Origin of the sequence: Piscinibacter gummiphilus (genome assembly GCF_002116905.1) — a bacterium.
GTDB lineage: Bacteria > Pseudomonadota > Gammaproteobacteria > Burkholderiales > Burkholderiaceae_C > Rhizobacter > Rhizobacter gummiphilus.
In genome coordinates, this window is record NZ_CP015118.1 from 6282426 (window position 1) to 6338442 (window position 56017).

At 69.8% G+C, this 56017-nt stretch carries 52 protein-coding genes (2 of these 52 only partly in view); 29 read left to right on the plus strand and 23 right to left on the minus strand.

Going from position 1 to position 56017, the window contains the following annotated elements; genetic code table 11:
- Nucleotides 1–616, plus strand: partial view of a 2-hydroxyacid dehydrogenase gene (locus tag A4W93_RS28840; protein WP_085753886.1) — the 3' portion only. 329 nt of this gene lie to the left of the window's left edge; the window shows 616 of its 945 coding nt (coding positions 330–945); its start codon lies beyond the left edge, outside the window; it ends in the stop codon at nucleotides 614–616.
- A 5-nt stretch (nucleotides 617–621) separates the two neighbouring features.
- Here the strand turns inward: A4W93_RS28840 and A4W93_RS28845 are convergent, their stop codons facing one another.
- Nucleotides 622–828, minus strand: a complete 207-nt coding sequence (locus A4W93_RS28845) for a hypothetical protein (RefSeq protein ID WP_085753887.1) — start codon at nucleotides 826–828, stop codon at nucleotides 622–624.
- Nucleotides 829–937: 109 nt separating this feature from the next.
- Between A4W93_RS28845 and A4W93_RS28850 the strand changes: the two genes are divergently transcribed.
- Both A4W93_RS28850 and A4W93_RS28855 read left to right on the plus strand, forming a co-directional pair.
- The gene (locus A4W93_RS28850; RefSeq protein ID WP_085753888.1) at nucleotides 938–1732 is read left to right on the plus strand and encodes a substrate-binding domain-containing protein; all 795 of its coding nucleotides are present in this window, start codon (nucleotides 938–940) and stop codon (nucleotides 1730–1732) included.
- A complete protein-coding gene (locus A4W93_RS28855) occupies nucleotides 1729–2310 on the plus strand; it encodes an MOSC domain-containing protein (protein ID WP_085753889.1) in 582 nt (193 codons plus the stop codon). Before A4W93_RS28850 ends, A4W93_RS28855 begins: the two co-directional genes overlap by 4 nt.
- Before the next feature lie 100 nt (nucleotides 2311–2410).
- Here A4W93_RS28855 and A4W93_RS28860 read toward each other — a convergent pair whose 3' ends face one another.
- The 3 genes from A4W93_RS28860 to A4W93_RS28870 form a co-directional block, all read right to left on the minus strand.
- A complete protein-coding gene (locus tag A4W93_RS28860) occupies nucleotides 2411–3589 on the minus strand; it encodes an IS4 family transposase (RefSeq protein WP_085749227.1) in 1179 nt (392 codons plus the stop codon).
- 147 nt (nucleotides 3590–3736) lie between these two features.
- Nucleotides 3737–4828 carry an alkene reductase gene (locus A4W93_RS28865; protein ID WP_085753890.1) on the minus strand — a complete coding sequence of 364 codons (1092 nt, stop codon included), beginning with the start codon at nucleotides 4826–4828 and terminating at the stop codon, nucleotides 3737–3739.
- A 95-nt stretch (nucleotides 4829–4923) separates the two neighbouring features.
- Complete coding sequence (locus tag A4W93_RS28870; protein WP_085753891.1) at nucleotides 4924–5928, minus strand: zinc-binding alcohol dehydrogenase family protein; 1005 nt, start codon at nucleotides 5926–5928, stop codon at nucleotides 4924–4926.
- A gap of 95 nt (nucleotides 5929–6023) precedes the next feature.
- Between A4W93_RS28870 and A4W93_RS28875 the strand changes: the two genes are divergently transcribed.
- The 5 genes from A4W93_RS28875 to A4W93_RS28895 all read left to right on the plus strand — a co-directional run bounded on the left by A4W93_RS28875 (nucleotide 6024) and on the right by A4W93_RS28895 (nucleotide 10843).
- Nucleotides 6024–6950: a LysR family transcriptional regulator gene (locus A4W93_RS28875; protein ID WP_085753892.1), complete on the plus strand. Its 927-nt coding sequence runs from the start codon at nucleotides 6024–6026 to the stop codon at nucleotides 6948–6950.
- A gap of 33 nt (nucleotides 6951–6983) precedes the next feature.
- Nucleotides 6984–7826 (plus strand): 23S rRNA (adenine(2030)-N(6))-methyltransferase RlmJ, encoded by an 843-nt coding sequence (locus tag A4W93_RS28880; protein WP_085753893.1) that lies wholly within the window; start codon nucleotides 6984–6986, stop codon nucleotides 7824–7826.
- Between the two features lie 2 nt (nucleotides 7827–7828).
- Nucleotides 7829–9010 (plus strand): CaiB/BaiF CoA transferase family protein, encoded by a 1182-nt coding sequence (locus tag A4W93_RS28885; RefSeq protein ID WP_085753894.1) that lies wholly within the window; start codon nucleotides 7829–7831, stop codon nucleotides 9008–9010.
- A gap of 154 nt (nucleotides 9011–9164) precedes the next feature.
- Nucleotides 9165–10061, plus strand: a complete 897-nt coding sequence (locus A4W93_RS28890; RefSeq protein WP_085753895.1) for a hypothetical protein — start codon at nucleotides 9165–9167, stop codon at nucleotides 10059–10061.
- Nucleotides 10062–10090: 29 nt separating this feature from the next.
- Entirely contained in the window at nucleotides 10091–10843 is a 753-nt protein-coding gene (locus tag A4W93_RS28895) for a hypothetical protein (RefSeq protein WP_157131799.1), read from the plus strand.
- On the opposite strand, the gene A4W93_RS28900 is transcribed toward A4W93_RS28895, so the two are convergent.
- Nucleotides 10806–11588, minus strand: coding sequence for a helix-turn-helix domain-containing protein (locus A4W93_RS28900; protein WP_085753897.1), 783 nt, complete (start codon nucleotides 11586–11588; stop codon nucleotides 10806–10808). The genes A4W93_RS28895 and A4W93_RS28900 overlap by 38 nt on opposite strands.
- 133 nt (nucleotides 11589–11721) lie before the next feature.
- On the opposite strand from A4W93_RS28900, the gene A4W93_RS28905 reads away from it, so the two are divergent.
- The 5 genes from A4W93_RS28905 to A4W93_RS28925 are packed head-to-tail and all read left to right on the plus strand — an operon-like array spanning nucleotide 11722 to nucleotide 16214.
- Entirely contained in the window at nucleotides 11722–12150 is a 429-nt protein-coding gene (locus tag A4W93_RS28905) for a YiaA/YiaB family inner membrane protein (protein ID WP_099960116.1), read from the plus strand.
- Between the two features lie 29 nt (nucleotides 12151–12179).
- Nucleotides 12180–12605, plus strand: coding sequence for a hypothetical protein (locus A4W93_RS28910; RefSeq protein ID WP_085753899.1), 426 nt, complete (start codon nucleotides 12180–12182; stop codon nucleotides 12603–12605).
- A complete protein-coding gene (locus tag A4W93_RS28915; protein ID WP_085753900.1) occupies nucleotides 12602–13399 on the plus strand; it encodes a DUF2145 domain-containing protein in 798 nt (265 codons plus the stop codon). Before A4W93_RS28910 ends, A4W93_RS28915 begins: the two co-directional genes overlap by 4 nt.
- A 48-nt stretch (nucleotides 13400–13447) precedes the next feature.
- Nucleotides 13448–15352 (plus strand): MFS transporter, encoded by a 1905-nt coding sequence (locus A4W93_RS28920; RefSeq protein ID WP_237357644.1) that lies wholly within the window; start codon nucleotides 13448–13450, stop codon nucleotides 15350–15352.
- 10 nt (nucleotides 15353–15362) lie between these two features.
- Nucleotides 15363–16214, plus strand: a complete 852-nt coding sequence (locus A4W93_RS28925) for an SDR family NAD(P)-dependent oxidoreductase (protein ID WP_085753902.1) — start codon at nucleotides 15363–15365, stop codon at nucleotides 16212–16214.
- On the opposite strand, the gene A4W93_RS28930 is transcribed toward A4W93_RS28925, so the two are convergent.
- The 5 genes from A4W93_RS28930 to A4W93_RS28950 are packed head-to-tail and all read right to left on the minus strand — an operon-like array spanning nucleotide 16198 to nucleotide 21218.
- Nucleotides 16198–17052: an STM4011 family radical SAM protein gene (locus A4W93_RS28930; protein ID WP_085753903.1), complete on the minus strand. Its 855-nt coding sequence runs from the start codon at nucleotides 17050–17052 to the stop codon at nucleotides 16198–16200. The genes A4W93_RS28925 and A4W93_RS28930 overlap by 17 nt on opposite strands.
- Nucleotides 17046–18395 (minus strand): STM4012 family radical SAM protein, encoded by a 1350-nt coding sequence (locus A4W93_RS28935; protein ID WP_085753904.1) that lies wholly within the window; start codon nucleotides 18393–18395, stop codon nucleotides 17046–17048. Before A4W93_RS28935 ends, A4W93_RS28930 begins: the two co-directional genes overlap by 7 nt.
- Entirely contained in the window at nucleotides 18392–19204 is an 813-nt protein-coding gene (locus tag A4W93_RS28940; protein WP_085753905.1) for an STM4013/SEN3800 family hydrolase, read from the minus strand. The genes A4W93_RS28935 and A4W93_RS28940 overlap by 4 nt, the downstream gene beginning before the upstream one ends.
- On the minus strand, nucleotides 19201–20292 hold the full coding sequence (locus tag A4W93_RS28945; RefSeq protein ID WP_157131800.1) for an STM4014 family protein: 1092 nt from the start codon (nucleotides 20290–20292) through the stop codon (nucleotides 19201–19203). The genes A4W93_RS28940 and A4W93_RS28945 overlap by 4 nt, the downstream gene beginning before the upstream one ends.
- An 11-nt stretch (nucleotides 20293–20303) precedes the next feature.
- Nucleotides 20304–21218 (minus strand): STM4015 family protein, encoded by a 915-nt coding sequence (locus A4W93_RS28950; protein WP_085753907.1) that lies wholly within the window; start codon nucleotides 21216–21218, stop codon nucleotides 20304–20306.
- 114 nt (nucleotides 21219–21332) lie between these two features.
- On the opposite strand from A4W93_RS28950, the gene A4W93_RS28955 reads away from it, so the two are divergent.
- The 5 genes from A4W93_RS28955 to A4W93_RS29970 all read left to right on the plus strand — a co-directional run bounded on the left by A4W93_RS28955 (nucleotide 21333) and on the right by A4W93_RS29970 (nucleotide 29602).
- Nucleotides 21333–22058, plus strand: a complete 726-nt coding sequence (locus A4W93_RS28955; RefSeq protein ID WP_085753908.1) for a P-loop NTPase family protein — start codon at nucleotides 21333–21335, stop codon at nucleotides 22056–22058.
- Between the two features lie 49 nt (nucleotides 22059–22107).
- Nucleotides 22108–26379 (plus strand): DEAD/DEAH box helicase, encoded by a 4272-nt coding sequence (locus A4W93_RS28960; RefSeq protein WP_085753909.1) that lies wholly within the window; start codon nucleotides 22108–22110, stop codon nucleotides 26377–26379.
- Between the two features lie 296 nt (nucleotides 26380–26675).
- On the plus strand, nucleotides 26676–28217 hold the full coding sequence (locus tag A4W93_RS29960; RefSeq protein ID WP_157131801.1) for a hypothetical protein: 1542 nt from the start codon (nucleotides 26676–26678) through the stop codon (nucleotides 28215–28217).
- Between the two features lie 228 nt (nucleotides 28218–28445).
- On the plus strand, nucleotides 28446–29324 hold the full coding sequence (locus A4W93_RS29965; RefSeq protein ID WP_157131802.1) for a hypothetical protein: 879 nt from the start codon (nucleotides 28446–28448) through the stop codon (nucleotides 29322–29324).
- 101 nt (nucleotides 29325–29425) lie between these two features.
- Nucleotides 29426–29602 (plus strand): hypothetical protein, encoded by a 177-nt coding sequence (locus A4W93_RS29970; RefSeq protein WP_157131803.1) that lies wholly within the window; start codon nucleotides 29426–29428, stop codon nucleotides 29600–29602.
- Here the strand turns inward: A4W93_RS29970 and A4W93_RS28965 are convergent.
- On the minus strand, nucleotides 29599–30606 hold the full coding sequence (locus A4W93_RS28965; protein ID WP_085753910.1) for a hypothetical protein: 1008 nt from the start codon (nucleotides 30604–30606) through the stop codon (nucleotides 29599–29601). The genes A4W93_RS29970 and A4W93_RS28965 overlap by 4 nt on opposite strands.
- A gap of 42 nt (nucleotides 30607–30648) precedes the next feature.
- Between A4W93_RS28965 and A4W93_RS28970 the strand changes: the two genes are divergently transcribed.
- From A4W93_RS28970 to A4W93_RS28990, 5 genes are all read left to right on the plus strand, one after another.
- Complete coding sequence (locus A4W93_RS28970) at nucleotides 30649–31116, plus strand: hypothetical protein (RefSeq protein ID WP_157131804.1); 468 nt, start codon at nucleotides 30649–30651, stop codon at nucleotides 31114–31116.
- Between the two features lie 4 nt (nucleotides 31117–31120).
- The gene (locus A4W93_RS28975; RefSeq protein ID WP_085753912.1) at nucleotides 31121–31540 is read left to right on the plus strand and encodes a hypothetical protein; all 420 of its coding nucleotides are present in this window, start codon (nucleotides 31121–31123) and stop codon (nucleotides 31538–31540) included.
- A gap of 11 nt (nucleotides 31541–31551) precedes the next feature.
- Entirely contained in the window at nucleotides 31552–31827 is a 276-nt protein-coding gene (locus A4W93_RS28980) for a hypothetical protein (protein ID WP_085753913.1), read from the plus strand.
- Between the two features lie 10 nt (nucleotides 31828–31837).
- On the plus strand, nucleotides 31838–32119 hold the full coding sequence (locus tag A4W93_RS28985) for a hypothetical protein (protein ID WP_085753914.1): 282 nt from the start codon (nucleotides 31838–31840) through the stop codon (nucleotides 32117–32119).
- Nucleotides 32120–32378: 259 nt separating this feature from the next.
- On the plus strand, nucleotides 32379–32834 hold the full coding sequence (locus A4W93_RS28990) for an NUDIX hydrolase (protein ID WP_218919176.1): 456 nt from the start codon (nucleotides 32379–32381) through the stop codon (nucleotides 32832–32834).
- A 9-nt stretch (nucleotides 32835–32843) separates the two neighbouring features.
- Here the strand turns inward: A4W93_RS28990 and A4W93_RS28995 are convergent, their stop codons facing one another.
- Nucleotides 32844–34448, minus strand: a complete 1605-nt coding sequence (locus A4W93_RS28995; protein WP_085753915.1) for a GMC family oxidoreductase — start codon at nucleotides 34446–34448, stop codon at nucleotides 32844–32846.
- A gap of 62 nt (nucleotides 34449–34510) precedes the next feature.
- On the minus strand, nucleotides 34511–34921 hold the full coding sequence (rnk, locus tag A4W93_RS29000; protein WP_085753916.1) for a nucleoside diphosphate kinase regulator: 411 nt from the start codon (nucleotides 34919–34921) through the stop codon (nucleotides 34511–34513).
- 299 nt (nucleotides 34922–35220) lie between these two features.
- Between rnk and A4W93_RS29005 the strand changes: the two genes are divergently transcribed.
- The gene (locus tag A4W93_RS29005; protein WP_085753917.1) at nucleotides 35221–36084 is read left to right on the plus strand and encodes an alpha/beta fold hydrolase; all 864 of its coding nucleotides are present in this window, start codon (nucleotides 35221–35223) and stop codon (nucleotides 36082–36084) included.
- Between the two features lies 1 nt (nucleotide 36085).
- Here A4W93_RS29005 and tgt read toward each other — a convergent pair whose 3' ends face one another.
- The 3 genes from tgt to A4W93_RS29020 all read right to left on the minus strand — a co-directional run bounded on the left by tgt (nucleotide 36086) and on the right by A4W93_RS29020 (nucleotide 40794).
- Nucleotides 36086–37216 carry a tRNA guanosine(34) transglycosylase Tgt gene (gene tgt / locus A4W93_RS29010; RefSeq protein ID WP_085753918.1) on the minus strand — a complete coding sequence of 377 codons (1131 nt, stop codon included), beginning with the start codon at nucleotides 37214–37216 and terminating at the stop codon, nucleotides 36086–36088.
- A 54-nt stretch (nucleotides 37217–37270) separates the two neighbouring features.
- Nucleotides 37271–38344, minus strand: a complete 1074-nt coding sequence (locus A4W93_RS29015) for a hypothetical protein (protein WP_157131805.1) — start codon at nucleotides 38342–38344, stop codon at nucleotides 37271–37273.
- 74 nt (nucleotides 38345–38418) lie between these two features.
- Nucleotides 38419–40794, minus strand: coding sequence for a hypothetical protein (locus A4W93_RS29020; protein WP_157131806.1), 2376 nt, complete (start codon nucleotides 40792–40794; stop codon nucleotides 38419–38421).
- Between the two features lie 211 nt (nucleotides 40795–41005).
- Here A4W93_RS29020 and A4W93_RS29025 point away from each other — a divergent pair, with 211 nt between their 5' ends.
- Nucleotides 41006–41680 (plus strand): response regulator, encoded by a 675-nt coding sequence (locus A4W93_RS29025; RefSeq protein WP_085753921.1) that lies wholly within the window; start codon nucleotides 41006–41008, stop codon nucleotides 41678–41680.
- Nucleotides 41681–41701: 21 nt separating this feature from the next.
- On the opposite strand, the gene A4W93_RS29030 is transcribed toward A4W93_RS29025, so the two are convergent.
- The 6 genes from A4W93_RS29030 to A4W93_RS29055 all read right to left on the minus strand — a co-directional run bounded on the left by A4W93_RS29030 (nucleotide 41702) and on the right by A4W93_RS29055 (nucleotide 51435).
- Nucleotides 41702–43882, minus strand: coding sequence for an SdiA-regulated domain-containing protein (locus A4W93_RS29030; RefSeq protein WP_169726601.1), 2181 nt, complete (start codon nucleotides 43880–43882; stop codon nucleotides 41702–41704).
- 84 nt (nucleotides 43883–43966) lie between these two features.
- The gene (locus A4W93_RS29035; protein ID WP_099960013.1) at nucleotides 43967–46282 is read right to left on the minus strand and encodes an ATP-binding protein; all 2316 of its coding nucleotides are present in this window, start codon (nucleotides 46280–46282) and stop codon (nucleotides 43967–43969) included.
- A 77-nt stretch (nucleotides 46283–46359) separates the two neighbouring features.
- On the minus strand, nucleotides 46360–48681 hold the full coding sequence (locus A4W93_RS29040) for an ATP-binding response regulator (RefSeq protein WP_085753924.1): 2322 nt from the start codon (nucleotides 48679–48681) through the stop codon (nucleotides 46360–46362).
- Nucleotides 48682–49869, minus strand: coding sequence for a PQQ-dependent sugar dehydrogenase (locus A4W93_RS29045; RefSeq protein ID WP_085753925.1), 1188 nt, complete (start codon nucleotides 49867–49869; stop codon nucleotides 48682–48684).
- Nucleotides 49866–50921 carry a tRNA preQ1(34) S-adenosylmethionine ribosyltransferase-isomerase QueA gene (gene queA / locus A4W93_RS29050; protein WP_085753926.1) on the minus strand — a complete coding sequence of 352 codons (1056 nt, stop codon included), beginning with the start codon at nucleotides 50919–50921 and terminating at the stop codon, nucleotides 49866–49868. Before queA ends, A4W93_RS29045 begins: the two co-directional genes overlap by 4 nt.
- Nucleotides 50922–50937: 16 nt before the next feature.
- Complete coding sequence (locus A4W93_RS29055; RefSeq protein WP_085753927.1) at nucleotides 50938–51435, minus strand: hypothetical protein; 498 nt, start codon at nucleotides 51433–51435, stop codon at nucleotides 50938–50940.
- A 79-nt stretch (nucleotides 51436–51514) separates the two neighbouring features.
- Between A4W93_RS29055 and recG the strand changes: the two genes are divergently transcribed.
- The 4 genes from recG to A4W93_RS29075 all read left to right on the plus strand — a co-directional run bounded on the left by recG (nucleotide 51515) and on the right by A4W93_RS29075 (nucleotide 55785).
- Nucleotides 51515–53572, plus strand: coding sequence for an ATP-dependent DNA helicase RecG (gene recG / locus A4W93_RS29060; protein WP_085753928.1), 2058 nt, complete (start codon nucleotides 51515–51517; stop codon nucleotides 53570–53572).
- A gap of 28 nt (nucleotides 53573–53600) precedes the next feature.
- Entirely contained in the window at nucleotides 53601–54521 is a 921-nt protein-coding gene (locus tag A4W93_RS29065; protein ID WP_085753929.1) for a LysR substrate-binding domain-containing protein, read from the plus strand.
- 89 nt (nucleotides 54522–54610) lie between these two features.
- Nucleotides 54611–55144 (plus strand): Dps family protein, encoded by a 534-nt coding sequence (locus A4W93_RS29070; RefSeq protein ID WP_085753930.1) that lies wholly within the window; start codon nucleotides 54611–54613, stop codon nucleotides 55142–55144.
- A gap of 11 nt (nucleotides 55145–55155) precedes the next feature.
- On the plus strand, nucleotides 55156–55785 hold the full coding sequence (locus tag A4W93_RS29075; RefSeq protein ID WP_237357645.1) for a DJ-1/PfpI family protein: 630 nt from the start codon (nucleotides 55156–55158) through the stop codon (nucleotides 55783–55785).
- A 30-nt stretch (nucleotides 55786–55815) separates the two neighbouring features.
- On the opposite strand, the gene A4W93_RS29080 is transcribed toward A4W93_RS29075, so the two are convergent.
- Nucleotides 55816–56017, minus strand: partial view of a PIN domain-containing protein gene (locus tag A4W93_RS29080; RefSeq protein ID WP_179951340.1) — the final stretch only. It continues 383 nt past the right edge of the window; the window shows 202 of its 585 coding nt (coding positions 384–585); its start codon lies off the right edge, out of view — the gene reads right to left on this strand; its stop codon occupies nucleotides 55816–55818.

The following is a 56017-nucleotide window of genomic DNA, read 5'->3' on the forward strand; positions in this document are numbered from 1 at the left end:
GGCCCTCGTGCTCGACGTGGCACGGGGTGTCACCGCGGCCGACCGCTTCCTGCGCCGTGGCGACTGGATGAACGGCCGCTTCCGCCTGGCCCAGCGGGTCAGCGGACGGCGCCTCGGCATCGTGGGCCTGGGCCGCATCGGGCGCACCATCGCCAAGCGTGCGGGCGGGTTCGACATGGACATCCGGTACCACAGCCGCCGCGTGGTGGCCGACGCGCCGTGGCAGCACGAGCCGTCGCTCACGGCGCTGGCCTCGTGGTGCGACTTCCTCGTGGTGATCGTGTCGGGCGGCGCGGAGACGCGCCACCTGATCAGCGCCGACGTGCTCGACGCGCTGGGCCCGCAGGGCTTCCTGATCAACGTCGCCCGCGGCAGCGTGGTCGACGAGGTGGCGCTCGTCAAGGCGCTGCAGGAAGGCCGCATCGCCGGCGCGGGCCTCGACGTGTTCGACCGCGAGCCGAACGTGCCGACCGAGCTGATCGCGATGGACAACGTGGTGCTGCTGCCCCACGTGGCCAGCGGCACGGAACAGACCCGCCGCGCGATGGCCGACCTCGTGCGCGAGAACCTGCGCGCGTTCTACCGCGACGGCCGGGTGCTCACGTCCGCGCTCTGAGGCGCTCAGTCGTCCCGAGGCTCTCCCAGGAAGCGGTCGGCGGCCCGCACCGGGCAGTCGTCGCGCGCCGACTCGTCGAGCCACAGCTTCGCCGCGAACTCGTCGGCATCGGCCGTCTTCAGGCGCGGCTCCTGCTCCTGGAGGCGGTCGCTGCAGGCTTCGCACCAGGCCCAGCTGTCGGGAGAATCGGGGATCGCGCGGCCTCGGTTCATCGGAACTCCTGAAGGAAACGGGGAGGGCCGCAATCTATCGGCGCGCCCCGCCGGCCGCACCTGCCATGCCTTACAGCTTGCCCCGCACGGGAACGTAAGATCCGCTTCCATGAACCGCCGCCCGCTCCTGATCTCGCTGCTGGCCACCGCACTTCCCGCCGTGGCCGCCCAGAAGAAATCCCTCGCCGACCCGCTGCTGCTCGGGGTCGAGCAGTCCCTCGTCGACGCCGGCCTCGCCCAGGCCTTCCAGAAGGCGTTCGGACGCGACACCGGCGTCGCGGTCAAGCTGGTGCCCGGCACCAGCGCCTCGGTGCTGTCCGCGCTGGAGCAGGGGGACGTGGACTCGTCGATGACCAACGCGCCCGAGATCGAGAACCGCCTCGAGAAGCAGGGCCTCGCGCACGACCGCCACGTGATCGCCGGCGGTGACTTCGTGCTGGTGGGCCCGGTGGAGGGCAAGGGCAAGAAGGCCACCGACCCGGCCGGCCTGCTGGGCGAACGCGACATCGGCGCGGCCCTGGCGAAACTCGCCGAGGCCAAGGCCCCGTTCATCGCCCCGCTGCCGGGCTCGAGCGCCAACCTCGGCGAACTCGTGCTGTGGCGCGCCGCGAAGGTCGCACCGGGCAACCCGTGGTACCTGAAGGCCCCGGCCGGCACCGACCCGCTCGCGCTGGCCATCTCCACCGGCGCCTACACCGTGGTGGACCGCGGCCAGTGGCTGAGGCGCGGTGGCAAGCCCCTCGCGATCATCGTCGAGGGCGACCCGCGCATGGCCACCCAGGTGGTGGTGATGCGGTCGTTCCGCGTGAACCACCCCGCGGCCAAGCTGTTCGGCCAGTGGGTGAGCGGCGCGAACGGCCGCCGCGTGGCGGGCAGCGCGCGCGGCTGGAAGGGCGTGAAATGACGGCGACCCTGCTCAGCGTGAACCGCGCAAAGGCCACCGAGATCGAGATCGGCGGCCGGCCGGTGCTCACCGGCATCCTCAAGCGGTCCGTGGACGGCCCGGTCGCGGTGCGCCCGATGGGGCTCGACGGCGACGAACAGGCCGACCTCTCGGTGCACGGCGGCCTCTCGAAGGCCGTGTACGCGTACCCGAGCGAACACTACCCGTTCTGGCAGACCGTGCGCGCACAGGCGAAGGTGGCCGGCTGGAACGACCCGCTGCCGCATGGCGCGATGGGCGAGAACCTCACCCTCTCCGGGCTGCTCGAGACCCAGGTGTGGGTGGGCGACCTGCTGAAGTTCCCCGACTGCACGCTGGCGGTCAGCGAACCCCGCTTCCCGTGTTTCAAGTTCAACGCGGCCATGGGGTTCAACCAGGCCGTGAAGCTGATGGCCGCGAACGCCTGGTGCGGGTTCTACCTCGCGGTGCGCGAACCCGGCACCATCACGGCGGGGCAGGGGTTCGAGGTGATCCCGGGGCCGCGCGAGGTGGGGATCGAGGAGATCTTCCGGGGGAAGACGGGCGCGCACAAGCGCTGAGCGCCAGCCCCAAGAACCAAGGTCATCCCGGCGGAGGCCGGGACCTTCGGCCTCCGCACAGGGTCCCGGCCTTCGCCCATTGCTGTCCGGGGAACTTGTATCAAGCAAAGGCCAGATCCATCTGGCCCGCCTTGAAGGCTCTTAGCTCGGTTCGTCGTCGTCGGCTCTCGGTGGTTTTCTCGCGCCGCCCGACTCGCTCGAACAGTGTTGCTGTCAACTCGTTCAACCGCGTTCGCAAGCTGCTCTCGCCCTGCTTTCCTGCCTGCTCCAGCACCAGGAGCAGGTAGGTGATCAGTGCCGTCATCACCTGGATCCGAACAGCATTCTCTGTTCGCGCGCAGAACTTCTTGATGTTCAGGTTCTGCTTGATCCACTTGAAGAACAGTTCCACCGCCCAGCGCTCCTTGTAGAGCGCTGCGATCTCTGCGGCGGGTGCGTTCAGATCGTTGCTGGCGAACACCAGCGGCGTGTCGCCGGGCCGGTGCACTTCGATCCGACGCAGCGGTTCGACGTAGCGGTTGTATCGGCCACCGCCGGGCCTGCGGTTGGTCAATCGAACAACTTGATCCTTGAGGATGACGCCCTCGTCTGCCTCTACGATCTCCCGCTCCGCCACCACCTCCAACTTCACGTTCATCTTGAACCGGGTCACGAACCGCGCGCCCTCAGCGTCGATGTCGTGCCACCAATTGAAGTCGTAGTACCCCTTGTCGAAGACGTAGGTGGCGTCCCGCTCGATCGGTACGGGCAGCGCCGCCGTCAGATCGTTGACGTTGGTGGCCGTCATGCTCTGCCACCAGGGCGTTGCACTCCCGTGCTCGTACACCATGTGCAGCTTCAGGCCCTGCGTGGAGCGCACCTTCGTCGGAGCCGCCCACTCGTCGAAGCCGCGTCCCTTCAGGCTCACCGTCGTCGAGTCGATCAGGAACAGCAGGTCGCTGTACTCCCTGCGCACCTTCGGCTTGAGCATGTTCATCAACGCTCGAGCCGTGTCGCCGAACACTCGCCAGTCACGGCGCTTGTTGGCGTCGCCCAGCGTCGAGTGCGTCAGGCGTCCCGCGCCCAAGTGGTAGTGGTGGTTGCTCTGAGCGTTGAAGCCGGTCGCGATGTCCCGCAGCGAACTCGACTTGGACACCTGGGCATAGACCATCGCCACCAAGTGCCCCCAGCTGTCGAAGCTCTTGCAGTATCGATCAGCGTCGTATCTCTCGACTGCCTTGTCGAACGCCCCGCGTGGGAGCAGCTTCAGGAACTGGTGGAACCGGCTTATGCTTTGCATGTTGCGGGGGTTTGTTGATCGAGTTGGCGCTCTGGGATTTATCCCAAATCACCAACCCTCGCAACAACTTACCGCTCAGCACTCAAACTTTCCCCGGACAGCAATGGGCCTTCGCCGGGATGACGGTGCTGTTCGTGCGTGGCTCCTTCAGCTGAGCGCCGGATAGTCCGTGTACCCCTCCGCCCCGCCGCCGTACAGCGACTTCGGGTTCAGGTCCGCCAGCGGCTTGTCGTCCTTCAGGCGCCGCACCAGGTCCGGGTTGCCGATGAACGGCCGCCCGAAGGCCACGATGTCGGCGGCGCCCGACGACACCACGTCCATCGCCATCTGGCGGTTGTAGCCGTTGTTGACCATCCAGGCGCCCGCCTCGTGGCCCGCCTTGTAGCGCGTGCGCAGCTGCTCGTAGTCGAACGGGGCCACGTCGCGCGCGCCGCCGGTCTGGCCTTCGATCACGTGCAGGAACGCGATCTTCAGCGGGGCGATGCGCTCCACGGCGCGGTTGAACAGCGCCTGCGCGTCGCTGTCCTGGCCGGCGTCGTTGACCGGCGTGACCGGGCTCAGCCGCAGGCCGGTGCGGCCGGCGCCGATCTCGGCCACCACGGCCTCCATCACGTCCACCAGCAGCCGCGTGCGGTTCTCGATCGAGCCGCCGTACGCATCGGTGCGGTCGTTGACGCTGTCGCGCAGGAACTGGTCGATCAGGTAGCCGTTGGCGCCGTGCACCTCCACGCCGTCGAAGCCGGCGTCGATGGCCGAGCGGGCCGCGTGGCGGTAGGCGGCGACGATGCCCGGAATCTCGTCCGTGCGCAGCGCGCGCGGTGTCGACGTGTCGACGAAACCATCCTTCGTGAAGGTCTTCCCCCGGGCCGCACGGTCGGTCGACGAGACCGGCGCGATGCCGCCCGGCTGCAGCGACACGTGCGAGATGCGGCCCACGTGCCACAGCTGGATCACGATGCGGCCGCCTTCGGCGTGCACCGCGTCGGTCACCTTCTTCCAGCCGGCGATCTGTTCGGGCGAGAAGATCCCCGGGGTGTCGAGGTAGCCCTGGCCCTCGGCCATGATCTGCGACGCTTCCGTGATGATCAGGCCGGCGCTCGCGCGCTGGCGGTAGTACTCGACGGTGAGGTCGGTGGGCACCTGGCCGGCGCCGGCGCGGTTGCGCGTCAGCGGAGCCATCGCGATGCGGTTGGCGACGGGGATGTCGCCGATGCGGGCGGGGTCGAACAAGGAGGTCATGGGCGGGTTCCAGGTGGCAGGAGTCGCACGATCGTACGAAAGGTCGGAATGGCCGTCTGTCGCGAAGGCAATACGGCCGCCGTGATAGGGGAGGGTCAGAAGCCTTCGAGCACCACCTTGCCCTTCGCACGGCCGGACTCGATCAGTGCGTGGGCCCGGCGCAGGTTCGCCGCGTTGATGGCACCGAACCGTTCACCCAGCGTCGTGCGCAGCCGGCCCTCGTCCACGAGCGCAGCCACACGTTCCAGCAGGTCGTGCTGGGCCTGCATGTCGGGTGTCTGGAACATCGGGCGGGCGAACATCATCTCCCAGTGCAGCGACAGCGCCTTGCGCTTGAGCGCCATCACGTCGAGCCGGGCCTTCGGGTCGTCGATCAGGCCCAGGCGGCCCTGCGGCGCGAGCGCCTCGACGATCTGCGCGTAGTGCTGGTCGGTCTGCGTGAGGCTCGCGACGAACTCGACCTGCCCCAGGCCGGCGGCGCGCAAGCCCTCGGTCAGCGGCTTCGTGTGGTCGATGACGTGGTGGGCGCCCAGCTCCCGCACCCAGGCCTGCGTCTCGGGCCGCGAGGCGGTGCCCACGATCGTCAGCGCCGTCAGCTGGCGGGCCAGCTGCACGAGGATCGAACCGACCCCGCCGGCCGCGCCGATGACGAGCAGCGTGCCGGTGGTCCGCGGCGTGATGCCGAGCCGGTCGAACAGCAGCTCCCACGCGGTGATGGCGGTCAGCGGGAGCGCCGCGGCCTCGGCGAAGCCGAGCGAGGCGGGCATCCGGCCCACGATGCGCTCGTCCACCGCCTGCAGCTCGGCATTGCTGCCCGGGCGGGTGATGTCGCCCGCGTACATCACGCGGTCGCCCGGCTTGAACAGCGTGACCTGCGCGCCCACGGCCTCCACCACACCGGCGGCGTCGAAGCCCAGCACCTTCGGCTGGCCGTCGGCCGCGGCGTTGGCGCGCACCTTGGTGTCCACCGGGTTGACCGACACGGCGTGCACCCGCACCAGCAGGTCACGCGGACCCGGTGCCGGGACGGGCAGGGTGGTGTCGACCAGCGATTCGGGGTGGTCGATCGGAAGGGGCTGGTAGCGGGCGATGGCTTTCATGGGAAGCTCCTGATGGGATGGAACGAACTCTACGGACATCGCTTTCGCTTGATAATCCGGCTCGAACCGACAACACTTTCAAATCCTGTTTGCAGATGAACTGGCCCGCCGACCTGCAGCTCTCCCAGCTCCAGCTGTTCATCCGCCTGGCCGACGCCGGCTCGCTGAGCGCCGCCGCGCGGCAGCTCGACATGACCCCGGCCGCGGCCAGCGCCTCGCTCAAGCGCCTGGAGACCTCGCTGGCCGTGCGCCTCGTCGAGCGGTCCACGCGGTCGATGCGGCTCACGCCGGAAGGGGAGCTGCTGCGCGACCACGCCCAGCGCGCGCTCGGCGTGCTGGACGACGCCCGTTCGCTGCTCGGTGCCCAGCGCGAGGCGCTGGCCGGCGAAGTGCACCTGGCCACGCCACTCGACCTGGGCCGCACGGTGCTCAGCCCGATGCTCGAGCCGCTGCTGGCCCGCCACCCCCGACTGCGCGTCGTGATGCACCTGTCCGACTCGATGCACGACCTGACCCGGGAACGCGTCGACCTCGCCGTGCGCTACGGCGTGCTGCAGGACTCCTCGCTGGTCGCCCGGCCCCTGGCCACCACCCGGCGGATGGCGGTCGCCTCCCCCGCGTACCTGGAGCGCCACGGCACGCCGCGGCACCCCCACGACCTCGACGCCCACAACTGCCTCGCGCTGAACCTGCGCAGCCGCCCGGAGGTCCGCTGGACGTTCCACCGCACCGGCGAGTCACTCACCGTGCGCGTGCACGGCAACCGCGTGGCCGATGACGGCGGCCTCGTGCGCGAATGGGCCGTGGCCGGCCTCGGCATCGCGTTCAAGGCCCGCCTCGACGTGACGGCGGACCTGGCCGCGGGCCGGCTCGTGGAGGTGATGCCCGACTGGTCCGGCGACACCTTCCCGCTGCAGGCCATCCTGCCCACCCACCGCCACCTGCCGCTGCGCGTGCGCGGCGTGCTCGACGAGCTGGTCGAGCGGTTCGCCCACCTCGACGGTGCGGACCAACGACAATAGCGGCTTGCCGCGCCACCCCACCGAGATCCGCCCATGCTCGCCTACCGCCACGCCTTCCATGCGGGCAACCACGCCGACGTCCTCAAGCACATCGTGCTGACCCGCGTGCTCCGCTACATGAACCAGAAGGACAAGCCCTACCGGCTGGTCGACACCCACGCCGGCGCCGGCGGCTATTCGCTCGAAGGCCAGTACGCCCAGAAGAAGGGCGAGTACCTCGAAGGCATCGCCCGCCTGTGGGACCGCGACGACCTGCCCGAACTCGCCGCCGACTACGTGCAGCTCGTCAAGCAGTTCAACGCCGGCGGCCGCCTCGAGCAGTACCCCGGCTCGCCCGCGTTCGCGCAGATGCTGCTGCGCCACGGCGACCAGCTGCGCCTCTTCGAGCGCCACCCCACCGACCACCGCATCCTGTCGTCCTTCCTCGGCGAGACCAAGGGCGTCGAGATCCGCGACAGCGACGGCTTCGAGGGCCTGAAGGGCCAGGTGCCCCCATCGACGCGCCGCGCCGCCGTGCTGATGGACCCGTCCTACGAAGGCCATGCCGACTACGGCCGCGTGATCTCGTCGCTGCGCGAGGCCATCGACCGCTTCGCCGAAGGCGTCTACATGGTCTGGTACCCGCAGGTCACCAAGCTCGAGGCCGCCCAGCTGCCGCGCCGCCTGGAGACCATCGCCCCGAAGGGCTGGCTGCACGTGCGGATGACGGTGCAGCAGCCCGACGCGCAGGGCTTCGGCCTCGCCGGCAGCGGCATGTTCATCATGAACCCGCCGTACACGCTGCACGACGAACTGGTCGAACTGATGCCGTACCTCGTCGACGTGCTGGGCCAGTACGACGACGCGTCCTACCTGATCGAGCAGAAGGCCAGTTGAGCATGGGCCCGCTCGCCGGCCTCAAGGTGCTCGAGATGGGCCAGCTGATCGCGGGCCCGTTCGCCGCGAAGACCCTCGCCGACTTCGGCGCCGAGGTCATCAAGATCGAACCGCCCGGCGCCGGTGACCCGCTGCGCCAGTGGCGCCTGCTGCACGAGGGCACCAGCGTGTGGTGGCAGGTGCAGTCGCGCAACAAGAAGAGCGTGGCGCTCGACCTGAAATCGCCCGAAGCCCGCGACCTCGTGCGCCGCCTGATCGACGAATGCGACGTGGTGGTCGAGAACTTCAAGCCCGGCGTGATGGAGGCCTGGGGCTTCGACCACGCCACGCTGTCTCGCTCGAACCCCGGCCTGATCATGCTGCGCATCAGCGGCTACGGCCAGACCGGCCCGTACAAGGACCGCCCCGGCTTCGGCGTGGTGGCCGAGGCGATGGGCGGGCTGCGCCACCTCACCGGCGAACCCGGCCGCGTGCCGGTGCGCGTGGGGGTCAGCATCGGCGACACGCTCGCGTCGCTGCACGGCGTGATCGGCATCCTGATGGCACTGCACCACCGCCACGCCACGGGGCAGGGCCAGGTGATCGACGTCGCGCTGTACGAGGCCGTCTTCAACTGCATGGAAAGCCTGCTGCCCGAGTACAGCGCCTTCGGCGCGGTGCGCGAGGCCGCCGGCTCGGCGCTGCCCGGCATCGCGCCCAGCAACGCGTACCCGTGCGCCGACGGGTGGGTGCTCGTGGCCGGCAACGGCGACAGCATCTTCACGCGGCTGATGGCCGCCATCGGCCGGCGCGACCTGGGCGACGACCCGGCCCTCGTCGGCAATCCGGCGCGCGTGGCCCGCGTGGCCGAGATCGACGCGGCCATCGGCGCGTGGACCGCGCCGCGCACGGTGGCCGAGGTGCTGGACTCGCTGAACGCCGCGCAGGTGCCCGCGGGCCGCCTCTACACCGCGAAGGACATCGCCGAGGACCCGCACTACCGCGCTCGCGGCATGATCGAACGCGTGGTCTCGGCCGACGGCCTCGCCGTCGAGGTGCCGGGCATCGTGCCGAAGCTCAGCGCCACGCCGGGCGGCATCACGCGCCGCGCGCCCACGCTCGGCGAGGACACCGAGGCGGTGCTGCGCGAGGTGGGTGTCACGGCCGACCAGCTGCAGGCGCTGCGCGCGCGCGGTGTGCTGTGAAGAACGTTCTCCCAGGCACTACGCGCATCCCGGAAAGTCCTTAAAGAACGGGCCACACAGTTTGTGAATCGAGGTTCATGATTCGTTCCAGCACGCGCATTCAACGTGCTGGCCGGGCAAAGACCCGGTCTTCAACCCAGAACGGAGACAGACCTTGAAAACGAAAACCCTGATCCGGGCGGCCCTCGCCTGTGCCTTCGCCATGGCGTCGTCGTACGCCGCCGCGCAAAGCAGCTTCACCGCCACCTACAAGGGCGGCAGCACGTCGTCCTGCGGCTCCACCTACAGCATCCAGGGCAAGGAGCCCTCGGCCTCCGGCAAGTACCCCGTGTACGTCCACATCGGCGGCACCGGCGAAACCTACAACGGCGCGTGGGCCATGGCCGCCGTCGACGCCGCAGTGGCCAAGGGCTTCGTCGCCGCCACCGTGCAGTACGACAACGCGTCGTTCGGCACCTGCTCCACCATCGGCCAGCGCGCCAAGTGCATCTTCAACCCGAACAACGTCAACAGCGCCATCGCGAAGCTGTGCTCGCGCGCCAAGGCCGACTGCTCCAAGGGCATCGTGACCGGCGGCCTGAGCCAGGGTTCGATCATCTCCGTGCTGTCGCGCGACTATGACTCCCGCATCCGCGCGTCGATGGGCCAGGGCACCGGCTCCACCTACACCGTCGCCTACAACCTGCAGTCGTGCATGGCCAACGGCAAGCACGCACAGCCGGGCAGCAACCTGCGCATCATCAACGGCGAACGCGACATGTTCGTGGGCGGCACGGAATCCATCGCCCGCTCGCAGGCCGAACTCGTCACCGGCATCACCTGCAGCGGCCTGAGCCCCACCTCGTGCATCAAGTCCGACGGTTCCGGCTGGGCCATCGTGAAGGACGCGAACGTGCTCGACCTGTACGCCGACCACTGCTTCATGGGCCTCGGCACCTACGGCGCCCAGTGCACCGGCGTGCTCGCCGTCGACGCCAACTACCAGTACGGCAGCGGCGCGTGGGCCCTCCCGGCCACGATGACCTGGCTGAAGTCGCGCGTCACGCCGTAAGGCCCGGACGGGACCCTGCAGTCTTCACCATGAACGGGTCCCTCCACCTGGATGCCCGCCCGTCGCCCTGGCGATGGGTGGGCCTCGCGGCCACCGCCGCCGTGGTGCTGGCCGCGGGCGTGTGGTCCCTCCCGGACGACGCGCCCGACCGGCCGGCCCCGCCGCCATCGGCCACCGCGAACCGCCTCGCCCAGGCCCAGGCCGAAGCGCGTGGCGACGCCCCGTTCCCCGACATCGACCTCGCCCTGCTCGACGTCTCGCCGCGCGGCGCGGTGATCGCCGTGGCGTCGCGCCCGGCCACGTACACGGTGGGGCAGGAGGTGTTCCCCGGCATCCGCCTGGAACACGTCGACACCCACGCGGTCACGCTGCGGTTCGGATCGCAGTCCCGCGAACTCGCGTTGCGTCCGGCCACCATCGCCTCGACCGCCCCTGCCGACGACAAGCCCGAAGCCCCCGCCGTCGAACCCCGCCAGCTCACCACCGCCCGGCCGCAGCTGGCCGCGGCCTTCCTCAACGAGGTGCAGGTGCACCCCGACCCGCGCGGCGGCTTCGTCGTCGACCGCGTGCTGCCCGACAGCCGCTACGACCGCATGGGCCTGAAGGCCGGCGACGTCGTCTACTCGATCGACACGCCCGCCATGAGCGCCGTCGACGAAGGCTCGATGGTCGCGCTGATGCAGCAGACCCACCTCGAACTCGACGTGGTGCGCAAGGGCACGCAGATGCGGCTCACCGGCGCGCTCAACGTGGACGCCGAGGCGCCGCCGGAAGCTCGTTGAGCGTCTCGCCGCCGTCACGCTTCAGGTCCCTGAACGCGCCGAACAGCCACGAGCGCATGCCTACCACCAGCGTGAACGCGCGGCGCTTGTCCGCGGGCAGCTTCTGGTCGGCCACATGCTGCTGCGCGAAGTCCTGGCCCACACGGCGCAGGCGCTCCACGAACCCTTCGGCGGCAGCGGGCGACAGCTGGCCGTGCACCAGCATCATCATCTCGCCCGGATCGTCGAAGCCGGCGCTGAAGAAGTCGCCCGCCACGTGCGTGCGGAAGAAGTTCATCACCGGGCCGTTGGGCCGCCAGCGGAAGGTCTTGGCCACCTTCAGGCGGTAGCGGCTGAGCGGCCGCAGCTCGATCACGCCCAGGCGGTCCAGCACCTTGAAGTACACGAGGCACTGCGCTTCGCTGAGCGTGTACGTGCCCACGATCTGCTCCAGCGACCACTGGCTCAGGCAGCAGATGGCGATCAGCAGCAGCACGCGGTCGGCCACCACCGCCTTCTCCTGCTCGAGCGTGAGCTCGCTGCGTTCGGGCCGTGCGTCCGCCACCTTGCGGGCCAGTTCGGCGAAGTCCATCTTCAGCACCCGCAGCACCTCGTCGATGCGCGAGAGCGGCATGTCGCCCTTCGCGAAGATGCGCTTGATGCTCGACTCCGACATGCCGAGGTGCCCCGCCAGATCGGCGTAGGTCACCTGGGCGGCCTTCAGCTCGGCCTTCAGGGTTGTCACGAGGTCGAGGGTGGTGCTCATCGCCAGAACTCCCAAAAAGTATCACCAGACGATACCAGACGCACCTTCGCACGCGTCCCACCTCGGATGGATTGATACCAAGGCGGTCACCGACGACCATTCAGCCATGTTCACTCCACCCCTGAAGACGACCATGAACGCTCCCGCCGCCCGCCACGACACCCGCGCCTGGAAACTGCAGGTCTGGGTCTCCTTCGGCCTCGCCGTCGCGCTGTGCGCCACCGGCCTCGCGTACCTGCCGGGCCAGGACCTGGACCGCGCGTTCATGGTCATGGGCTACGTCTTCTGCCTCTCCACCGCCTTCGGCCTCTCGAAATTCGTTCGCGACAACGAAGGCCGCAGCAACGACACCCCGATGTGGAAGCTGGTGGTGTGGGGCGGCTTCGCGCTGGCGATGGGCCTGACCGCCTGGGGCCTGTACCGCATGGACATCAACCCGACCTACAAGGCCTTCCTCGGTGTCAGCTGGCTGTTCCTGATCTCGTCCGTGTTCACGCTGGCCAAGACCCTGCGCGACGCCCACGAAGCCCAGCTGGCCGACCGCGGCCAATCGTTCGAATGACCTCACGACGCCACCCGGAGACCTCCGCCATGAACCGCTTCAAGCAACTGTCCCTCGGCGCGGCCCTCGCCGCTGCCCTGGTCCTGCACACCCCCGCCCAGGCGCACCGCTCGGGCGCCTCGGAAGCGAGCGCCGGCATCTCGATGCTGCCCGTCGCGATCTCGGTGATCGGCCCGTCCGCGGTGCTGTCGGCCGGCGCCGTGTTCACCGTCATCGCCGTCGAGGCCTCGGTCGACGGGGCGGTGTGGGTGCTCGAGAACGTCGCCACCGGCGTGCGCTGCACCGTTCGCCTGGCTGGCCAGGCGGTGGGCGGCCTGTCGGTCGGCGTGGGCACCGCGGTGACCGCCAGCGCCGTCGGCGCCGGGATGGTGCTCTCGGCCGCCGGCACGGCCATCGCGTTCATCCCGAACGAGGTGGGCAAGGCGCTGCTCTACAACGAACGGGTGACGCGATGAGCGCGCGCCGCCTCCTGGCCGGTGTCGTGCTGGCCGGCCTCATCCTGGCCCTCGCGATCGCCACCGCCCCCGCCCACGCCGGCCAGACCTGCGAGCAGAAGGCCCCGGACACCCAGGCCCTCACCCGCGGCCTGGCGCTGGCCGGGAAGGTGGAGCAGCACCTGAAGGGCAGCGGCGCCGACGTGGTGGTCATCGCCCGCGTGGGCCAGGACCTGCGCGAGTACGGCCAGCGCTACTCCCACCTCGGCTTCGCGTACCGCGACGGCGACGTGTGGCGCGTGGTGCACAAGCTCAACGAATGCGGCACCGACACCTCGGCGATCTTCCGCCAGGGCCTCGGCGAGTTCTTCCTCGACGACCCGTTCGACTACGAGGCCGGCATCGTCGTGCCGAAGCCCGAGGTGCAGGCGCACCTGCTGGCGGTGCTGCGCGACAACGGCCGCCTCTCCCGCCTGCACACGCCCGAGTACAGCATGCTGGCCTACGCCTGGGGCAAGAAGTACCAGCAGTCGAACCAGTGGGCGATCGAGACGCTGGCCATGGCCGAGGACGGCGACGCCAGCAACCGCAGCCGCGCCCAGTCGTGGCTGAACCTCAAGGGCTACCAGCCGGGCACGATCCACCTGTCGACCTTCCAGCGCCTCGGTGCCCGGGTCACCCAGGCCAACATCGCGTTCGACGACCACCCCGACAAGTACCGCTACAGCGGCCGCATCTACACGGTGACCGCCGATTCCGTGTTCCTGTGGCTCGAACGCAGCGGCCTCGGGTCCCGCCCCATCGCGATCCGCTGATTCGGTGCTACAACCCTTCCCGAACCGTCGCCGCCCCGAGGAATCCGCTTGAGCCACGCCCCGCACCCGAACCAGTTCGCCCTGCTGTCCCAGCGGCGTTTCGCGCCGTTCTTCTGGACGCAGTTCCTCGGCGCCGGCAACGACAACCTCTTCAAGTTCGCGCTCACCGTGATGGTGACGTACCAGATCCAGGTCGCCTGGCTGGCGCCGGAGATGGCCGGGCTCGTGATCGGGGCGCTGTTCATCCTGCCGTTCCTGCTGTTCTCGGCCACCAGCGGCCAGCTCGCCGACAAACACGACAAGGCCGCGCTGATCCGCTTCGTCAAGAACTTCGAGATCGCCGTGATGGCCATCGCGGCCTGGGGCTTCGTCACGCACAACGTGCCGGTGCTCCTTGGCTGCGTGTTCCTGATGGGCCTGCATTCCACGCTGTTCGGTCCCGTGAAGTTCGCGTACCTGCCGCAGCACCTCGACGAGCGCGAGCTCACCGGCGGCAACGGCATGGTCGAGATGGGCACCTTCGTGTCCATCCTGCTCGGCAACGTGGCCGGCGGCCTGCTGATCGCGATGCCCGAGGTGGGTGCCACCTGGGTCGCGGTGGCCTGCGTCGCACTCGCCGTGCTCGGGCGCGTGCTGTCGCAGGCGGTGCCGGTGTCGCCGTCCACCGACCCGGGCCTGCGCATCAACTGGAACCCCGTCACCGAGACCGTGCGCAACCTCAAGCTCGCGCACGGCAACCTCGTGGTGTTCCGCTCGCTGCTGGGCATCTCGTGGATGTGGTTCTTCGGCGCCGTGTTCCTGTCGCAGTTCCCGTCGTTCGCCAAGGAAGTGCTGCATGGCGACGAGCAGGTGGCCTCGCTGCTGCTCGTGGTGTTCTCGGTAGGCATCGGCGTGGGCTCGCTGCTGTGCGAGGTGCTGTCGCGCCGCCACGTCGAGATCGGCCTCGTGCCGCTCGGCGCCATCGGCATGAGCGTGTTCGCCATCGACCTGTACTTCGCGTCGCGCGGGCTGCCGCCCGCCAGCGGGCTCTCGCTGTCGGCCTTCGTCGCGCAGCCGGCCCACTGGCGCGTGATGGCGGACCTGGCGCTGCTGTCGCTGTTCGCCGGCCTCTACAGCGTGCCGATGTATGCGCTGATCCAGCTGCGCTCGGCGCCCACGCACCGCGCCCGCATCATCGCGGCCAACAACATCCTCAACGCGCTGTTCATGATCGTGAGCTCCATCGCGGTGGGGCTGCTGCTGCACTTCGGCGCCACCATCCCGCAGGTCTTCCTGATCGTGGGCATCGCCAACGCCATCGTCGCGGGCTACATCTTCCTGCTGCTGCCCGAGTACCTGCTGCGCTTCGTCGCCTTCGTGGTGACGCGCCTCATCTACCGCTTCAAGGTGCGCGGCGACGAGCACCTGCCGGTCGAGGGCGCGGCCATCCTCGTGTGCAACCACGTGAGCTTCATCGACGCCGTGGTGCTGATGGGCGCGAGCCCGCGGCCGGTCGTGTTCATCATGGACCACCGCATCTTCAACCTGCCGGTGCTGGGCGCGATGTTCCGCCTGCTCAAGGCCATACCGATCGCCTCGCAGCGCGAGAACCCCGCGGTGTACGAGGCCGCCTTCGCCCGCGCCGCCGCCCACCTCGACGACGGGGACCTGGTCTGCATCTTCCCCGAGGGCGCCATCACGAAGGACGGCGAGCTGGGCGAGTTCAAGGCCGGCGTGATGAAGCTGCTGGAGCGCAACCCGGTGCCGGTGATCCCGATGGCGCTGCAGAACCTGTGGGGCTCGTTCTTCTCGCGTGTGGAGCGCGGCACCGCGATGGTCCGCCCGTTCCGCCGCGGTTTCTGGAGCCGCGTGGGGCTCGTGGCGGGCGAGCCGGTCCCGGCCGCCGCGGTCACGCCCGCCGCGCTGCGCAGCCGGGTGAGCGAACTGCTGGCCAGCCCCCCGTACCCGCGCTGACGCCATCGCCATGGCCCGCGACCGCTTCAAGGGCAGGGTGGCCGCCATCACCGGTGCGGCGTCCGGGATGGGCCGCGCGCTCGCGGTGGAACTGGCGCGGCGCGGTTGCCACCTCGCGCTGTCCGACATCGACGATGCGGGCCTCGCCGAAACCGCGCGCATCGCTGCGTCCGGTGGTGTCACGCTGACCCTCGCGCACGTCGACACCGCCGACCGCGACGCGGTGTTCGCGTGGGCCGACGACGTGGTGCGCAAGCACGGCCGCGTGAACTTCGTGTTCAACAACGCCGGGGTGAGCCTGAGCGCCCCGCTCGCCGAGGTGGCCCAGGCCGACTTCGACTGGATCATGAACATCAACTTCTGGGGCGTGGTGTGGGGCACGCAGGCCTTCCTGCCGCACCTCACCGCCTCGGGCGAGGGGCACGTGGTCAACACCTCGAGCCTGTTCGGGCTGATGTCGATCCCGCTCAACGGGCCGTACAACGCGACGAAGTTCGCGGTGCGCGGCTACACCGAGGCGCTGCGCATGGAGCTGGAGTCGATCCGCTCGTGCGTGAGCGCCACCTGCGTGCACCCGGGCGGCGTGCGCACCGAGATCGCCCGGCGCGCCCGCATCACGCCGGGCACCGAGGCCTGGACCGGCCAGCCGGTGGAGAAGGCCCGCCGCACGTTCGACCGGCTGCTGAACGCCACCTCGTCGCACGCGGCCGCGCAGCGCATCCTGCTGGGCGTCGAGCGCAACGAGCGGCGCGTGCTGGTGGGGCGCGATGCCTGGTGGGCCGACAAGGTCGTGCGCCTGTTCGGGTCGGGCTACCAGCGCCTGGTGGTGCGGGCCGCCATGAACTTCAGGCGGCGGCGCTGATCGGGATGCGCGCCAGCACCCCGTCGCCGAACGCCTCGGCGATGGGCAGGTCGCGCCGGTGCGCGTAGCCGATGAAGCAGTCGCACTTGAACCGGGAGCACGGCCGGGGCGCGAGCATCGCCTCCAGCGGGTCGGTGTAGAGGTTGCCCAGCCGCTGCGGCACGAAGTGGCAGCGGCGCACCTCACCGTCCCCATCCACCGACACCACCTCCTCGCCGGCGCGGCAGGCCTTGCCGCGCGAACCGCCGGGGCTGTGTTCGTGGTGGAACCACGGATCCACCTCATCCAGCCAGGCGAGGTCCTGCGGGGTGTAGTAGCCCGGGCCGCGCCGGTCGTAGGCGTTCAGCCACAGCGGCACACCTTCCGGCAGCACCGCCTTCAGCGCCAGGATGGCGTCGTAATGTTCGCGCCGGGCCACCACCCCCACCGAGTGGCGCACGCCGAGCGCGGCGAGCCGGGTGGAGCGGTCGAGGAACCGCTGCAGCGGCACCTCCTCGGGGTGCCACGTGCACCACAGCGACAGCCGGTCGCGCGGCACGTCCTCGAGCCACGCGAGCGGCCCCGACAGGTTCGTCTGCGCGGCGACCTGCACCACGTGCGGCATCGCCGCGAGCCGGCCCATCGCCTCGCGGTAGTGGCGGCGGATCAGCGCCTCGCCCCATGGCGTGAACAGCACGCGGGTGGGTGCCTCGCGGGCTTCGACCCAGCCGACGAAGCGGACCAGCTCCGCCGCGTCGCGCGCGAGGGTCGCGCGGGTGTCGCGCCGTTTCGCGAACGGGCAGTAGCCGCACGCGTAGTTGCAGCTGGTGAGGCTGCCGCGGTACAGCAGCGTCAGCATCCGGCGTCCATGCGGCGCGCCACGCCGTCCGACACGAGCCAGGGCCCGAGGGTGTCGGCACGCGCGAGGCCGGCGGCCGTCAGCGCCAGCAGACCGCCGTCGTCGCGCGCCAGGCCGCGGACCGCGAGCTCGGACAGCTGCGGCAGATCGTCGGCCCAGTCCGAGCCGAACCGGGTGCGGTAGTCGGCTGCCACGAGGCCCGGCTGGCTCAGCAGCGACTGGATCGCGAACCGCCGGCGCTGCTCCTCGCCGTCCAGCTCGAACCCGTAGTCGACCGTGGCGAAGTGCGCGAGGTCGCCCTCGGCGAACCGTTCGACGATGTCCCGCGTCGCCACGCGCTCGACCGCGTAGTGCGACGAGTAGTGCAGCCGCGACGTGTACGACCGCGCCCCGGCGCCGAGCCCCACCATGCCGTCCGTCTGGCAGCTGTACGCCGGCCCCGCGTCGGCCGGGGCGTGCGGAGCCCGGAACATCCGCATCGACACCTGCACGTACCCCGCGGCCGCGAGGCGGTCGCACGCCAGCGCGTACATCGCGGGCCGGTCGTCCACCGGGTCCGCCGCGCGGCGGATCGCGAGCTTGCCGAGGCCCGTGCGCTCGCGCACGTACAGCGGGTAGAGGTAGATCTCCTCCGGCGCGAGCGCCAATGCGCTGTCGAGCGACGACGCCCAGCTCGCGAGGGTCTGGCCGGCGATGCCGTAGATCAGGTCGAGGTTGAGCACCGGGAAGCCCGCGCGGCGGATGGCCTCGACCGCCGCGATCACCGTGGCGTTCTGCTGCGGCCGGGCCAGTGCCCGCACCTCCGCGTCCGAGAAGCTCTGCACGCCCATGCTCACGCGGTCCACGCCCATCGTCCGGCACACGGCCAGCCGGTCGGTGGTCACCGTCTCGGGAGACACCTCGATGCCCGACGGCGTGTCCTCCAGGTCGATGCCGAGCCGCTGCGACAGCGCGCCGTAGAGCCGTTCGAGTTGCGCGGCCGACAGGTACGACGGGGTGCCCCCGCCCAGCGCGAGCCGCACGAAGCGGCGTTCGCCGAGGGCCTCGTCCACCGCCTGCATCTGGCGCACCACGGCGGCCACGTAGCGGTCCACGAGGTCATCGTGAGGCTGCGCCATCGCGAACAGGTTGCAGAAGCCGCAGCGCATCGAGCAGAACGGCACGTGGACGTAGGCGAACAGCGCGCTGCGGTCCTCGCCCGCCCACACGTCGGCGAGCGCCCGCGGCGCCGCGAGCGGCCGGTACGCGCTCTTGTGCGGGTACGAGTACGAGTACGCCTGGTACGGGCCGCGGCGGAGCAGCGCGTCGAGCGAGGAGGGTGCGGCGGTCGGCACGGCGCTCATGGCGGGTCGAGGAAGAAGTGGCCGTAGGGCACGGTCCACACGCTCTCGTGGGCGAGGCGGTGGCCCGAGAACCCGTCGTCGCCATAGGCCGAGCCGTGGTCGGAGCAGACGATGGCGAAGGTGGGCGCACGTGCACGGCACGCGTCGAACAGCGGCGCGAGCGCCCCGTCCACGTAGCGCAGCGCGGCGGCGTGGCTCTCCAGCGAATCGGCGTCGGCGCCCGGCAGGTGCGCGCGGTTGGGCGAATGGACGGCCGACACGTTGATGAACAGGAACACGCGGCCCGGCAACGCCTGCAACCGCGCGCACGCGAGCGCCACCTGGCGTTCGGTGGAATGGCGGTGGCCGACGCCCATCGCCGGGTTCCAGTGGCTCTCGGCGAACAGGTCGGGCAGCACGCACCCGAGGGCGGTCTGGCGGTTGAAGAAGCCCACGCCGCCGATGCACACCGTGTGGTACCCGCGCGCGGCGAGTCCTTGGACCACCGTGGCTTCCTCGAACACGCAGGTGGACGCCGACGTGGTCTCGCTGCCGCGGAAGGCGGTGGCGAACAGGCGCGGGTGGCGGCCCGGCCGGTCCGGCGTGGGCAGGAAGCCCGAGAAGAAGGCGTGGTGCGCCGCGTAGGTGAAGCTGCCCGGCGTGTGGCGGCGCGCCCAGCCCGACGGCGGCAGGTGGCGCGCGAACACCGGCAGTTCGCCCCGCTCGTAGCAGCCCTGGGCCACGTCGAACCGGAGGGTGTCGAGGGTGATGAACACGAGGTCGTGCGAGCCCACGACCGCGTTCATGTCGGGCACGGGGAACGCGCTCATGCGGCCTCCAGCGCGGCATCCCACGGGTCGCGGCCGCCCCAGCGCAGGCCGGGCAGCAGGTCACCGAAGGCGTTGGCTTCCAGCACGTGGGCACGCGGGCCGTGCACGACGAGGTCGAACCCGATCACGCCGCTGCCGCCGAACACCGCGGCCGCGCGGCGCACCGTGTCCTCGGCGAGCCGGATCTCGGAGACGTCGAGCAGGTCGGCCGGATCCGCCCGGCGGCTGTCGAGGTGCAGGTTCGTCACGGTGCGTTCCCCGATGCGCGCCACGCGGTGCGCGGGCGCGCCGCGCAGCGCCAGCAGGCGCAGGTCGAAGTGGCCGGCCCCGGCCCGCGGCTTCGGCACCCAGGCCTCCGCATAGGCGCCCTGGGCGGCCACGAGGTCCATCACCCGCCGCACCTCGTCGGGCCGGTGGTACGACCGCACGCGCTTGACGTTGAAGAGCCGCGGGGCGCCGCCCCCGCCGTGCACCAGGTGCGCGGACGTGGTGGCCGACACCTGACCCCGGCGGTTGCGGCGGAACGCCACGACACCGGCGGCCGACGACCCGAAGCGCGCCTTCAGCCACCCGCGGTCGAGTCCCGCGGCGTCGAGCCGCGCGACGAACGCGGCATGGTCCGCCACCGGTCCCAGCAGCCGCGGCACCGGCACGCCAGCGGCCTGCAGTCGCTGCTGGCATTCGAGCTTGTCGGTCATCGCGAGGATGTCGGCGGGCGGGTTCACCGGCCGGGCGCCGGGCGCCTGCGCGAGGGTGGCGGCCAGCCGGTCCATCGCGTCGGAGAACCCCGCGAACCAGAGGTCGGTGCCCGCGAGTTCGCCCGGTTCGGCCGGCGGCGGCACGGGGCGCCCGAGCCGCTCCGCGCCCCGGGCGACGAGGGCGTGGTGCACCTCCGCGTCGTCGCCCGGCGGTTCCACCTTGAACACACACGGCGCCGACAACGCCGCCGCGAGGCACGCCGGGTCGCGCAGCCAATCGCGCCAGGCCACCAGCACCGGGGCCGGACGGCCGACACGCTCGCAGGCATCACGCAGCCCGCGCGTGCGCTTGCTGCCGGCCACGCCCAGCACCACCCACCGCATCGCCATCCTGGCCGCGGTTACTCGCCGACCGCGACGTAGCGGTCCTCGTCGTCCGGGGCCTGGGCGTCGTCGAGCACGACCCCGGGCACCGCGGCGCGCAGCCGCTCCTGCAGGGCCGGGCTGATGTAGTGGTGGCTCAGGTCCACCACGGGCACGCGGGCGACGTGAGCGCTGCCGCACAGCGCCTCGGCGCCCGCGTCGCCCAGCGTGCCGAGCGACAGGTCCAGCTTCTGCAGGCCGGCCACCCACGCCTCGCCGGCGAGCCATTTCGCCACGTCGTCGGCGATCTCCGCATCGCGCAGGCCGAGGGTCTTCAGCGCCGGCCCGCGCAGCGCGGCGACGACACGTCGGACCAGGTCGACGTCGCCATCGAACCCGTAGTCGTCGGTGCCGAGCCAGAGTTCGAGGGTTTCGAGCTTCGGCAGCGACGATGCGCCGAGGGCCTCGCTGATCTCCCGGGGCAGGCCGCCGCACTCGATCGCCAGCTCGCGCAGCGCGTCGTGGCGGAAGGCCGGCAGCTCGAGCGACGTGGACCCGCGGATGCGCAGCACCTCGAGGCCGGTGAACGCGGTCAGCAGCGGGCCGTAGTCGCCCTGGATGATCCACGAGATCTCGCACTCCTCGTAGGTCATGTCGCCGACGAACAGCGCCTTCAGCGCGGGCAGTTCGGCCGCGCGTTCGATCAGCACCTCGAGGAACGGCGTGGGACCTTCGTCGTGGGCCTCGCCCCAGGCGCCGATCACGAGGGCCTGGAGCGACGCCGTGTCGGCCGCGTCGAGGTACGCCGTCAGGCGCTCGGCCATGGTGCCTTCGTCGTCGTAGTCCATGCTCAGGCGGTGCACCTGGCCAGGCTGGTGCACCACGGGCTCGCCGGGTTTCCAGTCGATGACCTGGAGGCCTGCAAACCGCTCGGTGCGTTCGGAGATCGTCATGCCTTCGTTCCCTCGGTGTTGGTGCGAGGACGCGAGAATACCCCGCCGGCATGACAGCACGCCCGGCACGGCTCGTGCTGCACAATGGGCCCAACCTTCCACGGCGCCCACCCCATGCAAGTCGTCACCCTCGAAACGAACCCGGTCTCGAAGATCCACCTCGTCGGCGGCGAGAAGGGGGGCGTCGGCAAGTCGATGGTGTCCCGCCTGCTCGCGCAGTACTTCATCGACCACGACCTGGCCTTCGTCGGCTACGACACCGACCGCTCGCACGGCTCGCTGCTGCGCTTCTACAGCGACTACGCCTCACCCGTGCTGATCGATCGCTACGAGGCCCTCGACCAGATCATCGAAAGCGCCGCCGAGGCCCCCGGCCGCCGCGTGCTGGTCGACCTCGCCGCGCAGACGCACGAGCCGCTGGTCAAGTGGATGGAAGAGTCGGGCGTGCTCGACATGGCCGACCTCTCCGGCTTCGCCATCAACTACTGGCACGTGATGGACGCCGGCCGCGACTCGGTCGACCTGCTCGCCCGCCTGCTGGAACGTTTCGGCCAGCGCCTGCACTACGTGCTGGTGCTCAACCAGCTGCGCGGCGACGACTTCAGCCTGCTCGAGAAATCCGGCCTGCTCGACAAGGCACTCGCCTTCGGCGCCAAGGTCATCACCATCAAGCACCTGCACGACGCGGTGGTGCAGAAGATCGACCTGAAGAACAGCAGCTTCTGGGCCGCGCGCAACCTGCCGGCCCCCGAAGGCCCGGGCCTCGGGCTGATGGAGCGCCAGCGGCTCAAGCTGTGGCAGGCGCATGCGTTCGGCGAGATCGCGAAGACCCATCCCTGAGACGGGTTGAGATCGGCGGGCACGACCCGATCTGCCAAGATCAGACGCCATGCCGCTCGCCCCGTTCCACCCCGCCGTCCGTGCCTGGTTCGACCGCACGTTCCCCGCGCCCACCGAGGCGCAGGCGGCGGCGTGGCCGCACATCCGCGCCGGGCGGCACACGCTCGTCGCGGCGCCCACCGGGTCGGGCAAGACGCTGACGGCCTTCCTCGCGGCGCTGGACGACCTGGTGCGCCGGGGCCTGGAGCCGGGCGGCCTGCCGGACGAGACGGCGGTGGTCTACGTGTCGCCGCTGAAGGCGCTGTCGAACGACATCCACCTGAACCTGGAAGCGCCGCTCGCGGGCATCCGCGAAGAGCTCTCACGCCTGGCGCTGCCCGACGTGCCGATCCGCACCGCGGTGCGCACCGGCGACACCCCCGCGAAGGAGCGCCAGCAGGTGCTGCGGCAACCGCCGCACGTCATCGTCACCACGCCGGAATCGCTCTACGTGCTGATCGGGTCGGAGTCGGGGCGCAAGATGCTCTCCACCGTGCGCACCGTGATCGTCGACGAGATCCACGCGGTGGCCAACAGCAAGCGCGGCAGCCACCTCGCGCTCACGCTGGAACGGCTGCAGGCGCTGTGTCCCGCACCCCTCACGCGCATCGGCCTGTCGGCCACGCAGAAGCCCATCGACGTCGTCGCGAGGTTCCTCACCGGTGGCGCGCCGTGCGAGGTCGTCGACATCGGCTACACGCGCGAACGCGACCTCTCGATCGAGGTGCCGCCCACGCCGCTCGGCGTCGTGATGTCGAACGACCAATGGGAGCAGGTGTACGGCCGCGTGGCCGAACTCGTGCTGTCGCACCGCACCACGCTCGTGTTCGTCAACACGCGGCGCATGGCCGAGCGCGCCGCGCGCCACCTCGGTGAACGCCTGGGCCGCGAGAACGTGGCCGCGCACCACGGCAGCCTGTCGAAGGAGGCGCGGCTGCTCGCCGAGCAGCGGCTCAAGCGCGGCGACCTGCAGGTGCTGGTGGCCACCGCGTCGCTCGAACTGGGCCTCGACATCGGCGACGTGGACCTCGTGGTGCAGCTCGGCTCGCCGCGCTCCATCGCCACCTTCCTGCAGCGCGCCGGCCGCTCGGGCCACGCGGTGGGCGGCACACCGAAGGCGCGGCTGTTCCCGCAGTCGCGCGACGAACTCGTCGAATGCGTGGCGCTGCTCGATGCCGTGCGCCGCGGCGAACTCGACGCACTGCGCGTGCCGCATGCGCCGCTGGACGTGCTCGCGCAGCAGATCGTCGCCGAGGTGGCCAGCCGCGAGTGGGACGAGGACGAGCTCTTCGCGCTGGTGCGCCGCGCCACGCCGTACGCCGACCTGCCCCGCGAGACCTACGACGCCACGGTGCGCATGCTGTCCGACGGCTTCACCACGCGCCAGGGCCCACGCGCCGGCTACGTGCACCGCGACGCCGTGCACCGCCGGCTGCGCGAGCGCAAGGGCGCACGTCTGACGGCCCTCACGTCGGGCGGCACCATCCCCGAGACGGGCGACTACACCGTCACGCTCGAACCGCAGGCCGAACGCATCGGCACGGTCAACGAGGACTTCGCAGTGGAGAGCATCGCGGGCGACGTCTTCCAGCTCGGTAACACGAGCTACCGCATCCTGCGCATCCAGCCCGGCAACGTGCGGGTGGAGGACGCCCACGGCGCCGCACCCAACATCCCGTTCTGGCTGGGCGAGGCACCGGGACGCACCGACGAACTCTCGGCGGCGGTCTCGCGGCTGCGCGACGACTTCCTCGCGCTGCCGTCGTCCTCGGCCGCCGCGGACTGGGCGCGCGACACGCTGCGCCTCGACGACACCGCCGCGCCACAGCTGCTCGACCACCTGCAGCGCGCCGCCGCCGCATTGGGCACCTTGCCCACGCAGCAGCGCATCGTGTTCGAACGCTTCTTCGACGAATCGGGCGGCATGCAGCTCGTGATCCACGCGCCGTTCGGCAGCCGCCTGAACCGCGCGTGGGGCCTCGCGCTGCGCAAGCGCTTCTGCCGCCAGTTCAACTTCGAGCTGCAGGCCGCGGCCACGGAAGACGCCATCGTGCTGTCGCTGTCCACGAGCCACAGCTTCCCGCTGATCGAGGTGGCGAAGTACCTGCACTCGAACACGGCGCTCGACGTGCTGGTCCAGGCGCTGCTCGACGCGCCGCTGTTCGCGGTGCGCTGGCGGTGGAACGCGACCACCGCGCTCGCGCTGCCGCGTTTCCGCGGCGGCCACAAGGTGGCGCCGCAGCTGCAGCGCATGAAGTCGGAGGACCTGCTGGCCTCGGTGTTCCCCGACCAGGTGGCGTGTCTCGAGAACATCGTGGGCGAGCGGCAGATCCCCGACCACCCGCTCGTCGCGCAGACGCTCGACGACTGCCTGCACGACGCGATGGACGCCGACGGCTGGCTCGCGCTGCTGCGGCGCATCGAGTCGGGCGAGGTCGAGGTGATCGCGCGCGACCTCGCCGCGCCGTCGCCGCTGGCCGCCGAGGTGCTCAACGCGAAGCCGTACGCCTTCCTCGACGACGCGCCGCTCGAGGAGCGCCGCACGCAGGCCGTGCGCAGCCGCCACCTCACCGATGCGAACAGCGCCGACGACCTGGGCCGCCTCGACCGCGACGCCATCGACAGCGTGCGCGACGAGGCCTGGCCGCGCGTGCGCGATGCCGACGAGATGCACGAGGCGCTCAACACGCTGGGTGTGGTGACCGACCGCGAGGTGGCCGACCGCGACGGCTGGACCGGCTGGCTGGCCGCGCTCGCGAAGGCGCGGCGGGTCACGCACCTGTCCAACGGGCTGTGGACGGTGGCCGAACGGCTCGCGCAGATGCGGGTGCTGTACCCGGAGCGCAGCGCCCGGCCCGCCATCGAACCGCCTTCGGGCTTCACCGAGGTTCCCGCGGTGGACGACGCGTTGCGCGACCTGCTGCGTTCCCGCTTGGGTGGACTCGGTCCGGTGCGGGTGCCGTCGTTGGCCCGCTCGCTCGACTTGTCCGAGGCCCGCATCGAGGCGGCGCTGCTGTCGCTGCAATCCGAAGGCGCCGTGATGCAGGGGCGCTTCACGCCCGACGCCGACGGCATCGAGTGGTGCGAACGCCACCTGCTCGCGCGCATCCATCGGTACACGCTGCAGCGGCTCAGGCGCGAGATCGAGCCGGTGGAGCCGCGCGACTTCGCGCGCTTCCTGTTCGAGTGGCAGCAGGTGGGCCAAGTCGAGGGCCCGGACGCGCTGCCGGCCGTGCTGGCGCAGCTCGAAGGCTACGAAGCCCCGGCCGGGCAGTGGGAGGCGGAGATCCTGCCGGCGCGCGTGCGCGACTACGGCTCGTCGTGGCTCGACGACCTCTGCACCGCGGGTCGCACCGTGTGGATGCGGCTGCGTCCGCCGGCCAGCACCGGCAAGGGCGGCGGAGGGGGTTCGCTGAAGTCCACGCCGGTGCTGCTGCTGCCGCGCCGCGCGGCGCCGCTGTGGGCCCGCGTGGCGCCACCGGCCGGCGACGACGTCGAACTCGGTTCGCGGGCCCAGCGTCTGGCGGCCTGGCTCGCCGACCACGGCGCCTCGTTCTTCGACGACATGCTGCATGGCACCCGCCTGCTGCAGTCCGAACTGGAAGACGCGCTCGCCGAACTGGTAGTGCGCGGGCGCGCCACGTGCGACAGCTTCGCCGGCCTGCGCGCGCTGATGGTGCCCGCGTCGAAGCGTGCACCCAGCCGCTCGCGGTTCCGCCGCCGCGGGCCGCTGTCGGGCATCGAGGACGCGGGCCGCTGGTCGCTCGTGCGGCCGCCGGTCGCCGCCGACCCCGAGGGTCCCGACGACCTGGAGCAGGTGGTGCGCGTGCTGCTGCGCCGCTACGGCGTGGTCGCGTGGCGCCTGCTCGAACGCGAGGCCGCGTGGCTGCCGCCCTGGCGCGACCTCGTGCGCGTGTGCCGCCGCCTGGAAGCGCGTGGCGAGCTGCGCGGCGGGCGGTTCATCGCGGGCCTGTCGGGCGAGCAGTTCGCGCTGCCCGAGGCCGTGGCGAAGATGCGCGAAGTGCGCCGCCAACCCGCCGGCGACACCCTCGTGTGCCTCGCCGCCGCCGACCCCGCGAACCTGCTGGGCACCGTGCTCGCGGGCCCGCGGCTACCGCGCGTGGCCGGCGCGCGGGTGCTGTTCCGCGGCGGCGTGCCCATCGCGACGAGTGTGTCGGGGCAGGTGGAGGCGCTGGTGCCACTCGACCCGGCCGAACTCGCGGTGGTGCGCCGGGCCCTGTCGCTGGACCCGGCGTGGCGCTTCCTTCGGGAGACCGCCTAGAAACGATATAAGGCCGTGAAGAGCAGGTCTTCGCGCGCCCCGCAAAGCCCACCTCGGCCATCGCCGTCGCCCAGGCGCTGATTGATGCCGATGTGGGGCGCGATGTTCCAGGCATTCGCGTTCGACTTCGTGACGTCGGAGCTCAGCTACATTGCAGGCAGCGCGAAGAGCAGGTTTTGAGGGGGATGCCACACCATTCTTTGTGAAGAAGTCCGCAGCCCGCTTGTCAGCGGCAGGACGTCGTTCTCAACGACCTCCTGGTAGATCTACGCTCGCGGTTCGAGGAGGGACATGGAATGCAGAAGGTTGCCGCCTGGGCACTGTTCGCTGGAACAGCTTCGAAAGTTGAAGAGTCTGTTCAACGGATTGCTGAGATTCAAAACCTCGTCAGCGCGTGGAGGGATGGAAAGGGGACACTGCAAACCTCATCCGGCGGAGCCGTGCTACAGCTCAACGACGGCAGGGTGGCCAGCTACTCTGATGTGACCTATGAGTCGCCTCTAGGCCGCGTTACTGACTACTTGCTCAGTGAGCCGTCAGGTGAGGCCACTGTCCGCACTCAGGTGTCAGTAGGCACGCACGAAGGTCGCGTTGCTGTGTACGTCGAACTTCAGGCTGCGGGTGGGGCGTACCGGCTGGCGCCGTCCAAGCTGGACCTTCGGTGCCCACAGGTTGTCAAGAACTTGGTCGACAAATTCGACGACTGGCAGTGTGGCGAAACACTTGTGGCCACCCGACCATTCACATTCCGCGGGCGGACCGATGCCGAAATTCTCGCGGCAGCACTTTGGCATCCGACGCGAAACCTGCCCATCGTTGCTTTGTCGTCTTACGAGGGCGCATACCTCACAGAGAATTTCGCGCAGGAGCTTGCGAGTGATCTCACTGGGGTTGCACTCGTCGCGCTGCTTGACGACGATTGCGCATGGCATCTCACAAAGATGCGCGGCAAGGAGTGGTCAACATATAACGGAGCCGTCCGCTTGTACTGGCCGGGATTGCGGCAGAGTGAGCAGCCTCTGCGACACCCAGTGTGGATGCGCTGGACTCTTCTCGCGGATGGCGTGTCCGCACAAGAAGCCAGTGGGAAGTTCCGAGCGCAACTCCGACGCCAATTGCTTGGTCTCTCTGCGTTCTCAGTTCTTGAACCAGCCGACTTTGCGGCAATTCGACATGAACAAGCCAAGCTCGAAGTAGAAGCGATCCGTGCGCCGATGCGGGACAACCAGGATTGGGAGGGCCTGGCGCAGTCCTACGCTACCGACAACGACCAACTAAGCAAGAAGCTAGAAATCCGAGAGCAGGAACTACGGGAACTCAAGGATGAGTTGACGAACGTCCGACAGGCTCTCCAATGGCGTCCAGACGCCACCGCTGAGGGTGCTATCGAGCCCGAGAGAAGTGTCCCGCCTCAAACCGTTGCTGAGGCAGTTGAAGCAGCTCGGCAGCGGTTCGCTGATTCACTTGTCTTCGGTTCTGATGTTGATGGAAGCACCCGCACTCTAGCGGCCGATGCCGGCCCCCCGGACAAGGTACTTGCCTACCTTGAACAACTTGCGGAGATGGTGAGGGAACGGCGGACGAAGGGCTTGGGCAACCAGATGCTGAAGTGGCTTCAGTTGCGGAACGTGACCGCCTCGGGTGAATCGCAGACCGTCAGAAACTCCGAGTCGGAACGCCGCAAGCGAACATGGGATGCCGGAGGGCATGCAAGGGTCTTTGACACGCACCTGAAGCCGAGTGATGGCGTACATCCTGACCGGTGTGTTCGAATTTACTTTGATTACGACGACGCGTTGCAACGAGCGGTCATCGGATGGGTCGGACGACATCCATAGCTCTGCGTGCCATCCGCAGTCAAGGCTGGAATCTGAAGTTCAATTCAGAATTGACCCTGAGCTATGTTCGCCGACTTGGGCAATCGGGACGACGCAGTCAATGTTGAGTCCGATCCACTGTGGTGGGTAGCAGTTCCGGCTGCGGGGCAGTTGAGTTGCACGCACTAGCAGCCCGGCTTCGCGTTAACCTTCGATAGAACAGTCGCGAGCACACTCGCGAAAACTGCAATGGCCGCGGACTTCAAACTCTCCAGAATTGTCATCGTCGAATCGCTTGAAGCTGGTGAAGTTCGAACGGGATTGGCGTTAAGCGAATTCATCAAGGGACTTGGTGATGTCATCGCGCTAGAGCTTCCTGTTGAATATCGAAGTTGTGAAAGCAAGGGCGAGTTCCTTGAAGTTATCGTAAACCTCTCAAGAGAAACTTGGAGCGGTAACCAAGCGCCGCTTCTCCACATTGAGAGCCATGGCGACCCGCAATTCGGACTGGAGTTCGCGAACAGCAGTCTCTTGTCATGGGATGACTTGTCGTCAGCCTTGGTTCAACTCAACAAGGCCAGCCGGTTCAACTTGGTTTGCGCCGTTGCCGCCTGCTATGGGGCATACTTTTTAGACCGATTCTCAACTATCGATCCCGCGCCGTGCTATGCACTAGTCGCACCGAACGAAGCCGTGGATTCAGCCGAACTCATGGCCGGCTTTCGCGACTTCTATCGAATCATGTTCCAGAAGCGAGACGCAGGACTGGCAGTTGACACGTTGCTCCGCCGGCATCGAACTCGAAACGTGTGGTTCGCTCAACTGGCCGAGGGCTGGTACGAGCATGTATCCGTGGGATACGTGAAAGCCCATTGCACCAAGCCCATGATGCGAGAGCGATGCCAAAAGCTGCTTAGAAAGTTGCGCAGCGAAGGCGACTCCACAAGTATGGGAAAGTTGAAAAGAATGCTATCGAGGTTGAATCGAACCGAGCTGGTTGGGAAGCACTTCAATACATACTTCATGACCGACGAAATTCCAGAAAACATCGGTCGGTTTCAACACGTACGGACGAAAGTAGCGCAAGAAGTCGCGAGCTTGCGAGCCACGGGAAGGTACTTGGTATAGCCTGTGAGGGCCAGACCTTACCTCCTGCGGTCATCGAGGCACTAGGCAGAACCCATCCGGGGTCAGGCCCGAAATCTGAAGTTCAAACTTCAGACATTAGCTTGAGCGTGCGGCATGTGGCCGGGGCGCGGGTGCTTTTCCGTGGTGGCGTGCCCATCGCGACGAGCGTGCGCGGCCAGATGGAGACGCTGGTCGCGCTTGACCCGGCCGAACTCGCGGTGGTGCGCCGGGCCCTGTCGCTCGACCCGGCGTGGCGTTTCCTGCGGGAGCCCGCCTAGAAGCGGTAGAAGGCCGTGAAGAGCAGGTCTTCACGCGCCCCGGCGAAGCCCACCTCGGCCATCACGCTCCACATCTTGTTCAGCGTCCAGTTGGCCCCCACCAGCGCGTTCCAGCGGTGCTTGGGTTCCACGTGGATGCTGTAGCTCATGCTCGTGACGGGTGCGAGGGGCGTGCCCGCGGTGTCGAAGTCGGCCGTTCCCGTGATGTTGATGTCCGACTTCAGGTACGTGCCGCCCACGTACCACGTCAGCATGCCGCCCTCGCCCAGGTGCTGGTTGTAGCCGATGCGGGGCGCGATGTTCCAGGTCTTCGCGTTCGTGTCCGACATCGTCAGGTCGGAGATCACGTACGTGATGGGCAGCGCGAAGAACAGGTTGCGGTGCGCCCCCGCCACCGTGGCGCCAGCCCCGTAACTCTTGCCGTGGTACTTCGCATGGGCCGTGCCCTTGAGCGTGCGCGAGCACAGCTCGGGCTGCAGCGCGGGCGCGAGGTTGCAGCCGGGCACGCCGAGGTACTCCATCAGCCCCTTGCCGGACATCTCGATGTCGATCTCGCCCGTGCCCTGCGTGTAGCCGCCGATCGCGTACAGGTTGAGGAACGGGAACACCCACGCGCCGGCCTGCAGCTGGAACGACTGCGTCTTGATGTCCGCGCGCGGGAAGCTCACGAAGTCGGCGTTCGTCTTCGGGCCGCCGTTGAAGCCCACGGCCAGCGAGCTGAGCACCCGCTCCTCCCTGCCGAGGTACAGGGACGCGCCGATGTCGTAGGGATTGGGCAGGTCGATGCCGCGGTCGATGACCTTCTGCGCGAAGAAGGGCAGGGCGTGGTCCCATTGGGGACGGGGGGCGGGTGGAGCGGGGTCGCCACCCAGGTCGGGCAACTGGGGCCCCGTCATCGGCGGCACCACGCGCCCGCCGTAGGCGAGCTGGGTGCCCTGGGCCAGGGCGGAGGCCGAGAGTGCCAGGAGGCATCCGGCGACAGTGAGGTTGCGGGGAAACGGCATCGGCACGAAACTCCCTCCACCGCCACTCGAAGGATTCGGACCATGCCGGATTCCCGCAGCAGTTGCCGCGCAGCATATCGCGCCACCTCCCGTTTCGGGGCCATGGCCCTGGCGGTGGGGCTGGCCACCGGGTGTTCCGCGTGGCGCCACACGCCCGAGCAGAAGATGGCGCACGAGCTGCAGGCGCTGCAGCAGGCCGTGCCGCAGCATGTGACCGACCCGGCCCGTGCGGCACGGTTGAGCGAGGCCATCCGCGGGCTCGACACCGACCTCACCGAGTTTCGCCGCGAGTTCACCACGATGCGCGAGGACTTGCGTGCGGCCAATGCGCGGCCCGACGTCACCCGGCCCGAACTCGAGCAACTGATCGATGGCTACGACACGCGCCGCAAGGCCTTGCGCACGCGGGTGTTGGCCCGGCATGCCGAGATGATCGCGGCCACCACGGCCGACGAATGGGCGGCCCTCGCGAAACACGAACGCAAGGCGCTGAGCGCCGCGATGGAGTGAGCCCATGCGCCGTCGCACCCAACGGGGACAGGCCTTGATCCTCATCTTCCTCGGCACCTTGCTGCTCGGCGGCGCCGCGGGCGGGGCCCACGGCCTCTTCAGCGCCCACCAGCGACACCAGCTGCGCAAACACATCGAAGCCACGGTGACCGATCCCGTGCGGCGCGAGGCGCTGGATTTCACGCTGGAGGCGATGGAGCGGGAGGCCAGGCATCGGGCGGCGGAGCAGGTTGCGCTCGAAAAAGAGCTGTTCGATGCGATGGCGCGGCACGACACGGCACCGGCCGAGTTCGAACAGTTGACCGCGCGGGCCGATGCCGGCAACGCGGCATCCAATCGGACGATGCTGGGCCTTCGGTTCCAGCTTCGGGAGCAGTTGACCGACACACAATGGCGCAGTGCCTTCGTGCCTGGAACACCTTAGGTCGCGTTCACATGACCACGTCATTCCTCGTGGCGTCCATCGGGACATTGATCGTCTATGCTCTGTGGATCTCGGTGATGGTCGTGAGCAGCCCGTTGCTCGAGCAGCATCAGAAGATCGTTCAACTTGTGCTTGTCTGGCTTTTGCCGCCACTCGGCACGATTGCCGTGCATCTCATCCACCGTGCCCAGCGCCAAGAGACACCTGGCCTTCGAGCTGCTGCAATGGAAGCGCAAGCAGACCAGGGTGTTTCGCCGAGAGACTTTGCCAACCCGAACTCTGACTGACCAAGGCAACGTGAACATCACACCCACTCCCATCACCGCAGCGATCGCAGGACTCTTGGCCGGCCTGGTGATGCCGGTCCTCTGGACTCGGCTGGGTGGCGAAAGCCTCGCTCTGGTGGCGGCGTTCCTGCTGGTCGTTGCGCTGCCGGCACACGCATTCGTGGTGGGCTTCAGTCGTGGCGAGCCCGCCGCATCAAGGGCCTTGGACACCGCGTTGCTCAAACGCGTGGGTGCCTGGCTTTCCGCCGCCGTGGTCGCGATTGTCTTCGCCCACTTTTTCGTGGGTCAGTAGCACCGATGGCCAGCCCATCCGCTCAAGTCCAACACCAGGCTCCGTAGGCTCATGTCACGTCTCCAGCGAGATCAGCGGATGGAAGGGAGGAGGGTGTTCGCCATTTCCTTGGTGGCACTGGCCGTTGGATTTCTGGCAGCTCTATTGCTTCCACCTCTCGTGCCCTTCATCGAGGTGGATCGGTGCTTGGACGCTGGAGGAATGTACGACAACGACGCTGGCGAATGCATCCACGCCGATGTGAAACGCTAGGGGCGGCATGCACATGAATGTGCTTCCGAACAAGGTGTGCCCCGTCGTGCTTCGTCGTTCGGGGGAGACCGTCGAGATACTTGCTTTCGTACATCCTCTCGCGGGTTGCCAGCTGGTGAAGGGAACGATCGAAGCCGGCGAAGAAACCACAGTGGCCGCGCTGCGCGAACTCGCGGAGGAGTCCGGCATCGTGGATGCGTCGGTCGCGCGCGTCATGGGCATCTGGCCCTCGGGTTTCGAGCAGCAAGTCTGGGCATTCGTGGAGTGCGTCCCGAGGTCACCGTTGCCGCAATCCTGGACGCACGACGCACCGGACGATGGTGGGCGGACGTTTCGCTTCTTCTGGCATCCCCTGCATCAACAAGCAGATCCGGAAGGCTGGCATGTCGTCTTTCGAGAAGCGATGCGATTCATTCAGGAAGCACATCGAGAGGGCGTCACGCGGCAAGACGGGCACCTCTGATGTCGAAGGTCAGGCGCCTCCGGCCAGGATCATCTCAGCGGCCTTCTCCGCGATCATGATGACGGGCGCGTTCGTGTTGCCACCGACCAGGGTCGGCATCACCGACGCATCCACCACCCGCAATCCGTCGACCCCACGCACACGCAGCGACGGGTCCACCACCGCCTCGTCATCCACCCCCATGCGGCACGTCCCCACCGGGTGGTAGATGGTCTCGGCCCGCGCGTGGATCACCTCGCGCACCTCGGCCTCGCTTTCCACGCCCTCGGTGAACAGGTCTCGCCCCAGGCGAGAACGGATGGCCGGCGCGTCGAGCAGGCGACGCGCGAGGTGGTAGCCCCCCACCATCTGCTCGATGTCGTCGGGATGGTCCAGGTACTTCGGATCGATGACGGGCGGCTCGCGCATGTCGCCGCCCGCCACGGTCACCGTGCCCCGGCTCTTCGGCCGCAGCACGCACACATGGCACGACAGCCCGTGGCGCAGGTGCAGCTTGCGGGCGTGGTCGTCGACCACGGCCATCACGACGTGCAGCTGCACCTCGGGCACCGGTGACTCGGGCGTGAGGCGCAGGAAGCCGCCGGCCTCGGCGAAATTGCTCGTGAAGCGGCCGCGGCGTTCGCGGCGGTAGCGGAACACGTCGCGCAGGGTCGGCAGCCAGCCCGGCGGCGTGAGGCCGAAGAGGGCGGTGTCGGGGACGTGGTGGCCGAAGGTGAAGTCGAGGTGGTCCTGCAGGTTGCGGCCCACGCCCGGGAGGTGGTGGCGCAGGCGGATGCCGGTCTTCTGCAGCATCGCGCCGTCGCCCACGCCGGAGACGAGCAGCAGCTGCGGGGTCTGCAGCGCGCCGCACGAGAGGATGGTCTCGCGGCGGGCCGTCACGGTGAACACCGAGCCCTTCTGTTCCACCTCGACGCCGGTGGCGCGCTTGCCGTCGAACAGCACGCGCAGCGCATGGGTCTCGGGGAAGACCTGCAGGTTCGGGCGGTCGGCCAGCACGGGGTGCACGTAGGCACGCGCCGCGCTCCAGCGTTCGCCGTCCTTCTGCGTGACCTGGTACAGGCCGAAGCCTTCCTGCTCGGCGCCGTTGAAGTCGTCGGTGATCGGGAAGCCCGCCTGGCGCGCACCCTCGATGAGGTTGGCATGCCACGGGTTGTCGGTGCGCAAGTCGGCGACGTTGAGCGGGCCGCCCTGGCCGTGGAACTCGTCGTGCAGGCGCTCGTTGTGTTCGGCCTTGCGGAAGTACGGCAGCACGTCGTCCCAGGACCAGCCGGGGTTGCCGAGCGCGGCCCAGTGGTCGTAGTCGGACCGGTGGCCGCGGGTGTAGATCATCGCGTTGATGGCCGACGAGCCGCCGAGGGTCTTGCCACGCGGCTGGTAGGCGCGGCGGCCGTTGAGCCCGGGCTGCGGCACGGACTCGAAACACCAGTTGTGCAGCGGGCGCGGCAGGGTGGCCACGGCGCCGACGGGCACGCGCAGCAGCAGGCCGGTGCCGTCGCTACCGGCTTCCAGCAGGGCCACCGTGGTGGCCGGGTCGGCGCTCAGGCGGTTCGCCAGCACGCAGCCGGCCGAGCCGCCACCCACGATCACGTAGTCGAACTGCTGCAGGTCGGGCACGCGGGCTCCGGGTCACGAGGATGGGGGATGCTCGGCGTCCCGCCACGCCCTGTCAATCCGGTTCAGGCCGTGTAGTCGCCGGCGAGTTCGGGCTGGTACTCGAGTGCCGAGACGACGATGCCGTGCCCCCGGCCGTCCGGCGCCGACCACGACACGGTGGCGCCAACCCGCCGGCCCAGCAGCGCCGCACCCAGCGGTGACAGCACCGACACGTGGCCGGCCGCGGCATCGGCCTCGTCGGGATAGGACAGCGTCAGCACCGAGGGCACGCCCGTTTTCACATCGGCGACCCGCACCCGCGAGTTCATCGTGACGACGTCGGGTGGCACCTCACGGGGCATCACCGTGTGGGCGCCGTCGAGCAGCAGGTCGAGGGGGCCGCCGGCCGCCGCGGGCGTGCGGCGCACGAGGGTGGTCAGGCGGACGTGGTCGAGTTCGGAGAGCAGACGCTCGTCCGCGAGGAGGTGTTCCATGGCATTCCAGTCGATCGGGAAAGGGGCGCGCGGGATCCGGTGGGCCCGGCGATCGATGGTTTGCGCAGTGAAGGAAACGTGTGGGGGTGGGGATCGCCGGGCTCAGGAATGTGCAACCGGCAGCGGGCGGTGCCGGCCGGTGGTGCACATCGAGGGGGCGGGTTGAAGCATGGAATCGATGATAACCGCACACCCCTCGGCGGCGGGGGATGACGTCCACCACCCGGAGGTGGTCAAATAATGCACACCCGTCCACTTTATAGAACCACAGGGCGGTTTTCCCCGGAGAGAGACACACCATGAGCTTCATCCACAAGGCCCTCGTGGCCCTGGCGCTGAGCCGCGCCCGCCGGAAGGCGCACCTCGTGCGCCGCACCGTGCGCCTCGACACCGGCGAGACCTACGTCTACCTCGACGGCGGCACCGGCCCCACGCTGCTGCTGCTGCACGGCTTCGGCGCCACCAAGGACAACTTCACCCGCGTGGCCGCGCTGCTCACGGGCAGCTACCGCGTCGTGGTGCCCGACCACCTGGGCTTCGGCGAGTCCGACAAGCCCGAGCACGCCGACTACTCGCCCGTCGCCCAGGCCCGCCGCTTGCGCACGTTCGTGCAGGCCCTGGGCCTCGGCGCCGTCGACCTGGGCGGCAACTCGATGGGCGGGCACATCGCGATGACCTACGCCGCGCTGTACCCGGACGACGTGCGCAGCCTGTGGCTGATCGACGCGGGCGGCGTGTGGTCGGGGCCGCAGGGCGAGCTGCAGCAGCACCTGCAGCGCACGGGACGCAACCTGCTCGTCGCGTCCACGGAGGACGAGTTCGCCGAGGTCTTCCGGTTCGTCGTGCACAAGCCGCCGGTGGTGCCGAAGTCCATCATGAAGGTGCTGGCGCAGGCCCGCATCGCGAACCTCCCGCTCGAGCGGCGCATCTTCGCGCAGGCCTCGGCCGACTCGGTGGAGGACCGCGTGCGCGGCCTGCCGGTGCCCACGCTGATCGTCTGGGGGCAGGAGGACCGTGTGTTCCCGCCGGGCACGGCCGACGTGATCCACGCGCTGCTGCCCAACTCGGAGGTGGTGGTGCTGCCGGAGATCGGGCACCTGCCGATGTTCGAGGCGCCGGAGCGATGCGCGCAGGACTACAAGGCGTTCAGGGCCCGGCTCTGACCTATGTCGTGCCGCGCGCCCGGTCTGCCTTGAACTGCGCCACGAACTGCGGGAACGTGCCTGCGTCCAGCGCCTCACGCACCTCGCGCATCAGGTTCACGTAGTAGTGCAGGTTGTGGATGCTCGCCAGCATGGGCGCGAGCATCTCGCCGCAGCGCTCCAGGTGGTGCAGGTACGCGCGGCTGAAGTGCTTGCACGTGTGGCACGTGCAGGTCTCGTCGACGGGGCGTTCGTCGGTGCGGAAGCGGCTGTTGCGCAGGCGCACGTCGCCGAAGCGGGTGAACAGGTGCGCGTTGCGGGCGTTGCGGGTGGGCATCACGCAGTCGAACATGTCGACGCCCGCGGCCACGCCTTCCACCAGGTCCTCCGGCGTGCCCACGCCCATCAGGTAGCGCGGCTTGTTCGCCGGCAACCGGTGCGGCGTGTGGGCGACGATGCGTTGCATCTCGGGCTTGGGTTCGCCCACGCTCACGCCGCCGATGGCGTAGCCCGGCAGGTCGAGGTCGACCAGGGCATTGAGGGACTCCTCGCGCAGGTGCTCGAACATGCCGCCCTGCACGATGCCGAAGAGGGCGTTCGGGTTCTCGTTGCGGTTGAACTCGTCGAGGCAGCGTTTCGCCCAGCGCAGGCTGAGTTCCATCGACACCCGCGCCTCGCGCTCGGTAGTCAGGTGGCCCTTGGTCTCGTACGGCGTGCATTCGTCGAACTGCATGACGATGTCGCTGTTGAGCGCCCGCTGGATCTGCATGCTGGTCTCGGGCGTGAGGAACAGCTTGTCGCCGTTGACCGGCGAGGCGAAGCGCACGCCTTCCTCGCTGATCTTGCGCATCTCGCCGAGGCTCCACACCTGGAAGCCGCCGCTGTCGGTCAGGATGGGCTTGTTCCAGCCCTCGAAGCGGTGCAGGCCGCCGAACTGGTTGAGCACGTCGATGCCCGGGCGCAGCCACAGGTGGAACGTGTTGCCGAGGATGATCTGGGCGCCCATCTCCTCGAGGGACGACGGCAGCACGCCCTTGACGGTGCCGTAGGTGCCCACCGGCATGAACACGGGCGTCTCGACGACGCCGTGGTTGAGGGTGAGGCGGCCGCGACGGGCATGGCCGTCGGTCTGGAGGAGTTCGAACTGGAGCATCCCGCGATTGTCGCAGCGCCGGCGGGTTCCGGCGAGGCGGTCAGGAAAGCGGGGTCAGAGGTCGCCCCAGACGTAGCCCACCCGGAACTCCCGCGAATGGGCCTCGTCGCCCAGCCGGTCGATGCCGAAGCCGAGCCGCCAGCCGGCCCAGTCGAGGGCCACGCCGAGGCGGCGTTCGTGGGTGTCGTACGCGGCGCCCACGTGGGCCTCGCCCACGCGCTGGCGTGCGGCCACCCGGGGCAGCACGCCGAAGCCGTCGACGTAGTCAGCGCTCACGGCGAACTCGGTGTCGGGCGACAGGCGCCAGCCCACCCGCGCGTTGGCGATGCCCGGGACGGTGCGGTTGACCGTCTCCTGCGTGTAGCGGCCCTCGATCAGCGGCTTGTAGATCACGAAGCCGTCAGCGTCGATGGCCTGGGTGTTCGTCGACAGCACGGCCTCCTGCTGCGGCAGGCCGCGCCAGCGCATCCAGCCGGCGTTGCGCCAGCTCACCGCGGCGGACCAGTCGTCGCCGCGCCAGCGCAGGGCGCCGTCGGTCAGCAGCGCGAAGCCGCGGGCCGCGAAGTCCTGCTGGAACGGGAACTCGAGCCGGCTGTCGATGCGGCGGTAGCGCAGGTCGAACGCCCACTGGTTCAGCGCGGCGTCGTAGGCGGCCGGTCCGTCGAGCTGGAACTCGCGGTACTGGCCCAGCACCAGCGCCTGCAGGCCGAACATGGCCTGCCAGCCCCGGGCGATCTCGAAGGTGCGGCTCCATGCGGCCCCGCCCCCGGTGTAGCTCTGGTACTTCGCATGCACGTTCCACTGCTGCGAGGCGGTGGGCGTGCCCACGGCCTCGAGGGTTCGGGCGATGTCGAGCGCGTCGGCGGTGGACACGAGCGTCGCGTCCTGCCGCGCCAGCAGCGACCAGGTGTTCGCGCCGCGCTGCGTCGAGATGCGCAGTTCGTCGTGCATGTAGGCGATGTTGCGACCCGACCGCGGCTGGAACTGGCCGGCGACGTCGTCGATGTCGAGCTGGTGCAGCGGCAGCGCGTCGGCGTGCCGCGACGAGGTGAGGTCGACCTGCCAGCCCGCGGCGAATGCCGAAACGGGCAGGGCCAGCCCCAGGGAAAGGATGCAACGATGGATCACGGTCTCGCGTTCCGGGAAAAAACGGAAATGGCGGCCCGGCATCGCTGCCGGGCCGCCAAGGGGTCACGCGTCGATCACAGCCCGATGTCGAGCGAGATGAAGGTGCCGTCGGTGAAGGTCAGGGTCAGGTCCTTGAACTTGCCCACCACCTCGGTGTTGTTGACGTAGAGGTCGGCTTCCTTCGCGTCCGGGCCCCAGGTCATCGACAGGTTCGACGCGGCTTCGGTCAGCTTGGTCGAGTACTTGCCGTTGGCCTGGCGGGTGGCCACCGCGCCGACCTGCTGCTTCGGCGTGCCGTTGACGATCGAGCGGTAGCTCAGCGTCACGGTGGCCGGGCCGTCTTCGTGGCTGGCCATGGCCGTGTTCAGCGTCAGTTCGAGCTTCGGACGGGTCGGGGCGGTCACGGAACCCGTGAACGTCAGCGACGTGTTGAAGTTGTTCGTGGCGCTGTCCTCGGCGGTGGCCGTGTAGTTGCCATAGCCGGTGATGGCGGCGGTCAGCGAACCGGCCAGGAACTCGTTCGTCGTGCCGTTGCTGATGTTGCGCAGCGAACCGGTCAGCGTGCCCTTCGTCGGGATGTGCGACGTCAGCGACTTGTCCCAGGCGTTGTCCGTCAGGGCCAGGGTGCCGGCGAACTCGGAGTTGCCGGTGGTCCACACGAGGTCGATGGAGGCGGTGGCGATGTCGCCGCCGGCCGGCTCGACCGCCGTCGGAGCGTTGCGGGCCACGAGGTTACCGTTCGCGTCCCACGACATCGGGATCTCCGAGGTCGAACCCGACTTCACGTCCAGCGTGCCGAGCAGCGTGCCGTCGGCCTTGTACGACTTGGCCGTGCCCTTGAAGGTCGTCGACGACATGTTGTCGGCGCCGATCGTGCGGGTGCCCGACAGGTCGACCGTGGTCTTCGCGTCGATGAGGGTGGTGCCACCGGTCTCGAACGCGGCGGCGAAGTCACCCACCAGCTGGACGGCCGTGATGCGGTTGTTGACGATCGTCGGGGTGGCGACGCCGACGACCGACTCGGACAGCGCCTCGTTGACCGGGTTGGCGCACGGTGCCGGGTTGCAGCTCGTGGTGCGGCGGGCGCGGGTCGAGTAGGCGAACGTGCCATCGGCCTTCGGCTCGATCGAGAAGCCGTGGCGGTACCGCGTCGCCACGGTCCCGTTGTTCGTGAAGGTGAAGACCACCTTGTAGTTGACCGTGCAGCCGATGAACTTGGCGTTGTCCTTCGACGTGGCGAGTTCGGTGTTCTGCGCCGTCGTGTAGAGCGAGCAGCCGACGGTCGGGAAACCGTTCTGCTCGTCGCCGCGGTTGCGGGTCATCGCGCCCGTGCCGAACATGAAGTCGTTGTACATGTCGATGCCGGTGATGATCGCGCCGGCGTCCTTCACGACCATCTCGGCGGGAGCCTGCACGGCCTCCATGGCTTCGACGAACTTGAAGGCTTCCTGGTTCACGGCGCCCTTGGCGATCGACGTGGCGCCGCCCTTGCTGAACAGGGCCTGGAAGTCGCTGCGGATGCCGGTGAACAGCTGGGTCGCGGCGGCGATGGCGGTGACGTTGCCGGCCGGGGCGGGCTTGCCGTCGCCTTCGAGCTTGCCGACGACGCCGGCGACCGTGCCTTCGTTGATGGTCGTGCCAGCGGTCAGCTGCGGGTCCGCCACGACGGCTTCAGCCGCGGCGACCAGCTTCTCGGCGACGTTGACGCCGCCGACGGTCCCGGGGTTCGTGGAGGTGATGGACGCCGAGGCGGCCAGCGCGTCGACCACGCATTTCGTGCGGGCACCGAGGTCGGTGGCCGAGCAGCCGAGGCCGCCGTCGTTCGCGAGCTTGGACACGGCGGTCAGCATCACGGCGAGGGCCTGCTGCTCCGGGGTCGTGGCGTTCTGGAGCGTGGTCGGGGCGATCACCGAGGAGTCGAAGCCCAGCAGCTGGCGCACGTTCGACAGCGCGGTCGTCGCGTTGGTGGCGGTGATGCCGCCTTGCGCGCCGGCAGCGGCGGCCGCGGCGAGTTCCGTGAACGGCGTCACGTGCGACGTGATGGTCGTGGTGCCCGTCGTCGGGGCGATCACGAGGCTGCGCAGCGAGAAGCCGTCGGGAAGCGAAACGGCCTGGCCGGTGACTTCGTCGAGGGTCTTGGTCTTGCCGGAGATGGCCGAGACACGCACCACGTACGGGGTGCCGCGGACGCCTTCGAAGCTCGGCAGCGTGTACTTGCCGTCAGCGTCGGATTCGACGGACGACAGCGTCTTGGTCAGGTCCACCGTGCCGTCGGCCTTGACGGGGTGCACGGAAACGAGTGCGAACTGCAGCGCGCCCTTGGCGGCGACGCCGGACAGAGCGACAGAAGACGTGGTCGGCGTCGTGGTGCCGCCATCGCCACCGTCACCACCGCAGGCGGTGACGAGACCGGCGACCGCGAGGGTCGCCAAGAGGGAATGCAAGCGCATCGGGTGATCTCCCAGTGAAGGCGCCTCCCGGGCGCCCTTGTGTCGACGCGGACCCCACCTGGAATCCGCCTGCCGAGACTGTGTCAGCGCGGAAACAAAACCGGGATCGGTGTGACGGGTGACCGCGCCACATGCCGGCATCGGCCATCCGGATGAGGCCGCGCCGGTCCGAGCACCGATAATCGAACGATCCCGTGCTCCGCCATCCGGCATGAAAACGCTCCTCGTCGACGACCACACCCTGTTCCGCGAAGGCCTGGCGATGCTCATCTCGCACGGGTTCCCCGACGTCCAGCTGCACCAGGCCGGCGACATCGCCGAGGCGCTGGGCCTGCTCCGGTCCGATGGCGGCTTCGAGCTCGTGCTGCTCGACCTGGGGCTGCCCGACAGCGCCGGCGTGCAGGGGTTGCAGCGCCTGCGCGAGCAGGCGCCCGATGTCACCGTCGTCGTGCTGTCAGCCGACGAGACGCCCGAGACCGTGCTGTCGGCCATCGATGCCGGAGCCGCCGGCTTCGTGCCGAAGACGGCCAAGGCCGGGGTCATGCAGGCCGCGCTGAGGGTGGTGCTGGCCGGTGGGGTCTACCTGCCGCCGTCGGTGCTCGGGCACGCGCGCGGCGAGCCGGCTCCCGTGGCCAAGGTGGAAGCGCCCGTGGCCGACGATCCCGAGGCCACCGGCCCGGGTGGCCTGTCGCCCCGCCAGGCCGACGTGCTGCGCCTGCTGGTGGCGGGCAAGCCGAACAAGCTGATCTGCCGCGAGCTCGACCTCGCCGAGTCCACCGTCAAGACCCACCTCGCGGCGATCTTCCGCAAGCTGGAGGTGACGTCGCGCACGCAGGCCGTGGTGGCCGCGGCGCGGCTCGGACTGGTCTTCGGCGCCGACCGCTGACGCGGCCGGCGCCGTGCCCCGTCAGGGGTACAGCGAACCCGCCGTCACCGGGAAGGCGGTGGTGTCGTTGCGCACCCAGTTCGCCGTGTTGGCGATGGCCGCGCGCAGTGCGGCCGGGTCGGCGATCGAGAGCGTGCCGCCGTAGCGCACGTTGTCGTCCGGCGTGAACGCGATGAACGCGCCCGCGGGGTTCAGCGCCGCCTGCAGCGTGGCGTCGAGCGGGCCCGCCGTGCCCATGTTGATCGCGGCGAGGTAGCGGTCGACCACCAGCGTCGGCGCACCCGCGGCCACCGGCAGGGTGGGGATGCTGCCCTGGAACGCGAAGATCGTTTCGGTGGAGGTGCTGATGCCGCCGCCCGAGCCGACGATGTTGCCCTTGTCGGTGGTGGGCGTGGCGGCGTCCGGCAGCACGGTCACGATGGTGCCGGCGGCGTAGGCGCGGTCGGCGGTCCACATGAAGGCCGATTCGTTGGTGGCGGTCAGGCTGTCGCGGTCGCTGAAGGCGATCTGCGTGCCGGCCGTGATGTCGCGCATCAGGATGAAGGCGAAGGCGTCCGTGGCGTCGCCGTTCACCGCGATGAACAGCAGGTCGCCCGCGGCGAGCGTGGTGGGCGGCGTGGTGCCGGCCGTGACGAAGTTCAGGGCCGTGGTGTCGCTGATGCCCGCGAACGCGTTGCCCACGGTGTCGGTCACGGCGGTGGCGGCCACCAGCACGTGGTAGGCCGTGCCGCTGCGCAGGTCGGCCGTCGGGTTGACGGTGACCGTGGTGCCGTTGAAGGTCACCTGCGTGGTGTCCGTCGCCGCGATGGTGCGGACATCGTCGCTGCCGTTGCTGATCGTGAAGGCGCCGGTGCCGGCCTTGACGGGTTCGCTGAACGTGAACGTGAGGTTGCCGCCCTCGGCGATGGCCGTGGCGTTGTCGATCGGCGTGCTGGATGCGAGCGTGGGCGCCGTGGTGTCGGGCACCGACGTGAAGGCGAGCTTCTGTGCGTCGGACACGGCCTGCGTGGCGGTGCCCGCGGCATCGCGGAACACGCCGCTGGCGAACTGGACGCTGTACGCGGTGTTCGGCACCAGGTCGGCCGTCGGGTTGATCTTGACCGTCGCGCCCGAGATCGTGACCTGCGTGGTGTCGGTGACCGCGATGGTGCGGGTGTCGCCGCCGCTGCCGATCAGCGTGATGTTGCCGGTGCCGGCCAAGACGTTCGCGGAGAACGTGAGGTACAGGTTGCTGCCGAGGCCCACGGCGTTCGCCGAACGGGTCGGTGCGAACACCCACAGCTGGGGCAGGGCCTGCGAGCCGCCGCCGGCCTCGTTCGTCACGTACAGGTTCAGCTGCTTGTCGAAGGTGACCCCTTCGTGCTGGGCCGACTGCAGGATGTCGAGCGTGCCGTACACGCGCCCGGTGCGGTCGGTCTTGACGAGGCGTCCCGTGTCGTTGCTCAGCACGATCAGGTGCGAGTAGTCCGGGGCGGTCGACGGCAGCACGTTCGACAGCGCATGGATGTCGCCGAAGTCGGCGACGTTCAGCTTGGCCGGGTCGAACAGGTCCTTCGGAGTCTCCGTCGTGGCGGAACCGTTCGAGGCCGTGCCCGCGACGAAGTCGATCGTGGTCTGGAAGATGCCCTGCGGCGTCATCTCCTTGACGAACACGTAGCCGTTGGTCATCGGGTCGAACGTGACCCCTTCGAGGCCGATGTTGCCCACCGTGGTGGCGAGCTTCACCGTGCGCACCGTGGCGGCGTCGAGCGTCGTGCCCGCCTTGTAGGTGAAGAGGTTCGCGCTGCGCACGCGTTCGTCGGCGACGACGAACTGGCCGTTGCCAATCGCGGCGATGCCTTCCGGATCCGCGAAGAGGCCGGCGGGCAGCGACATGGTGTCGATCACCTGGCCGGTCTTCGAGATCTGCGTGATGTACGTGCCTTCGTCGCCGACGATGAACAGGCTGTCGGTGGCGGCGTCGTACGTGACGGCCGAGACTTCCGCGGCGATCTGGTTGACGCCGGCGCCCGTCGCGACCGGCAGCGTGTAGCGGCCGGTCTGCGTGTAGTTGCTGAGGTCGAGGCTTTCACCCGGCGGCGTGAACGCGAGCGTCGGGGCGCCGAGGGGCGCGGCGACCGTGGTGTCGTCGTCGCTGCCGCAGGCGGTCAGCGCCAGGACGACCGCGGAAAGCAGGAAACCATGTCGGAGTGTGAAGGGCACGGGTCGCACGGGATGGGTCTCGTAGGCCAAAAGCCCTGGAAAGTAACGACCTCCGGTGACGTTTTCGTGACAGCCTCGGTGCCGCTACACCACCTCCCCCACGGCCACCGTGGCCCGTGCCTGCAGCACGGCGGCCAGCAGCGCCTCGCTGCGGAAGGGCTTGTGCAGCACCGGCACGCCCGAGGCTTCCAGCAGCGTGAGGTCGCCCGGCGAAGTGTCGCCGGTGACCACCATCGCGCGCGTGGCACCGCAGCGCTGCCGCACGAGTTCGATCACCACGAGGCCGCTGCCGCCGGGCAGTCGCTGGTCGGTGATGACGAGGTCGGTGAAGTCGCCCCGGTGCGGTGACCCCGCCGGCGGCAGTGCGGCGCGCAACGCGGGCACGCCGTCGAAGGCCTTGATGGTCGCGCCCCAGGCCTGCAGCCGGCCGGCGAGGCCCTCGCGCACCGCGTCGTCGTCCTCCACCAGCACGATCCGCAGGCCGGCGAGCGGCGCGGCGCCGATCTCGGGTTTCGGGGTGTCGTCCGCGGCCGGGTTCTCGACCGACGAGCGCGGCACCTGCAGGCCGAAGCACGAGCCGCGGCCCGGCGTCGAACGCAGCGACAGCGCATGACCCATCACGCCCGCACTGCGGCGCACGATCGACAGGCCGAGGCCGAGGCCGCGCGTGCGCTGGCGCGCGGCGTTGCCCACCTGCACGAATTCCTCGAACACCGCGGTCTGGTCTTCCGGGGCGATGCCGATGCCCGTGTCCCACACCTGGATCAGCACCTCGCCGGCGCCGCGGGCGCGCGCGGACACGAGCACGCCACCGCGTTCGGTGTAGCGCACCGCGTTGCTGACGAGGTTGCGCAGCACCTGGTCGAGCAGCACGGGGTCGGCCTGCACCGCGAGCCGCGTGGGGCGGAAGCGCAGGGCGAGGCCCTTCGCCGCGGCCGCGTCGCGCTCGTGGAGGTCGATGGCATCGAACAGGCTCTGGAGGGCCACACGCTGCGGGCGCGCGCGCACGGTGCCCGACTCGAAGCGGGAGAGGTCGAGCAGGCCGCGCAGCATGGCCTCCATCGACGCGACAGCCTCGTCGACGCGGTCGATCATGGCCTGCATGGGCCGCGCCGGGGCCTGCTCGCGCAGCAGGCTCACCATCAGGCCGATGGCGGCCACGGGCTGGCGCAGGTCGTGGCTGGCCGACGCGAGGAAGCGGGACTTGGTGGCGTTGGCGTTCTGCAGCGCACGGGTGCGCTGCAGAACCCGCTGCTCCAGCTCGGTGTTCAGGCGCTCGACCTCGCCCACGGCGGTAACGAGGCGGCTCATCGTCATCACCGCGTACACGCCGAAGGCGAACGGCATCACGAGCGGGATCCAGAACCATCCCGTCACGGGCAGCAACCCCTGCTGGTACAGGTGGTCGTGCAGGCCGGCGAGGATCACGCACGTGAAGGCCACGGCCAGCACGACGTGGGTGGCGTCGCGCCGCACGCGGGCCACGCGCCACAGCAGGCCGGCCGAGATGAAGCCGGCGAGCAGCAGCACCGGGTACACCGTCATCCGCATGGAGGGCATCAGGCCCGACGGGTAGGCCGCGAGCGCGATGAGCGGCACGCCCACGCCGAACGCGAACAGCGCGCGGGTCAGGCCGCGGCCCTTCGGCGGCGGCACCTGCAGGCTGCGGGCGAAGGCGGTGAAGAGGGTGATGGTCCACACCTGGGCCGAGAAGAAGAACCAGTCCGACACGGCGCCGGGGAACAGCGAGAACTCGGCGAAGTACGCGTAGTTGCGCACCGAGCCGAGGAAGGCGAGCACGCCGAAGAGGCCGATGGTGGTTTCGCTGCGCCGGCGCGTCCACACGAGCAGCAGGAAGATCGACAGCGTCGCCATGCCCATGTTGAGCGCCCGGGGCAGTTCGCGGTCGACCACCAGCTCGTCGTTGTGGTCGGCGCGCAGCCGGATGGGGTCGCCCACGATGCCGTCGGACAGGCCGCCGCGGTCGCGGTGCCGCACCTCGATCTCGAGCACGTTCGGGCCGGCCCGCAGCATGGGCGCGGGCAACGAGAGCAGGTCGGGGATGCCGTGTTCGTTGCCCTCCAGGCTCTCGTTGCCCACGGGGAAGCCGTTGAGCAGCACGCGGCGGGTGGAGCTGATGCGGGTGAACCGCGCCGTGAGGCCGGCGCGCGGCACCTCGGCCAGGTCGAACGGGATGCGGTACGTGGCCCGGCCCACGGTGGGCCGGTGGCGGGCGCCCCAGGTGTCGGGAAGGGTGACCCGCACTTCCCGGGCGTCGCCCTCGTACTGGAAGAAGGCCTCGCGCAGGGCCACCGGGGCGATGGCATCCGCCGCGTGGGCCACGCACGTCAATGCACACCACAGCAGCAGGCCAGCCCAGCGGATCAGGCGAATACGCATGCCCGATTGTTCCGCAGGGCCGGTGGCCACGGAAGTCGACCAAATGGCCGAGCCCGCACACCGGGCGCGCGGGATCTTCACCCCGACAGTTCGCCCAGGGCCGTGGCGGCCAGCGCCAGGTGCACGGTGGCCAGCAGCGCCTCGGTGCGGAAGGGCTTGTGCAGCACCGGCACGCCCGAGGCCTCGAGCAGGGTGAGGTCGCCGGGCGAGGTGTCGCCGGTGACCACCATCGCGTGGATGGCACCGACCCGCTGCCGCACGAGTTCGATCACGAGCAGGCCGCTGCCGCCGGGGAGCGCCTGGTCGGTGACGACCAGATCCGCCATCGGGGTGCCGCGGGGCGCGCCGGCCGGGGGCAGGGCGGCGCGCAGTGCGGTGATGCCGTCGAAGGCCTGCACCTCGGCGCCCCAGGAGCGCAGGCGCTCGGCGAGGCCGTGGCGCACGTCGGCGTCGTCCTCCACCAGCAGCACCCGCAGGCCGTCGAGAGGGGTCGGCGCGGCCGGGCCCTCCACGCGCGGGCGGGCACGGCGCTCGTCGTGCCCGCGCGGCACGCGCACGCCGAAGCAGCTGCCACGGCCCGGGCGCGACTTCAGCGTCAGCGGGTGGCCCAGCACGGCCAGGCTGCGCTGCACGATGGCCAGGCCCAGCCCGAGGCCGCGCGACCCCGCCGCGGCGCCACCCACCTGCACGAACTCCTCGAAGATCGTGGCCTGGTGTTCGGCGGCGATGCCGACGCCCGTGTCCCACACCTGCAGCAGCACCTCGCCGTCGCCCCGCGCCCGGGCCGTGACCAGCACGCCGCCCCGTTCCGTGTAGCGCACGGCGTTGCTGACGAGGTTGCGCAGCACCTGCTCGAGCAGCACCGGGTCGGACAGCACGGCCAGCCGCGTGGGCCGGAACCGCAGCGTCAGCCGGCGCGCGTCCGCCGCCTCGCGTTCGTGCAGCGCGATGGCGTCGAACACGGTCTGCAGCGGCACCCACGCCACGCGCGCGTGCACGGTGCCCGACTCCAGCCGGGACAGGTCGAGCAAGCCCTTGAGCATCGACTCCATCGAGGCGACGGCGTGGTCGACGCGGTCGATCATGCCGCGCAGCCGCGGGTCGGGGACCTGCTCGCGCAGCAGGCCCACCATCAGGCCGATGGCCGCGACGGGCTGCCGCAGGTCATGGCTGGCCGACGCGAGGAAGCGGGTCTTCGCGAGGTTGGCCGTCTGCAGCGCCCGCGTGCGGGCGAGCACGCGGTGCTCCAGCTCGACGTTGAGCCGCTCCACCTCGCCCACCGCGCTGACGAGCCGGCCCATCAGCATCATCCCGTAGATGCCGAAGCCGACCGGCATCGCGAACGGCAGCCAGAACGTGCCGGTGATGGGCACGAGGCCCTGCTGGAAGAGGTAGTCGTGCGCGCCCGCCGCCACCACCGCGGCGAAGGACCCCACGAGCGCGACGTGGGTCAGGTCGCCCTGCGAGCGCACCGAACGCCAGAGGAAGCGCACCGCGACGACCGCGAGCACGAACAGCACGGGGTAGGTGAACGTGCGCAGCACCGGCAGCTGCGATGCGGCCGAGAACCCGATGGCCAGCAGCGGCATCGCGATGGCGATGGCCGCGAGCCAGCGCCACCCGCGGCGCCAGGCGGCGTGCCCGTCGTCCAGGCTCAGCGCGAAGGCGCAGAAGAGGGTGACGGTCCAGATCTGCGCGGCGTAGAAGAACCAGTCGGTGACACCGGCCGGCAGCAGCGACACGTCCGAGAAGTAGGTGTAGTTGCGCAGCGACCCGACGGCCAGCAGCACCCCGAAGAGGCCGATGGTCCATTCGCTGCGCCGCCGCCACCACAGCGAGAACATGAAGGCGGCCAGCACCATCATCCCCATGTTCAGGATGCGGGGCAGCTCGCGGCTCCACAGCGCATCGCGGTCGTGCACCAGCCTCAGTTCGTTCGCCGGGCCGATGGTGGCCGCGGACAGGCCCGCGCGGGAGCGGTAGCGCACCTCCACCTCGAGTTCGTTGCGCCCGGGCCGAAGCATCAGCGAGGGCAGGTCGAACACCTCGGGCACCGGGTGGTCGCGGCCCGCGACGTTCGGGGCCGTGATGAGCCGTCCGTTGAGCATCACCTTGCGCGTGGAGCTGACCCGCGTGAAGCGCACGGCGAGCGGCTGGTCGGGCACACGGTCGAGCTGGAACACGAGGCGGTAGCGGGCCGTGCCCTGGTTGGGCAGGCCGCGCTGCACCCAGGTGTCGGGCAGCGGCACGGTCTGTTCGGCAGCGCCCGCCTTGAGGAACGCGGCCTGGTCGAGCACCACGAGGTCGACGGGCGGCTCGCCCATCGCGGCCGCCAGCGCCAGCCGGCCGGCGAGGGCGCATGCGAGCACCCCACGCGCGAGCAGCCGGCGCCACCGCATCTACTTCGACTCCCGCCGCACCATCAACACCGTCTTGTTGCGGTCCTCGACGATCCAGAGGTGGCCGGCGCGGTCCACCGTGAGGCCGGTGGGTGCCCCCTTGGGACGCACGCCCTCGGCGGCGTTCCAGCCGCCCACCACCTGCACCGGCGCCGCGGCGGGGTGACCCTTCGCGTCGACCTTCAGCGCCATCACGCGCTGGCCGGTGGGACGGTGGCCGTGCCAGGCCACGAGCACCTGGCCGGCCCACGGGCTCGGATTCGACGCCGGCACCGCGAACAGCTGCAGCGGCGCGGCGTGTGCGGGCCAGCGCTGCGCCGGCGCCTCGGTGGCCTTGCAGTCGGCCTTCTTCTCGTAGCCGCGCGCGACCTGGCGGTCACCGGTGCAGTACGGCCAGCCGTAGCGGGCGCCCGCGCGCAGCACGTTGAGTTCCTCGGGCGGGTTCTCCGCGTCGGGGTAGTCGATGCTGTTCTCGCCCTGCAGCAGCGTGTCGCCCACGAACGCGAGCGCGACCGAGTTGCGCAGGCCGGTGGCGTAGGGCTTGAGCGACTTCAGCGCGGGCGTGCCCTCGCCGAGCACGGCCTCGTACACCGCGGCGCGCGGCGTGTCGCCCTCGACCTCGGGGCATGGCATCGCGGGCTGGTTGCTCGCGTCGCGGCAGGCGTCCGACGCGGAGCCCACGTTGATGAACATGCGGTTGCCCGGTGCGAAGGCGATTTCCTTCAGCGGGTGGGCGCCACCGTCGGGCAGCTTGTCCACCACCACCTCCTGCACCACCGGGCCGGTGGCGGGCGTGCGCCAGATGCGGCCGGCCTCGCCCACGTACACCTTGCCGTCGGGCCCCACGGCCAGCGCGAGCGGCCGGTCGAGCTTGCTCGCGAGCGTGGTGATGCGCACGCGTTCGGCGGGGTCGGTGGCGGATTCGTTCAGGGTCATCTCGAGCAGCCGGCCCTGGCGGGGCTCCCAGTTGCCCATGTCGATGATCCAGAAGCGGTTCGGTGCGAGCTCGACGATGCGGCGCGGGAAGCGCAGGCCACGGGTGTTGTCGGCGACCAGCGCCACGCACCAGCCCGCCGGCACCGCCACATCGACCTTCGGGAACGGCCCGCAGGTGCCTGACGGCGTGTACGGTGCGGCGTTCGCCATCAGCGGCGCGGCGAGCGCCAGCGCGACAAGGAGCGCCTTCATGCGGCCGCCCGTTCGAGCAGCATCGCGTCGCCGTAGCTGAAGAAGCGGTAGCCGTGCTCGATGGAATGGCGGTACAGGCCCATCACGCGGTCGTGACCGGCCAGGGCGCTCACGAGCATCAGCAGCGTGCTCTTGGGCAGGTGGAAGTTGGTGACGAGCACGTCGATGACCTTGAAGTCGAAGCCCGGGGTGATGAAGATGGCCGTGTCGCGGCTGCCCGCCTGAAGCGTGCCGCCGGCGGCCGCCGATTCGAGCGCGCGCAGCGTGGTGGTGCCCACCGACACGACCCGCCCGCCCGCGGCCTTCGTGGCCGCGATGGCATCCACCGTGGACTGCGGCACGTCGAACCATTCGCTGTGCATGCGGTGGTCGGCGATGTTGTCGGTGCGCACCGGCTGGAACGTGCCCGCGCCCACGTGCAGCGTGACCGCGGCGCGGCCGATGCCCCGCGCGGCCAGTTCGGCGAGCAGGGCCTCGTCGAAGTGCAGCGCCGCGGTGGGCGCCGCCGCCGCGCCGGGGTTGGCGGCGAACACGGTCTGGTAGCGGCGTTCGTCGTCCGCGTCGTCGGCGTGCGTGATGTACGGCGGCAGCGGCACGTGGCCGTGGCGTTCGATGAGCGCGAACGGTTCGCTCGGGAACCGCAGGTGGAAGAGCGAGTCTTCCGGGCCGCCACGGCCCAGCACCTCGGCCTCGAACGAACTGGACCCGTCGCCGCTCGTGAAACGCACGCGGCCGCCGGCCTTCGGCGACTTGCTGGCGCGCAGGTGCATCCACACCTCGTTCCCCGGCAGCACCCGTTCGACCAGTGCCTCGACCGAACCGCCGCTGGCCTTCGCGCCGAGCAGCCGCGCCTTGATGACCCGCGTGTCGTTGAAGACGAGCAGGTCGCCGGCGCGCAGCAGCGACGGCAGCTCGCGGAAGATGTGGTCGGCGGGCGGCCACCGCGTGCCGTCGAGCAGGCGCGAGCCGCTGCGTTCGGCGGCGGGGTGCTGGGCGATCAGTTCGGGCGGCAGCTCGAAGTCGAAGTCGGCCAGCGTGTAGGAACGGGACATGGTGAAGCGGAGAAGGTCAGCGGGGCACCGCGTTGCGGAACATCGGGTCGGTGAAGAGCTGGCCCACGAGTTTGCTGTAGACGAGGCCCTGCTCGCGCGGCACGTTGGCGTCGGCGCGCCAGGTGGACGACGAGCGCAGCTCCTTGTCGTACACGACCCGGCCGCCGGTGGTGACGATGAAGCGGGCCGCCACGGTGCCGCTCGTCTTGCCCAGGTCGGCCGAGACCAGTTCGCCTTCCACGACGGCGCCCGAGGCCGGGTCGAGCAGGCCGGCGCCGGAGAGTTCGGTGGACAGCGTGTCCTTCAGGTGGCGGGCCTCGGCGGGCTTGCTGTCCTTCACGGACCGGAACTCGCCCACCGCGACCGGACGGATGCCCGCGGCCTTGGCCTTCGAGAAGTTGTCGGTGGTGACCTGCGCGGATTCGGTGGGGACGGCGGGTTGCGCGCAGCCCATCACGGCGGCGGCGGCAAGCACCAGCACCGGGAGCAGGCGGGAGAACGAGGGTCGGGACATGGGTGTCTTCCTGTCGGATGGGAGGTATTCGGGTACGGCGCCGCCATGCTATCAGCGCCGTCCCGGGCAGAATCGCCCCATGCCCGAGGTTTCATCCCCCCCGAACAAGGAGAAGTCCGCCCCGCAGAAGGCGATGGAGAAGCTCGACCTGCGGCGCGACATCGACCTGGCGCTGCACCTCCCGCTGCGCTACGAGGACGAGACCCGCATCACGCCCGTGCGGGCGCTGCGCGACGGCGACACGGCGCAGGTCGAGGGCATCGTCACCCACTGCGAGGTGCAGTTCCGCCCGCGCCGCCAGCTCGTGACCAAGCTCGACGACGGCTCGGGCACCCTCGTGATGCGCTTCCTCAACTTCTACCCCAGCCACCAGAAGACGCTGGGCGTGGGCAAGCGGGTGCGCGTGCGCGGCGAGGCGCGCGGGGGCTTCTTCGGCATCGAGATGGTCCACCCGAACTTCCGCGGCGTGGACGACGACACGCCGCTCGCGGCCGCCCTCACGCCGGTGTACCCCACCACCGCGGCGCTGCCGCAGGCCTACCTGCGCAAGGCGGTGGCCGGTGGGCTCAAGCGGGCCGACCTGGCCGAGATCATCCCCGCCCCGCTCGTGCCGAAGGGCATGTGGGGCCTCCGCGATGCGCTGCGTTTCCTGCACGAACCCTCGCCCGACACCCGGCTCGACGAGCTGGAGGACCACAGCCACCCCGCCTGGCAGCGGCTCAAGTTCGAGGAGCTGCTGGCCCAGCAGCTCTCCCAGCTGCAGGCCAAGCGCGAGCGCGAGCACCAGCGGGCGCCGAAGTTCTCGGTGCGAAAGGGCGGCCTCCAGGAGAAGCTGCTCGCCGCGCTCCCGTTCGCGCTCACCGAGGCTCAGCGTCGCGTGGTCGAGGAGATCGCCGGCGACCTGCAGCGCGAGGTGCCCATGCACCGGCTGCTGCAGGGCGACGTGGGTTCGGGCAAGACGGTGGTGGCGGCGCTCGCGGCCACGGTCGCGATGAACGACGGCTGGCAGTGCGCGCTGATGGCGCCCACCGAGATCCTCGCCGAGCAGCACTTCCGCAAGCTCGTGGGCTGGCTGGAACCGCTCGGCATCCGCATCGCGTGGCTCACCGGCAGCCGCAAGGGCAAGGCCCGCCGCGAGATGCTCGAGGCCGTGGCCTCGGGCGAAGCGGCCCTGGTGGTGGGCACCCACGCGGTGATCCAGGACGACGTGGTGTTCAAGCGCCTGGGCCTGGCCGTCATCGACGAACAGCACCGCTTCGGCGTGGCCCAGCGGCTCGCGCTGCGCGAGAAGCTGGTCGACGCGGCCGAGGGCCTGGAGCCGCACCTGTTGATGATGTCGGCCACGCCCATCCCGCGCACGCTCGCGATGACCCTCTTCGCCGACCTCGACGTCAGCACCATCGACGAGCTGCCGCCCGGCCGCACGCCCATCGTCACGAAGGTCTTCAGCGACGCGAAGCGCGAGGGCGTCATCCACACCATCGCCGGCGAGGCCGCGAACGGCCGGCAGGTGTACTGGGTGTGCCCGCTGATCGAGGAGTCGGAATCCCTCGACCTGCAGAACGCCACCGAGACCCACCAGCAGCTGGTCGCCGCGCTGCCCGGCCAGGTGGTGGGCCTGCTGCACGGCCGCATGCCGTCCGCCGAGAAGGCCGCGGTGATGGCCGAGTTCACCGCCGGGCGCATGCACGTGCTGGTGAGCACCACGGTGATCGAAGTGGGCGTCGACGTGCCCAACGCGTCGCTGATGGTCATCGAACACGCCGAACGCTTCGGCCTGAGCCAGCTGCACCAGCTGCGCGGGCGGGTGGGGCGGGGGTCGGTGGCGAGCGTGTGCGTGCTGCTCTACACCGCGCCGCTGTCCGACACCGGCAAGTCACGGCTGCGGGCCATGGCCGAGACGCAGGACGGCTTCGAGATCGCCCGGCGCGACCTGGAGATCCGTGGGCCGGGCGAGTTCATGGGCGCCCGCCAGTCGGGGGCGCCGCTGCTGCGTTTCGCCGACATGGCCCTCGACGAGGAGCTGGTGCAGGTGGCCCGGGCGGCCGCCGAGGTCATGCTGGACCGCCACGCCGAGGCGGCGGAGCGCCACGTGGCCCGATGGCTCGGCGCCAAATCAGACTATTTGAAAGCCTGATCCGTTAGTTTCGGTTAATCTCGGGGGCATGACGCTCACCGAATTGCGCTACATCGTTGCCGTCGCCCGGGAGAAACACTTCGGCCGCGCCGCCGAGGCCTGCTTCGTCTCGCAGCCCACGCTGAGCGTGGCCATCAAGAAGCTGGAAGACGAACTCGAGGTCAAGCTCTTCGAGCGCGGCGCCAACGAGGTGACGGTCACGCCGCTCGGCGAGGAGATCGTGCGCCAGGCCCAGACCGTGATCGAGGGCGCGGCCGGCATCAAAGAGACGGCCAAGCGGGGCAAGGACCCGGTGTCCGGCCCGCTGCGCCTCGGCGTGATCTACACGATCGGGCCGTACCTGCTGCCCGATCTCGTCAAGCAGGCCATCGACCGCGTGCCGCAGATGCCGCTGATGCTGCAGGAGAACTTCACCGCGAAGCTGCTCGACATGCTGCGCACCGGGGAACTCGACTGCGCGATCATGGCCGAACCGTTCCCGGACACGGGTCTGGCCGTGGCCCCGCTGTACGACGAGCCGTTCATGGTGGCCGTGCCGAAGACCCACGCGCTGGCCAAGCGCAAGCACGTGAGCGCCGAGGAGCTCAAGCAGGAGACCATGCTGCTGCTCGGCACCGGCCACTGCTTCCGCGACCACGTGCTGGAGGTGTGCCCGGAGTACGCCCGCTTCTCGAGCGACGCCGAGGGCATCCGCAAGAGCTTCGAGGGCTCGTCGCTCGAGACCATCAAGTACATGGTGGCCTCGGGCATGGGCGTGACCGTGGTGCCGCAGCTGAGCGTGCCGAAGGACACCCAGCCGCACGTGCGCTACATCCCGTTCAGCGCGCCGGTGCCCACGCGGCGCGTGGTGCTCGCGTGGCGCCGCACCTTCACGCGCTACGAGGCCATCGCCGCGTTGCGCAATGCCATCTATGCATGCCAGCTCGACGGCGTGCATCGGCTTTCCTAGCCCCGTAGGAGGAGGCCGCGTCCCCTCCCTTCGGACTTATCAACTTGTCCGTCCGTCGTTAGACTGTTTCGATCGAATCCGGAGTCCCCATGGCCAAGAAACTGAAGACCGCCCAGGAAGCATCCAAGCTGGCACCCGCCGCCGGCACCGTCGCCGTGCACATCGGCATCAGCGACAAGGACCGCAGCACCATCGCCGGCGCCCTGAGCAAGCTGCTCGCCGACACCTACACCCTGTACCTCACCACCCACAATTTCCACTGGAACGTGACGGGCCCCATGTTCAACTCGCTGCACGCGATGTTCATGGCCCAGTACACCGAGCTGTGGAACGCCGTGGACCCCATCGCCGAGCGCATCCGCGCGCTGGGCCACACCGCCCCCGGCTCGTACGGCCAGTTCGCCGCGCTGTCGTCGGTGCCCGATGCGCCGGCCACGCCCCCGAAGGCGCTCGAGATGGTGCGTGTGCTCATGAGCGGCCACGAAGCCGTGGCCCGCACCGCGCGCAGCATCTTCCCGCTGGCCGACAAGGCCAGCGACGAGCCCACCGCCGACCTGCTGACGCAGCGCATCGCCATCCACGAGCAGACCGCGTGGATGCTGCGCAGCCTGCTGGAAGAGTAAGAGGCCCCACCGTGCCGCCGACCCCGATGCGGGTGGCCATCGTCGTCTTCGACGGGTTCAGCGAACTCGACACGTTCATCACGTTCGGGTTGCTGAACCGGCTGGGCACCAGCGGCTGGAAGGCCGAACTGGCGGCGCCGTCGGCGCGTGTCACCTCGATGGGCGGCGTCACCGTCGACACGCCGCAGCCCCTCGAATTCGCCAACGAGGCCGGCGCGGTCGTGTTCCCCGGCGGGCTCTACAGCCGCGCCATCGCCGAGAACTCCGCGGTCATCGACCGCCTGCAGCTCGACCCCGTGCGCCAGCTCATCGGCGGCCAGTGCTCCGGCACGCTGCTGCTGGCCCGCCTGGGCCTGCTGGCCGACCTGCCGGCCGCCACCGACGTGGCGAGCAAACCCTGGATGGTGCAGGCGGGCGTGCGGGTGGCCGACGACACCCCGTTCCACGCCCGCGGCCCCGTGGCCACGGCGGGTGGCGCGTTCGCGGCGCATTACCTGGCGACGTGGCTGATGTGGAAGGGGGCGGGGCTGGAGGCGGCCACGCAGGCCCTCCAGCAGACCGCGCCCGTGGGGCAGAAGGACGACTGGACCGAGCGGCTGCTGGCGGTGGTGCGACCGCATGTCGGGGCCGTCCCGGGCTGAACGACGCCTCGAAACGTCGCCCGGCTCAGATCAGTTCCGCTGCTTCGCGGAGTCGAACTGCGGTCGCGGGCAACCCCCACGCTCCATGGCCGACGCGAAGTCCTCCGCCGAGGCCTGAGGCCTGCGCCAACGTGCACGCATCCGCTTGAACGCCGCGATCACGGCGATGGCATCGAGGTCCCACTGGTGAACGAGGAACCGGTCCGGATCGATCACCTCGATGCCGAACCGC

Excerpts from the sequence above, each read along its gene's own strand:
- A4W93_RS28845 (WP_085753887.1), bottom strand. The coding sequence starts at position 828 with ATGAACCGAGGCCGCGCGATCCCCGATTCTCCCGACAGCTGGGCCTGG.
- A4W93_RS28850 (WP_085753888.1), top strand. The coding sequence starts at position 938 with ATGAACCGCCGCCCGCTCCTGATCTCGCTGCTGGCCACCGCACTTCCC.
- A4W93_RS28855 (WP_085753889.1), top strand. The coding sequence starts at position 1,729 with ATGACGGCGACCCTGCTCAGCGTGAACCGCGCAAAGGCCACCGAGATC.
- A4W93_RS28860 (WP_085749227.1), bottom strand. The coding sequence starts at position 3,589 with ATGCAAAGCATAAGCCGGTTCCACCAGTTCCTGAAGCTGCTCCCACGC.
- A4W93_RS28865 (WP_085753890.1), bottom strand. The coding sequence starts at position 4,828 with ATGACCTCCTTGTTCGACCCCGCCCGCATCGGCGACATCCCCGTCGCC.
- A4W93_RS28870 (WP_085753891.1), bottom strand. The coding sequence starts at position 5,928 with ATGAAAGCCATCGCCCGCTACCAGCCCCTTCCGATCGACCACCCCGAA.
- A4W93_RS28875 (WP_085753892.1), top strand. The coding sequence starts at position 6,024 with ATGAACTGGCCCGCCGACCTGCAGCTCTCCCAGCTCCAGCTGTTCATC.
- A4W93_RS28880 (WP_085753893.1), top strand. The coding sequence starts at position 6,984 with ATGCTCGCCTACCGCCACGCCTTCCATGCGGGCAACCACGCCGACGTC.
- A4W93_RS28885 (WP_085753894.1), top strand. The coding sequence starts at position 7,829 with ATGGGCCCGCTCGCCGGCCTCAAGGTGCTCGAGATGGGCCAGCTGATC.
- A4W93_RS28895 (WP_157131799.1), top strand. The coding sequence starts at position 10,091 with ATGAACGGGTCCCTCCACCTGGATGCCCGCCCGTCGCCCTGGCGATGG.
- A4W93_RS28900 (WP_085753897.1), bottom strand. The coding sequence starts at position 11,588 with ATGAGCACCACCCTCGACCTCGTGACAACCCTGAAGGCCGAGCTGAAG.
- A4W93_RS28905 (WP_099960116.1), top strand. The coding sequence starts at position 11,722 with ATGAACGCTCCCGCCGCCCGCCACGACACCCGCGCCTGGAAACTGCAG.
- A4W93_RS28910 (WP_085753899.1), top strand. The coding sequence starts at position 12,180 with ATGAACCGCTTCAAGCAACTGTCCCTCGGCGCGGCCCTCGCCGCTGCC.
- A4W93_RS28915 (WP_085753900.1), top strand. The coding sequence starts at position 12,602 with ATGAGCGCGCGCCGCCTCCTGGCCGGTGTCGTGCTGGCCGGCCTCATC.
- A4W93_RS28925 (WP_085753902.1), top strand. The coding sequence starts at position 15,363 with ATGGCCCGCGACCGCTTCAAGGGCAGGGTGGCCGCCATCACCGGTGCG.
- A4W93_RS28930 (WP_085753903.1), bottom strand. The coding sequence starts at position 17,052 with ATGCTGACGCTGCTGTACCGCGGCAGCCTCACCAGCTGCAACTACGCG.
- A4W93_RS28935 (WP_085753904.1), bottom strand. The coding sequence starts at position 18,395 with ATGAGCGCCGTGCCGACCGCCGCACCCTCCTCGCTCGACGCGCTGCTC.
- A4W93_RS28940 (WP_085753905.1), bottom strand. The coding sequence starts at position 19,204 with ATGAGCGCGTTCCCCGTGCCCGACATGAACGCGGTCGTGGGCTCGCAC.
- A4W93_RS28945 (WP_157131800.1), bottom strand. The coding sequence starts at position 20,292 with ATGGCGATGCGGTGGGTGGTGCTGGGCGTGGCCGGCAGCAAGCGCACG.
- A4W93_RS28950 (WP_085753907.1), bottom strand. The coding sequence starts at position 21,218 with ATGACGATCTCCGAACGCACCGAGCGGTTTGCAGGCCTCCAGGTCATC.
- A4W93_RS28955 (WP_085753908.1), top strand. The coding sequence starts at position 21,333 with ATGCAAGTCGTCACCCTCGAAACGAACCCGGTCTCGAAGATCCACCTC.
- A4W93_RS28960 (WP_085753909.1), top strand. The coding sequence starts at position 22,108 with ATGCCGCTCGCCCCGTTCCACCCCGCCGTCCGTGCCTGGTTCGACCGC.
- A4W93_RS29960 (WP_157131801.1), top strand. The coding sequence starts at position 26,676 with ATGCAGAAGGTTGCCGCCTGGGCACTGTTCGCTGGAACAGCTTCGAAA.
- A4W93_RS29965 (WP_157131802.1), top strand. The coding sequence starts at position 28,446 with ATGGCCGCGGACTTCAAACTCTCCAGAATTGTCATCGTCGAATCGCTT.
- A4W93_RS28965 (WP_085753910.1), bottom strand. The coding sequence starts at position 30,606 with ATGCCGTTTCCCCGCAACCTCACTGTCGCCGGATGCCTCCTGGCACTC.
- A4W93_RS28970 (WP_157131804.1), top strand. The coding sequence starts at position 30,649 with ATGCCGGATTCCCGCAGCAGTTGCCGCGCAGCATATCGCGCCACCTCC.
- A4W93_RS28975 (WP_085753912.1), top strand. The coding sequence starts at position 31,121 with ATGCGCCGTCGCACCCAACGGGGACAGGCCTTGATCCTCATCTTCCTC.
- A4W93_RS28980 (WP_085753913.1), top strand. The coding sequence starts at position 31,552 with ATGACCACGTCATTCCTCGTGGCGTCCATCGGGACATTGATCGTCTAT.
- A4W93_RS28990 (WP_218919176.1), top strand. The coding sequence starts at position 32,379 with ATGCACATGAATGTGCTTCCGAACAAGGTGTGCCCCGTCGTGCTTCGT.
- rnk (WP_085753916.1), bottom strand. The coding sequence starts at position 34,921 with ATGGAACACCTCCTCGCGGACGAGCGTCTGCTCTCCGAACTCGACCAC.
- A4W93_RS29005 (WP_085753917.1), top strand. The coding sequence starts at position 35,221 with ATGAGCTTCATCCACAAGGCCCTCGTGGCCCTGGCGCTGAGCCGCGCC.
- tgt (WP_085753918.1), bottom strand. The coding sequence starts at position 37,216 with ATGCTCCAGTTCGAACTCCTCCAGACCGACGGCCATGCCCGTCGCGGC.
- A4W93_RS29020 (WP_157131806.1), bottom strand. The coding sequence starts at position 40,794 with ATGCGCTTGCATTCCCTCTTGGCGACCCTCGCGGTCGCCGGTCTCGTC.
- A4W93_RS29025 (WP_085753921.1), top strand. The coding sequence starts at position 41,006 with ATGAAAACGCTCCTCGTCGACGACCACACCCTGTTCCGCGAAGGCCTG.
- A4W93_RS29035 (WP_099960013.1), bottom strand. The coding sequence starts at position 46,282 with ATGCGTATTCGCCTGATCCGCTGGGCTGGCCTGCTGCTGTGGTGTGCA.
- A4W93_RS29040 (WP_085753924.1), bottom strand. The coding sequence starts at position 48,681 with ATGCGGTGGCGCCGGCTGCTCGCGCGTGGGGTGCTCGCATGCGCCCTC.
- A4W93_RS29045 (WP_085753925.1), bottom strand. The coding sequence starts at position 49,869 with ATGAAGGCGCTCCTTGTCGCGCTGGCGCTCGCCGCGCCGCTGATGGCG.
- queA (WP_085753926.1), bottom strand. The coding sequence starts at position 50,921 with ATGTCCCGTTCCTACACGCTGGCCGACTTCGACTTCGAGCTGCCGCCC.
- A4W93_RS29055 (WP_085753927.1), bottom strand. The coding sequence starts at position 51,435 with ATGTCCCGACCCTCGTTCTCCCGCCTGCTCCCGGTGCTGGTGCTTGCC.
- recG (WP_085753928.1), top strand. The coding sequence starts at position 51,515 with ATGCCCGAGGTTTCATCCCCCCCGAACAAGGAGAAGTCCGCCCCGCAG.
- A4W93_RS29065 (WP_085753929.1), top strand. The coding sequence starts at position 53,601 with ATGACGCTCACCGAATTGCGCTACATCGTTGCCGTCGCCCGGGAGAAA.
- A4W93_RS29070 (WP_085753930.1), top strand. The coding sequence starts at position 54,611 with ATGGCCAAGAAACTGAAGACCGCCCAGGAAGCATCCAAGCTGGCACCC.